44 protein-coding genes, 1 tRNA gene and 1 pseudogene are annotated in these 42,269 nt (G+C 68.2%); 26 read left to right on the forward strand and 20 right to left on the reverse strand.

Translation table 11 applies throughout. The features are described from left to right. Positions 1–227 (forward strand): transposase (locus tag ACK4S2_RS09485; RefSeq protein WP_409623424.1); only part of this gene is annotated, 227 nt, incomplete at its 5' end. A 113-nt stretch (positions 228–340) separates the two neighbouring features. On the opposite strand, the gene ACK4S2_RS09490 is transcribed toward ACK4S2_RS09485, so the two are convergent. Next, a complete protein-coding gene (locus ACK4S2_RS09490) occupies positions 341–643 on the reverse strand; it encodes an FtsB family cell division protein (RefSeq protein WP_409623426.1) in 303 nt (100 codons plus the stop codon). Positions 644–797: 154 nt separating this feature from the next. On the opposite strand from ACK4S2_RS09490, the gene ACK4S2_RS09495 reads away from it, so the two are divergent. The 5 genes from ACK4S2_RS09495 (at position 798) to ACK4S2_RS09515 (ending at position 6,784) form a co-directional block, all read left to right on the forward strand. Next, positions 798–2,399, forward strand: coding sequence for an acyl-CoA dehydrogenase family protein (locus ACK4S2_RS09495; protein ID WP_409623428.1), 1,602 nt, complete (start codon positions 798–800; stop codon positions 2,397–2,399). 97 nt (positions 2,400–2,496) lie between these two features. Further along, positions 2,497–2,961 (forward strand): (2Fe-2S)-binding protein, encoded by a 465-nt coding sequence (locus tag ACK4S2_RS09500; protein WP_409623430.1) that lies wholly within the window; start codon positions 2,497–2,499, stop codon positions 2,959–2,961. A 4-nt stretch (positions 2,962–2,965) separates the two neighbouring features. Then, positions 2,966–5,197, forward strand: coding sequence for a molybdopterin cofactor-binding domain-containing protein (locus tag ACK4S2_RS09505; protein WP_409623432.1), 2,232 nt, complete (start codon positions 2,966–2,968; stop codon positions 5,195–5,197). Positions 5,198–5,343: 146 nt separating this feature from the next. After that, positions 5,344–6,630 carry an O-acetylhomoserine aminocarboxypropyltransferase/cysteine synthase family protein gene (locus tag ACK4S2_RS09510; protein WP_409623434.1) on the forward strand — a complete coding sequence of 429 codons (1,287 nt, stop codon included), beginning with the start codon at positions 5,344–5,346 and terminating at the stop codon, positions 6,628–6,630. A gap of 79 nt (positions 6,631–6,709) precedes the next feature. Beyond that, a tRNA-Thr gene (locus ACK4S2_RS09515) sits at positions 6,710–6,784 on the forward strand. A 54-nt stretch (positions 6,785–6,838) separates the two neighbouring features. Here ACK4S2_RS09515 and ACK4S2_RS09520 read toward each other — a convergent pair. Then, on the reverse strand, positions 6,839–7,300 hold the full coding sequence (locus tag ACK4S2_RS09520; protein ID WP_409623436.1) for an Lrp/AsnC family transcriptional regulator: 462 nt from the start codon (positions 7,298–7,300) through the stop codon (positions 6,839–6,841). A 138-nt stretch (positions 7,301–7,438) separates the two neighbouring features. Here ACK4S2_RS09520 and cobA point away from each other — a divergent pair, with 138 nt between their 5' ends. The 6 genes from cobA (at position 7,439) to ACK4S2_RS09550 (ending at position 12,367) form a co-directional block, all read left to right on the forward strand. After that, a complete protein-coding gene (cobA, locus tag ACK4S2_RS09525; protein ID WP_409623438.1) occupies positions 7,439–8,194 on the forward strand; it encodes a uroporphyrinogen-III C-methyltransferase in 756 nt (251 codons plus the stop codon). 1 nt (position 8,195) lies between these two features. Next, positions 8,196–8,495 carry a DUF2849 domain-containing protein gene (locus ACK4S2_RS09530; RefSeq protein ID WP_409623440.1) on the forward strand — a complete coding sequence of 100 codons (300 nt, stop codon included), beginning with the start codon at positions 8,196–8,198 and terminating at the stop codon, positions 8,493–8,495. Between the two features lie 64 nt (positions 8,496–8,559). Next, positions 8,560–10,221, forward strand: coding sequence for a nitrite/sulfite reductase (locus tag ACK4S2_RS09535; RefSeq protein WP_409623442.1), 1,662 nt, complete (start codon positions 8,560–8,562; stop codon positions 10,219–10,221). Next, positions 10,211–10,984 (forward strand): phosphoadenylyl-sulfate reductase, encoded by a 774-nt coding sequence (locus ACK4S2_RS09540; RefSeq protein ID WP_409623509.1) that lies wholly within the window; start codon positions 10,211–10,213, stop codon positions 10,982–10,984. The genes ACK4S2_RS09535 and ACK4S2_RS09540 overlap by 11 nt, the downstream gene beginning before the upstream one ends. Beyond that, on the forward strand, positions 10,981–11,394 hold the full coding sequence (locus tag ACK4S2_RS09545; RefSeq protein ID WP_409623444.1) for a DUF934 domain-containing protein: 414 nt from the start codon (positions 10,981–10,983) through the stop codon (positions 11,392–11,394). Before ACK4S2_RS09540 ends, ACK4S2_RS09545 begins: the two co-directional genes overlap by 4 nt. Positions 11,395–11,545: 151 nt before the next feature. Continuing rightward, a complete protein-coding gene (locus ACK4S2_RS09550; protein WP_409623446.1) occupies positions 11,546–12,367 on the forward strand; it encodes a ferredoxin--NADP reductase in 822 nt (273 codons plus the stop codon). Positions 12,368–12,466: 99 nt separating this feature from the next. Here ACK4S2_RS09550 and ACK4S2_RS09555 read toward each other — a convergent pair whose 3' ends face one another. After that, a complete protein-coding gene (locus tag ACK4S2_RS09555) occupies positions 12,467–14,212 on the reverse strand; it encodes an NAD(P)H-hydrate epimerase (protein ID WP_409623448.1) in 1,746 nt (581 codons plus the stop codon). Positions 14,213–14,381: 169 nt separating this feature from the next. On the opposite strand from ACK4S2_RS09555, the gene ACK4S2_RS09560 reads away from it, so the two are divergent. The 4 genes from ACK4S2_RS09560 to ACK4S2_RS09575 all read left to right on the forward strand — a co-directional run bounded on the left by ACK4S2_RS09560 (position 14,382) and on the right by ACK4S2_RS09575 (position 17,557). Further along, positions 14,382–14,720 (forward strand): P-II family nitrogen regulator, encoded by a 339-nt coding sequence (locus ACK4S2_RS09560; protein WP_409623450.1) that lies wholly within the window; start codon positions 14,382–14,384, stop codon positions 14,718–14,720. A 65-nt stretch (positions 14,721–14,785) separates the two neighbouring features. Next, the gene (glnA, locus tag ACK4S2_RS09565; protein ID WP_409623452.1) at positions 14,786–16,195 is read left to right on the forward strand and encodes a type I glutamate--ammonia ligase; all 1,410 of its coding nucleotides are present in this window, start codon (positions 14,786–14,788) and stop codon (positions 16,193–16,195) included. A 99-nt stretch (positions 16,196–16,294) separates the two neighbouring features. Beyond that, on the forward strand, positions 16,295–17,029 hold the full coding sequence (locus tag ACK4S2_RS09570) for a hypothetical protein (RefSeq protein WP_409623454.1): 735 nt from the start codon (positions 16,295–16,297) through the stop codon (positions 17,027–17,029). 72 nt (positions 17,030–17,101) lie between these two features. After that, positions 17,102–17,557: a universal stress protein gene (locus tag ACK4S2_RS09575; RefSeq protein WP_409623456.1), complete on the forward strand. Its 456-nt coding sequence runs from the start codon at positions 17,102–17,104 to the stop codon at positions 17,555–17,557. A gap of 13 nt (positions 17,558–17,570) precedes the next feature. Here ACK4S2_RS09575 and ACK4S2_RS09580 read toward each other — a convergent pair whose 3' ends face one another. The 11 genes from ACK4S2_RS09580 to mgtE form a co-directional block, all read right to left on the reverse strand. Further along, positions 17,571–18,326: a TIGR02186 family protein gene (locus tag ACK4S2_RS09580; protein WP_409623458.1), complete on the reverse strand. Its 756-nt coding sequence runs from the start codon at positions 18,324–18,326 to the stop codon at positions 17,571–17,573. Continuing rightward, positions 18,323–19,243, reverse strand: coding sequence for a sulfite exporter TauE/SafE family protein (locus ACK4S2_RS09585; RefSeq protein WP_409623460.1), 921 nt, complete (start codon positions 19,241–19,243; stop codon positions 18,323–18,325). The genes ACK4S2_RS09580 and ACK4S2_RS09585 overlap by 4 nt, the downstream gene beginning before the upstream one ends. Before the next feature lie 85 nt (positions 19,244–19,328). Next, a complete protein-coding gene (locus ACK4S2_RS09590; RefSeq protein ID WP_409623462.1) occupies positions 19,329–20,294 on the reverse strand; it encodes an ABC transporter permease in 966 nt (321 codons plus the stop codon). A 1-nt stretch (position 20,295) separates the two neighbouring features. After that, positions 20,296–21,387 carry an ABC transporter permease gene (locus ACK4S2_RS09595; protein WP_409623464.1) on the reverse strand — a complete coding sequence of 364 codons (1,092 nt, stop codon included), beginning with the start codon at positions 21,385–21,387 and terminating at the stop codon, positions 20,296–20,298. Further along, positions 21,384–22,955 (reverse strand): ABC transporter ATP-binding protein, encoded by a 1,572-nt coding sequence (locus tag ACK4S2_RS09600; protein ID WP_409623466.1) that lies wholly within the window; start codon positions 22,953–22,955, stop codon positions 21,384–21,386. Before ACK4S2_RS09600 ends, ACK4S2_RS09595 begins: the two co-directional genes overlap by 4 nt. A 7-nt stretch (positions 22,956–22,962) precedes the next feature. Then, positions 22,963–23,952: a BMP family protein gene (locus tag ACK4S2_RS09605; RefSeq protein WP_409623468.1), complete on the reverse strand. Its 990-nt coding sequence runs from the start codon at positions 23,950–23,952 to the stop codon at positions 22,963–22,965. A 146-nt stretch (positions 23,953–24,098) separates the two neighbouring features. Further along, a complete protein-coding gene (locus ACK4S2_RS09610; RefSeq protein WP_409623470.1) occupies positions 24,099–24,524 on the reverse strand; it encodes a GNAT family N-acetyltransferase in 426 nt (141 codons plus the stop codon). After that, positions 24,521–25,150, reverse strand: a complete 630-nt coding sequence (gene tsaB, locus ACK4S2_RS09615) for a tRNA (adenosine(37)-N6)-threonylcarbamoyltransferase complex dimerization subunit type 1 TsaB (protein ID WP_409623472.1) — start codon at positions 25,148–25,150, stop codon at positions 24,521–24,523. Before tsaB ends, ACK4S2_RS09610 begins: the two co-directional genes overlap by 4 nt. Then, on the reverse strand, positions 25,140–25,697 hold the full coding sequence (locus tag ACK4S2_RS09620; protein ID WP_409623474.1) for a NifU family protein: 558 nt from the start codon (positions 25,695–25,697) through the stop codon (positions 25,140–25,142). The genes tsaB and ACK4S2_RS09620 overlap by 11 nt, the downstream gene beginning before the upstream one ends. Positions 25,698–25,777: 80 nt before the next feature. Beyond that, on the reverse strand, positions 25,778–26,335 hold the full coding sequence (locus ACK4S2_RS09625; protein ID WP_409623476.1) for a 5-formyltetrahydrofolate cyclo-ligase: 558 nt from the start codon (positions 26,333–26,335) through the stop codon (positions 25,778–25,780). Continuing rightward, on the reverse strand, positions 26,332–27,687 hold the full coding sequence (gene mgtE / locus ACK4S2_RS09630; protein WP_409623478.1) for a magnesium transporter: 1,356 nt from the start codon (positions 27,685–27,687) through the stop codon (positions 26,332–26,334). The genes ACK4S2_RS09625 and mgtE overlap by 4 nt, the downstream gene beginning before the upstream one ends. Before the next feature lie 131 nt (positions 27,688–27,818). Here mgtE and guaD point away from each other — a divergent pair, with 131 nt between their 5' ends. Next, a complete protein-coding gene (gene guaD, locus ACK4S2_RS09635) occupies positions 27,819–29,099 on the forward strand; it encodes a guanine deaminase (protein WP_409623480.1) in 1,281 nt (426 codons plus the stop codon). A gap of 3 nt (positions 29,100–29,102) precedes the next feature. Here the strand turns inward: guaD and ACK4S2_RS09640 are convergent, their stop codons facing one another. Further along, complete coding sequence (locus ACK4S2_RS09640; RefSeq protein WP_409623482.1) at positions 29,103–29,414, reverse strand: ETC complex I subunit; 312 nt, start codon at positions 29,412–29,414, stop codon at positions 29,103–29,105. 141 nt (positions 29,415–29,555) lie between these two features. Here ACK4S2_RS09640 and ACK4S2_RS09645 point away from each other — a divergent pair, with 141 nt between their 5' ends. The 4 genes from ACK4S2_RS09645 to ACK4S2_RS09660 are packed head-to-tail and all read left to right on the forward strand — an operon-like array spanning position 29,556 to position 33,266. Next, on the forward strand, positions 29,556–30,680 hold the full coding sequence (locus tag ACK4S2_RS09645; protein ID WP_409623484.1) for a DNA polymerase III subunit delta': 1,125 nt from the start codon (positions 29,556–29,558) through the stop codon (positions 30,678–30,680). Between the two features lies 1 nt (position 30,681). Continuing rightward, positions 30,682–31,482, forward strand: a complete 801-nt coding sequence (locus ACK4S2_RS09650; RefSeq protein ID WP_409623485.1) for a TatD family hydrolase — start codon at positions 30,682–30,684, stop codon at positions 31,480–31,482. Beyond that, positions 31,479–32,291: an MBL fold metallo-hydrolase gene (locus ACK4S2_RS09655; RefSeq protein ID WP_409623487.1), complete on the forward strand. Its 813-nt coding sequence runs from the start codon at positions 31,479–31,481 to the stop codon at positions 32,289–32,291. Before ACK4S2_RS09650 ends, ACK4S2_RS09655 begins: the two co-directional genes overlap by 4 nt. A gap of 45 nt (positions 32,292–32,336) precedes the next feature. Beyond that, entirely contained in the window at positions 32,337–33,266 is a 930-nt protein-coding gene (locus ACK4S2_RS09660) for an AEC family transporter (RefSeq protein WP_409623489.1), read from the forward strand. A gap of 50 nt (positions 33,267–33,316) precedes the next feature. On the opposite strand, the gene ACK4S2_RS09665 is transcribed toward ACK4S2_RS09660, so the two are convergent. From ACK4S2_RS09665 to ACK4S2_RS09675, 3 genes are all read right to left on the reverse strand, one after another. Beyond that, positions 33,317–33,901 carry a malonic semialdehyde reductase gene (locus tag ACK4S2_RS09665; RefSeq protein ID WP_409623491.1) on the reverse strand — a complete coding sequence of 195 codons (585 nt, stop codon included), beginning with the start codon at positions 33,899–33,901 and terminating at the stop codon, positions 33,317–33,319. A 188-nt stretch (positions 33,902–34,089) separates the two neighbouring features. Continuing rightward, positions 34,090–35,193 (reverse strand): Gfo/Idh/MocA family protein, encoded by a 1,104-nt coding sequence (locus tag ACK4S2_RS09670; protein ID WP_409623493.1) that lies wholly within the window; start codon positions 35,191–35,193, stop codon positions 34,090–34,092. Between the two features lie 8 nt (positions 35,194–35,201). Continuing rightward, positions 35,202–35,921 carry a GntR family transcriptional regulator gene (locus ACK4S2_RS09675; protein ID WP_409623495.1) on the reverse strand — a complete coding sequence of 240 codons (720 nt, stop codon included), beginning with the start codon at positions 35,919–35,921 and terminating at the stop codon, positions 35,202–35,204. 89 nt (positions 35,922–36,010) lie between these two features. On the opposite strand from ACK4S2_RS09675, the gene ACK4S2_RS09680 reads away from it, so the two are divergent. The 5 genes from ACK4S2_RS09680 to ACK4S2_RS09700 all read left to right on the forward strand — a co-directional run bounded on the left by ACK4S2_RS09680 (position 36,011) and on the right by ACK4S2_RS09700 (position 40,527). Beyond that, a complete protein-coding gene (locus ACK4S2_RS09680) occupies positions 36,011–37,168 on the forward strand; it encodes an LLM class flavin-dependent oxidoreductase (RefSeq protein WP_409623497.1) in 1,158 nt (385 codons plus the stop codon). Continuing rightward, positions 37,168–38,061 carry an aldo/keto reductase family oxidoreductase gene (locus ACK4S2_RS09685; RefSeq protein WP_409623499.1) on the forward strand — a complete coding sequence of 298 codons (894 nt, stop codon included), beginning with the start codon at positions 37,168–37,170 and terminating at the stop codon, positions 38,059–38,061. The genes ACK4S2_RS09680 and ACK4S2_RS09685 overlap by 1 nt, the downstream gene beginning before the upstream one ends. A gap of 16 nt (positions 38,062–38,077) precedes the next feature. Beyond that, complete coding sequence (locus tag ACK4S2_RS09690; RefSeq protein ID WP_409623501.1) at positions 38,078–38,566, forward strand: flavin reductase family protein; 489 nt, start codon at positions 38,078–38,080, stop codon at positions 38,564–38,566. 52 nt (positions 38,567–38,618) lie between these two features. Next, positions 38,619–39,419 (forward strand): dimethylarginine dimethylaminohydrolase family protein, encoded by an 801-nt coding sequence (locus ACK4S2_RS09695; protein WP_409623503.1) that lies wholly within the window; start codon positions 38,619–38,621, stop codon positions 39,417–39,419. A gap of 88 nt (positions 39,420–39,507) precedes the next feature. Continuing rightward, positions 39,508–40,527, forward strand: a complete 1,020-nt coding sequence (locus tag ACK4S2_RS09700) for a hypothetical protein (protein ID WP_409623505.1) — start codon at positions 39,508–39,510, stop codon at positions 40,525–40,527. 60 nt (positions 40,528–40,587) lie between these two features. On the opposite strand, the gene ACK4S2_RS09705 is transcribed toward ACK4S2_RS09700, so the two are convergent. Both ACK4S2_RS09705 and ACK4S2_RS09710 read right to left on the reverse strand, forming a co-directional pair. Beyond that, entirely contained in the window at positions 40,588–41,691 is a 1,104-nt protein-coding gene (locus ACK4S2_RS09705) for a PQQ-dependent sugar dehydrogenase (RefSeq protein WP_409623507.1), read from the reverse strand. Between the two features lie 71 nt (positions 41,692–41,762). Beyond that, a pseudogene (locus ACK4S2_RS09710) lies at positions 41,763–42,101 on the reverse strand (DUF805 domain-containing protein); the annotation flags it as partial. Between the last annotated feature and the right edge of the window lie 168 nt (positions 42,102–42,269).

Below are 42,269 nucleotides of genomic sequence, written 5' to 3' on the forward strand. Positions count from 1 at the left end.
GGCACGAGGGATACGCCCTGTCGATCAAGCACCGCAAACGGATCGACTTGCGTCGGGCCAACGATCCCCCGGATCGTTGGCTGATCCTCCTCACCTTCGGCTGGGCCAAGACCGTCGGCGGCATGGCCCAGACCGTCTATCGCGGCCTCGAGAAGGTGCGGTCCCGCTTCATCCTGACGATGGCCGCCAACAACCTCGCCCGACTGCCCCGGCTGCCGGCCGCATGACGACGAGGGGTGGCATCGGGCACCCATACCTCGCCTCGACCAGCACGACGCTCACCGCTGCCGCCCAAACAGAGGGAAAACTGTTCCGCCTCGTGGACTTCTTCAGCAGCCTGCTAATGGATCACGACCTCATCGGCGCGCAGATAGCCCAGCACCAGCCTTGCCCGTTCGTCCAGCAGGTCGAGGTCGAGCGCGGTATCCGACAATCCGGTGGTCAGATTGCTCAGGCGCGCAAGCTCTGCCTGCAACTCGGCCTTGCGGCTTTCCAGCGCGGCGATGTCGGCCTGAATCTGCACCCGTCGCAGCAACCCGTGGTCGCCCTGCATCGCGGCAAACGCGAAATTCCCGGTAATTGCCAGTGCAATCCCCAGAAGCAAAATGGTGCCCACAGGCGGGCGCGACGATGGAAGCGACATGGCTCGGCCTCTCGCGGGGTCTGGCGCCCCATTGCGTTGCAGTGTGCCACAAGTGATTCGCCAAGAAAACCCCCGGCTGCAAGCGGGCGAAACCCGCACAAGTGCTTTACCTCCCGGCGCCCGCATGTGACCCTGCCCCGAACGGAGACGCGCCATGCCATACGCCCCACGCTCGCACCTTGCGACCCACGAGGTTACCAACCAGCCCGACCCGCAGGCCCGCGACCTGTGGCAATCGGACGCGGCCTTGCGCCGCTGGGCCGGCCAGGAAAACCGCGCCGCGCTGGCCGCCTTTGGCCGCGCGGCCGGGTCCGAGGAGATGCGCGAGGCCGGGCGTCTGGCCAACCGCAACCCGCCCGAGCTGCATCTGTTCGACCGCGGCGGCCGGCGGCTGGACGAGGTGCGCTTTCACCCCGCCTGGCACCAGCTGATGCAGCTGGGCCTGTCGCACGGCTATGCGGCTTGTGCCTGGGAAGGCGCCCCCGGCGGGCACGCCACCCATGCCGCGCTGGTCTACATGCTCAGTCAGGTCGAGCCCGGCGTGTGCTGCCCGATGACCATGACCTATGCCGCCGTCCCCGCACTGGCGGCGGATGCGGCGCTGGCCGCACTTTGGCGGCCGAAACTGCTGGTTCGGGGCTACGACCCGGCCTCGGTGCCGCTGGTGCAAAAGGCGGCGGCGACGATGGGCATGGCGATGACCGAAAAGCAGGGCGGCTCGGACGTGCGCGCCAACACCACCACCGCGGCCCGCGATGGCGAAGGCTGGCGGCTGACCGGGCACAAGTGGTTCTGTTCGGCGCCGATGTCCGACGGCTTTCTGACGCTGGCGCAGGCGCCGGGCGGGCTGACCTGCTTTGTGGTGCCACGCTGGACGCCGGACGGCAGGCGCAATGCCATCCAGATCCAGCGATTGAAGGACAAGCTAGGCAACCGCGCCAATGCCAGCGCGGAAATCGAATACCACGGCGCCTGGGCGCAACAGCTGGGCGACGAAGGCGCAGGGGTGCGCACCATCCTGTCGATGGTCCACCACACGCGGCTGGACACGGCGCTTGCTCCGGCCGGCCTGATGCGCGCGGCCCTGGCCGAAGCGCTGTGGTGGGCCCGGGGGCGCGCGGCCTTTCAGCGCCGGCTGATCGACCAGCCGCTGATGCGCGCGGTGCTGGCCGATCTGGCGGTCGAGGCCGAAGGCGCGCTGGCGCTGGGGATGCGCGTGGCCCGGGCTTTCGACGACCCGGCCGAGGCGCCGTTCGCGCGCATTGCGGTTGCGGTGGCGAAGTTCTGGTCGAACAAGCGCTGCGTCTGGCTGGTGGCCGAGGCGATGGAGGCCCTGGGCGGCATGGGCTATGTCGAAGATACGCCCATGCCGCTGCTGTATCGCGAGGCACCGCTGAACGGCATCTGGGAAGGGTCGGGCAACGTCATCGCGCTCGACATCCTGCGGGCGCTGGCGCGCGACCCGGCGGCGGGGGCGGGGCTGGTGGCCGAATTGCAGGCCGCCACCGGCGCAGACCGCCGCTATGACGCCGCCTTGCGCGACCATCTGGCGCGCTGGCCCGGCCTGCCGCCCGAGGGCGAAGCCCGCTGGTTCGCCGAACGCCTGGCCGTGCTGCTGGCCGGGTCGGTGCTGATCCGCGGCGGCGATGCGGCGACGGCCGATGCCTGGGTTGCCACCCGGATCGGCAGCGCCCGGGGGGCCGTCGCCGGTGCGGTGGCGGGGCTCGACACCGACGCCATCCTGTCGGCCGTCTGAACCCCGGGCCCGGGCGGCGATCACGGTTGCGTGTCTTGCTGGACTTTGCGCGCCGCCCATGTATCTTGACAGTGGAAAGAACCAAGCGAGGTCTGCGATGCCCTTCACGCTCATCGTCAACAACCAGCCCCGGCAGGTCGATCTGCCGGGCGATACGCCGCTTTTGTGGGTGCTGCGCGACGGGCTGAACCTGACCGGCACCAAGTATGGCTGCGGCGTGGCGGCCTGCGGCGCCTGCACGGTGCATGTCGACGGTGTGGCCGTGCGGTCCTGCCAGCTTCGGCTGGAGGATGTGACCGGCGCGGTCACCACGATCGAAGGCATCGGCACGCCGCAGGCGCTGGCCGCGATCCAGCAGGCCTGGGTCACGCATCAGGTGGCACAGTGCGGCTATTGCCAGCCCGGACAGGTGATGCAGGCCGCCAGCCTGCTGGCCGAAAACCCCGAGCCCAGTGACGACGACATCGCACAGGCGATGGCTGGCAACCTGTGCCGCTGCGGCACCTACCCCAAGATCCGCGCCGCGATCCGAGAAGCGCAGAAACTGATGATCGGAGGCTGAGCGCATGGGCACGATCCGCAAATGGACCCGGCGCGCATTCCTGGTGACTTCGGTCGCGGTGGCAGGCGGGGTCGCCTTCGGCGTCTGGCAAGCCCGGCGCACCTTGCCCAACCCGCTGAGCGGCAACGGCGTGATGAACCCCTGGCTGGTGATCGGGGCCGACGGCATCACCGTCGTCGTGCCGCGCGCCGAGATGGGCCAGGGCATCACCACGACGCTCGCGGCCCTGGTGGCCGAGGAACTGGACGCCGAGATGGACCAGATTTCCGTGATCCACGGGCCCCCGGCGCAAGCCTATTATAACGGCGCGCTGATGAAGGGCGTGGTTCCCGGGCCGGAATGGGCGCGGTCCGGCTGGGGCGAATGGCTGGGCGAACAGGCCTCGGTGGTGTCCAAGATGCTGGGGTTGCAGGTCACGGGCGGGTCGACCTCGACCGCCGATGCCTTCGTCAAGATGCGCCAGGCGGGTGCCAGCGCGCGCGAGGCGCTTAAGACGGCCGCAGCGGCGCGCCTGGGCGTGGCGGCGGACCGGCTGGGCACCGCCGGCGGTTTCGTCACCGCCCCCGACGGCCAGCGCATTGCCTATGCCGATCTTGCGGCGGATGCCGCCCGGATCGACCCGCCGGTGCCGCCCTTGCGCGACCCGTCGACCTGGCGGTTGCTGGGGCGCAGCCAACCTCGAACCGACATGGTGGCCAAGGTCGCCGGCACGGCGCAATTCGCCATCGACATCCGACTTCCGGGCATGAAGTTCGCCGTGGTCCGCCGCAACCCCGGGCTTGGGGCCGGCATGCTGTCGCACGATCCGGCCCCGGCGCTGGACTTGCCGGGGGTGGAAAAGGTCGTGCCCCTGGCCGACGGTGTCGCGGTGATCGGCAACACCACCTGGGCCGCGCTGCAAGGTGCCGACGCGGTGCAGGTGCAATGGGCGCCTGCCCCCTACCCGGCCGATGACGAAAGCCAGCGCGCGCGGCTGGTGGCGGCGTTCGACACCGCCCCCAATTCCACCATGCGCAACGATGGTGCCGCGGGCGACGTGCCGATGGGTGTGCCGGTGGTCGAGGCGGAATATTCCGTCCCCTTCCTCGCGCATGCCACGATGGAGCCGATGAGCGCGGCCGCCCTGTTCCAGGACGGCGCGCTGACGCTATGGGCCGGGACGCAGGCCCCGGGCTTTGCCGCCAGCAAGGCCGCCGATGCCGTGGGGATCGCCGCCGAAACGGTCACGATGCACACCACCATCATGGGCGGCGGCTTCGGCCGCCGGGCGGAAACCGACTTTACCACCATCGCGGCGCAGGTTGCCGCTGCGGTTCCCGGCACGCCGGTTCTGGTCACCTGGTCGCGCGAAGAGGACATGACCCACGATGTCTATCGCCCCGCAGCCATCGCCCGTGCCCGCGGCTGGATCCGCGACGGGCGGATCGGCGGGTTCGACCTGGCGCTTGCTGCCCCTTCGGTGACGCAGCAGGCGATGGGCCGCATGACCGGCCTGGGCGGCGGCGGGCCGGACCGTGCCACCGTCGAAGGCGCCTTCGACCAACCCTATGCCATCGCCAATGCCCGGGTGCGCGGGCATCTGGCCGATCTTTCGGTGCCCATCGGGTTCTGGCGGTCGGTCGGCAATTCGCAGAACGCCTTTTTCCACGAAAGCTTTGTCGACGAACTGGCCCATGCCGCAGGCGCCGACCCGCTGGAGTTCCGCCTGGCCCATATCCGCCCGGCGCACGGACCTTCGGCCGATGTGCTGGAGGCCGTGGCCGACCTGTCGGGCTGGCGCGCCGGCAAGCGCCCGGGCGTGGGGCGCGGCGTGGCTTTCTGCTACAGTTTCGGCACCCCGGTCGCGCAGGTGGTCGAGGTGGAACGACGCGGCAATGCCATTGCGCTGACCCGGGCCTTCATCGCCTGCGACCCCGGAGTCGCGCTGGACCCGGCGATCGTCGAGGCGCAGATGGTAGGCGGCATGGTGTTCGGCCTGTCGGCAGCCATGCTGGGCGAAATCACGTTCCGCGACGGCACGGTGCAGGAAACGAACTTTCCCGACTACGACTCCTTGCGGATGACCGGCATGCCCGATGTGCAGGTGCGCATCCTGCAATCGGGGCACCGCATCGGCGGCGTGGGCGAGCCGGGCACGCCGCCGGCGGCGCCGGCGCTGGCCAATGCCATCTTCGACCTGACAGGGCAGCGCATCCGCCGCCTGCCCTTGCGCCACGACTTCGACTTCGTGGTCTGACGCCGTTCCGGCCCGGTGTCGCCGCAAGGGATACCGGGCCAACCGCGCCGCTTCCCCCGGAACCCTGTCCTTTTCCAAGACCGCCCCGTTGCGCCGCCTGTGACGCCGCCCTAGGCTGACGGGCAATTTCAGAACGGAGGCGACCCATGACCCGCACCTACGGTTTCGACACGCTGCAAATTCACGCCGGGGCCCGACCCGACCCGGCGACCGGCGCCCGTCAGGTGCCGATCTACCAGACCACGGCCTATGTGTTCCGCGATGCCGACCACGCCGCAGCACTCTTCAACCTGCAGGAGGTGGGCTACATCTATTCGCGCCTGACCAACCCCACCGTGGCCGCGCTGCAGGAACGAATCGCCACGCTGGAAGGCGGCGTGGGCGCTGTCTGCACCTCGTCGGGTCACGCGGCGCAGATCATGGCGCTGTATCCGCTGATGGCGCCGGGATGCAACATCGTGGCGTCCTCGCGGCTGTATGGAGGGACGATCACCCAGTTCACGCAGGTCTTCAAGCGGTTCGGCTGGTCGACGAAATTCGTCGATACCGACGACCTGGCGTCGGTGAAGGCCGCGATCGACGGCAACACCCGGGCCATCTTCTGCGAAACCATCGCCAACCCCGGCGGCTACGTGACCGACCTGCGCGCGCTGGCCGACATCGCCGATGCGGCCGGCATCCCGCTGGTGGTCGACAACACCACGGCAACCCCCTGGCTTTGCCGCCCCATCGAACACGGCGCCACGCTGGTCGTGCATTCCACCACGAAATACCTGACCGGCAACGGCACGGTCACCGGTGGCTGCATCGTCGATTCGGGCAAGTTCAACTGGTCGGCCAACGACAAGTTCCCGTCGCTGTCGGCACCGGAGCCGGCCTATCACGGGCTGAAGTTCCACGAAACCTTCGGCCCGCTGGCCTTCACCTTTCACGGCATCGCCATCGGCTTGCGCGACCTGGGCATGACGATGAACCCGCAGGCCGCGCATTACACCCTGATGGGAATCGAGACGCTGTCCCTGCGGATGCAGCGCCACGTCGAAAACGCCGCGAAGGTGGCGGCCTGGCTCGAGGCCGACCCGCGCGTGGAATTCGTGACCTATGCCGGCCTGCCGTCCTCGCCCTATCACGAACGGGCCAAGCGCGTGGTGCCCAAGGGCGCCGGGGCCTTGTTCACCTTTGCCGTCAAGGGCGGCTACGAGGCTTGCGTCAAGCTGGTGGACAGCCTGAACCTGTTTTCCCACGTGGCCAACCTGGGCGACACCCGCAGCCTCATCATCCACTCGGCCTCGACCACGCACCGCCAGCTGACGCCCGAACAGCAAAAGGCCGCCGGCGCCGCGCCGAACGTGGTGCGCGTGTCGATCGGGATCGAGGATGCCGACGACATCATCGCCGACCTCGATCAGGCGCTGGCCAAGGCCACGGCCTGATGCAATCGGAGGCAGGCGGAAATTTTCGCTGCCTGCCTCTTGCACCCGCTGCGGATTGCGTTTAATCCGCCCGCACGGCGCTGCAGTAGCTCAGTGGTAGAGCACTCCCTTGGTAAGGGAGAGGTCGAGAGTTCAATCCTCTCTTGCAGCACCATACCCCCTTGCATCGCGTCCGCGCCGGGAGCATCGGTTTGCGAACTTTGCCGTGTCACAGCGGCAACACTGTTGTGGCCTTGATCTCCTCCATGCTCAGCAGCGCGGTCACGTTGTAGATGCGCACCTCGGAAATCAGCGCCTGATAAAAGGTGTCGTAGGCGCGGGCGTTCTTGACGCGGACCTTCAGGATATAGTCGATGTCGCCGGCCAGGCGGTGTGCCTCCAGCACCTCGGGGCGACGGCGCAGCACATCCAGAAAACGGCGCTGCCAGTCGGCTTCGTGTTCGCTGGTGCGCACCAGCACGAAAAAGCAGGCCTCCAGCCCCAATGCCTCGGCATCGAGCAACGCGGTGGTGCGCAGGATCACGCCCTGTTCCTTCATGCGCCGAATCCGGTTCCAGACCGGGGTCTTGGAACTGCCGACGCGGCGGGCGATCTCGTCCAGCGACTGGCTGGCATCTTCTTGCAGCACCGCAAGGATTTTCCGGTCCATCTCGTCCAGCCGGACAGCCATTCGCGTTCACCCCCAGGATTGGAACATATGTTTCGGATCGGCACAGTATCTGAACCCGATTCCTTATCTGCAAGGGGTATCTCGTCAGAAACCGGAAAAATGTTCTATATTAGCGGCGCATCATCACGGGAACCCGCCATGACCCAGCCGCATGCCAAATCCACCGTCGCCCTGGTCGGGGCCGGGCCGGGCAACCCGGACCTGCTGACACTGGGCGCGCTGCGCGCCTTGCAGGCGGCCGATGTGGTGGTGCACGATCGGCTGGTTGGCGCCGCCATCCTCGACCTGATCCCGGAAACCGCACGGCGGATCGACGCCGGCAAGGAAGGCTTCGGCCCCTCGACCCCGCAAGCCGACATCCACGCCGCCATGATCGACGCCGCCCGTGCCGGCGCCTTTGTCGTGCGCCTGAAAGCCGGCGACCCCGGCATCTTCGGCCGCCTCGAGGAAGAGCTCGATGCCCTGGATGCGGCCGGTATCCCCTGGACCATCTTGCCGGGCCTGACGGCGGCCAGCGCCGCCGCGGCGGCCCTGGGCCAACCGCTGACGGCCCGCGGGCGCAACGGTGCGCTGACGCTGCTGACGGCGCACGACATGCAAGGCTTTGCCGACCAGGACTGGCGCGCCCTTGCCCGCCCCGGCGCTGTCGCGGCCATCTACATGGGCAAGGCGGCCGCACGTTTCCTGCAAGGCCGGCTGATGATGCACGGCGCCGCCCCCGGAACGCCGGTCACGCTGGTCGAAAACGCCAGCCGCCCGGAACAGCGGCTGCACGCCGCCACCCTTGCCACCCTGCCCGCCGCCGCCGCGGCCTGCGCGGGCCCCGCCGTCATCCTGTGCGGGCTGGCGCCGCGCGCCGCCCGCGCCGCCCTGCCCGCGATCAAGGAAGCCTGAGATGCCCCGCTTCACGCCAAAGACCGTGACCGCCAACGACCTGCGCACCGGCGAATCCGTCTGGCTGACCGCCGACAACCGCTGGTCGCCCCACCATCACGAGGCAGAGCTGATCGAGGACGAGGCCCACGCCCAGATGCGCCTGCTGCACGCCCAGCGGCAAGCCGATGCCGTGGTCGGCGCCTATCTGGCCGATGCCCGCCCCGGCCCGAACGGACCCGAGCCCGCGCATTTCCGCGAAGCCTTCCGCACCCGCGGCCCGTCGAACTATCCGCACGGCAAGCAGGCCGAACGGGCCTGACCCGGCCCACCTGCCCCGACACCAGCCTGCCCGGCGCCGCCGCGCCGCCGACCGAGGTTTGCCCATGTACCGCTACAACGACTTCGACGAAGCCTTCACCCGCGCCCGGGTTGCCCAATTCAGCGCCCAGGTGGCGCGGCGGCTGGACGGGTCGCTGACCGAGGACGAGTTCCGCCCGCTGCGCCTGATGAACGGGCTTTACCTGCAGCTGCATGCCTACATGCTGCGCGTGGCCATTCCCTATGGCACGCTGAACAGCCGCCAGATGCGGCAACTGGCCATGATCGCCGACACCTGGGACAAGGGCTATGGCCACTTCACCACGCGGCAGAACATCCAGTTCAACTGGCCGAAACTGGGCGATGTGCCCGCGATCCTGTCGGCGCTGGCCGATGTGGAAATGCACGCGATCCAGACCTCGGGCAACTGCATCCGCAACGTGACCGCCGACCATTTCGCCGGTGCCGCCGCCGATGAAATCGCCGACCCGCGCCCGATTGCCGAGCTGCTGCGCCAGTGGTCGACCGACCACCCCGAGTTCCAGTTCCTGCCGCGCAAGTTCAAGATCGCCATCACCGGCAGCCCGAACGACCGCGCCGTGACCAAGGCGCACGACATCGGCCTGCGCATGCTGCGCAACGATGCCGGCGAAGCGGGGTTCGAGGTGATCGTGGGCGGGGGCCTGGGCCGCACGCCGATGATCGGGCAGGTCATCAACCCCTTCGTGCCGCTCGATGACCTGCTGCCCTATCTGGAGGCGATCCTCGCCACCTACAACGAGTCCGGCCGACGCGACAACAAGTACAAGGCCCGCATCAAGATCACCGTCTTCGAAAACGGGCTCGATGCCTTCCGCGCCGAGGTCGAACGCCGCTTTGCCGAATTGCGGCCGCGCTTTGTGCTGAACCATGCGTTCCTGGCAGAAATCGCCGCGGCCTTCGCGCCGCCTGCCTTCCGCAACGCGCCCATCGACGCGCATCTGCTGGCACTGGGGAACCCGGCCTATCGGGAATGGGCCGAAACCAACCTCGCGGCGCACCGCAACGACCAGTATGCCATCGTGACCGTCAGCCTCAAGGCGCATGGTGCGACGCCCGGCGATGCCAGCAGCGCCCAGATGCGGGTTCTGGCCGACCTGGCCGAGGCCTATGGCCATGACGAGTTGCGCATCAGCCACGAACAGAACGTCATCCTGCCGCACGTGCACAAGGGCGATTTGCCCTCCGTCTGGGCCGCGCTGACCGAGGCCGGGCTGGCCACGGCCAATGTGGGCCTGCTGTCCGACATCATCGCCTGCCCCGGCATGGATTACTGCGCCCTGGCCACCGCCCGCAGCATCCCCGTGGCCCAGGCGCTGGCCACGCATTTCCGCGACCTCGGGCTCGAACGCGAAATCGGTGCGCTCAGGATCAAGATCTCGGGCTGCATCAACGCCTGCGGTCACCACCATGTCGGGCATATCGGCATCCTCGGGCTCGACCGCGCCGGGGTGGAAAACTACCAGATCACGCTCGGCGGCGATGCCACCGAAAACGCGGCCATCGGCGAACGGGCCGGCCCGGGCTTTGCCTACGACCAGATCGTGCCCGCCATCGAAAGGTTGCTGCGCAGCTACCTCGACCTGCGGACCGACGCGCAGGAAAGCTTTGCCCATGCGTTCCGCCGCCTCGGCCCCGAACCGTTCAGGGAGGCGCTTTATGGTGCGGCCGATCGTGATGCGGCCTGACGGGTTGCACGGTTCGGGCGCGGGCCTTGCCCCGGTGGCGACACGGGTTGCGGCGCTGAACGCGCGCTACCGGCACCACGGCGCGGTCGCGGTGCTGGAACACGCGCTGAAGGATGCCGACCTCGGCCGCGTGGCGCTGGTATCGTCCTTCGGGGCGGAATCCGTGGTGCTGCTGCACCTCGTTTCGGTGGTGGCACCGCAGACGCCGGTGCTGTTCATCGACACCCGGTTGCTGTTCCCCGAAACGCTCGCCTATCAGCGCGATCTGGCCGACCGGCTGGATTTGCGCGATGTCCGCGTGATCCGTGCCGGGCTGACCGAGCTTGCCCTGGCCGACCCCGACACCGCCCTGCACAGCCGCGACACCGACGCCTGCTGCACCCTGCGCAAGACCGTTCCGCTCGACCGGGCCCTGTCGGGGTTCGACGCCTGGATCACCGGGCGCAAGCGCTATCAGGGCGACACCCGCGCCACGCTGGACTTCTTCGAGGAAGAGCCGGGCACGGGCCGCATCAAGGTCAACCCGCTGGCCCATTGGGGCAAGGAGGACGTGGCCGACTACATGCTCAACAACCGCCTGCCGCGCCACCCGCTGGTCGCGCGCGGCTACCCCAGCATCGGTTGCGCCCCCTGCACCTCGCCGGTGGCCCCGGGCGAGGACGAACGCGCCGGCCGCTGGCGCGGATCGGCCAAGACCGAGTGCGGCATCCATTTCATCGACGGCCGCATCGTGCGCCGCCCCACACAGGACAACGCGGCATGAGCGTGATCGTCACCGACGCAGGGTTCGCCCCCGACACCTTCGCAGACCCCATCGTGGCCTTGGCCGATCTGCCCGCCCACCCTCACGCCACGGCAGTCCACCTTCTCCCGGGCGACCGGGCCGCTGCCTTGGCCGGGCGCCTCGACGGGCTGCACCTGATCCGCATCGCCTTCCCCGCCTTCAACGACGGCCGGGGCTTCACGCTGGCACGCGACCTGCGCCGGTTGGGCTTTGCCGGCAGGCTGCGCGCCGCAGGTCACGTGCTGGCCGACCAGTATGCCATGATCCGGCGCGCCGGCTTCGACGAGGCGGAAATCTCCGACGCCCTCGCCGCCCGCCAGCCCTGGCCGCAATGGCAGGCGCGCGCCAATTGGCAGGCCCACGACCACAGGGCGCGGCTTTTTGCCTGACCGGCTTCCGCGACGACACCGAATCCGCTAAGCAGGCTTGATCCACCGCAAGGCGGGCTGCATTTTCTGTCTCCAAATATCCCGCGGGGGTCCGGGGGCGCGAAGCCCCCGGTCCGCCCGAAACACAAGTCCCCCCGGCCAAGGACACCGCATGAACGACACCGCCACCAAACCCGATGCCCGCAGCCTGGTGATGCCCGACGCCCAGACGGTAACGGCGGTGACGCACTGGACCGACCGGCTGTTTTCCTTCCGCGTCACGCGCCCGCAGTCGCTGCGCTTCCGCTCGGGCGAATTCGTGATGATCGGCCTGCCCGACGAACGCGGCAAGCCGATCCTGCGCGCTTACTCCATCGCCTCGCCCAACTGGGACGAGGAGCTGGAATTCTACTCCATCAAGGTGCCCGATGGCCCGCTGACCAGCCGGCTGCAGCACATCGAACCCGGCGATCAGATCATCCTGCGGCCGAAACCCGTGGGCACGCTGGTGCATGACGCGCTGCTGCCGGGCAAGCGGTTGTGGTTCCTGGCCACCGGCACCGGGATCGCGCCTTTCGCCTCGCTCATGCGCGACCCGGAAACCTACGAGAAATACGACCAGGTCATCATGATGCACACCTGCCGCGAGGTGGCCGAGCTGGAATATGGCCGGCAGCTGGTGGAAAACCTGTGCAACGACGAACTGATCGGCGAGATGGTGGAAGGCAAGCTGCTCTACTACCCCACCACCACGCGCGAGCCGTTTCATCACATGGGCCGGGTGACCGACAACCTTGCCAGCGGAAAGGTCTTTGCCGATCTGGGGCTCGAAGGCCCGATGAACCCGGCCACCGACCGCGCCATGATCTGCGGCAGCCTTGCCTTCAACATCGACGTCAAGGCGATCCTCGAAGGCTGGGGCCTGCGCGAAGGCGCCAATTCCGAACCCCGCGAATTCGTGGTGGAAAAGGCCTTCGTCGGCGACGGAATCTAGGGGATCGACCGGGTCAGGGGGGCTGCCGGCGCCCCCCTGTCCGTTCCGGCCCAGCCCCCCGAGGGTGCAAGGGTCGAAGCGAAATCGACCCCAAGGGGGTCAGACCCCCAAGGCGCGGAACACCGCAGGCAGCTGCTCGGGCAAATCCTCGGCGATCAGGCCGGGGCCGAAGGTCCGCGCCGCCTCCACATGCAGCCAGGCGGCGGTGCAGGCCGCGTCGAACGGCGCAAGGCCGCGCGCCAGAAGGCCGGCGATGAATCCTGCCAGCACATCGCCCGACCCGGCGGTGGCCAGCCAGGGGGCCGAGCGGTCATAGGCCGCCGCATGGATGGCGCAGCGGCCCGAAGGGTCGGCGATCACGGTATCCGGCCCTTTGAACAGCACCACGCAGCCAGAACGGGCAGCAGCCTCCCGCGTGGCATCGACCTTGGAGCAAGCGGGGCCTTTCGTCGCCGGTTCGGCCAGTTTGGCGGCAATGTCCGGGAACAGGCGCGCGAATTCGCCGGCATGCGGGGTCAGGACACAGCCGGGGTGCAAGGCGGCGAACAGGTCGGCATGCTGCCCCAGGATAGTCAGCGCATCGGCATCAAGAACGACGGACCGCCCCTGTTTACCCCGCCCCGGGCCTGACCCGGGGCCTCCCGGCCTGCCGGGCAGATCGAAGGGACCGAAGTCCCGGGGCCCGCCCGGGACGGGCAGTCCCAACGCCACCGCCACCAGCCCCACCTCGCGCGCGCCGGTGCCCAGCCCGGGGCCGAGGCACAGCGCGGTGATCCGCTTGTCCACCAGCACATCGGCCAGCGCGCCGCCATCCACCACCGGGCGCAGCATCACCGCATCCAGACGCGCGGCGTTTTCCGCCAGCGCTTCGGGCGGGCAGCCAACCGTCACCAGCCCCGCCCCGATGCGCAGCGCCCCGCGCGCGGCCAGGCGCGCGGCGCCGCCCTGGCCGCAGCCGCCCGACAGGACAAGGGCATGGCCGAAGGTGAACTTGTGGGTCTGATCCGCCTCGGACCAACCAGCCTTGCCCAACTTGGCGGGCACGAATGCGCCGGGGTGCGTCCTTGCCTCGATGTCTCCGGCGGCAACCGGGGCGACGCGACCCAACCGGACCGAACGCATGCGGCCCGACCAGCGACCTTGCACCTGATGCGGCGCTTCCATCGCGCGCCACGGCGCAAGCCCGATATCCGCAACGACCAGCTTGCCGCACAGCGCCGGACCCTGCGCCAGCAGATGCCCGGCTTTGGGGCTGTCGAACGTGACCGTCAGCCGCGCGCGGGGCACATCCCACCCGCGATACAGGCTGCGCCCGCTGTCAAGGCACAGCACCGACGGCGCATCCACCGCCACCAGCCGCGGGGTATAGAAGCCCGCATCGCCATTCCGCCCGCCCAGATGGGTCAGCACGCGCAGCAATTCGCCCGCGGGCGCGCGCGACAGGCCGGTGCCGAAGATCGCATCGACATAAAGATCGCCGGGCGGGCCGCTGCGCAAGGCATCCTCGGTCAAGGGTTCGGCCGGTCCGATCGGCAGCCAGCGCCGGGCGTTCTCGGCCGCATCGGGCGGCATGGCTTCGGGCGATGCGGCGGCAAGCACCCGCACCGCCCACCCCCGGCCCGTCAGCAGCCGCGCCACGACAAATCCGTCGCCGCCGTTGTTCCCCGGACCGCACAGCACGACCGCACGGGGCGCGCCCCGCGCAAGATCGGGCAATTCTGCCAGGATCGCGCCCACCACGCCTTGCCCGGCCCGCTCCATCAGCTCCAGCCCGGTGACGGCACCGGAATCAATGGCCGCCCGTTCGATGGCGCGCATTTGGGCAGATATCAGGACTTCGGTCATTTTCGCGCCGCCAGCATTCCCATTCCGCACACAAAACGCACCAGTCGCACAAATTTAAGGCAATAACCGCCTTCTCGCTGCATCGCCGCAGCCGCAGGCAGGTTAACCGATTGTCCGGGCGGCGCGGAAGTGGTCAGACGCTGTTAGGAACCGAACGGAGGACGGGCCCATGAAGAAGGTCGAGGCGATCATCAAGCCCTTCAAGCTGGACGAGGTGAAGGAGGCGCTTCAGGACGTCGGCATCCAGGGCCTGTCGGTGATCGAGGTCAAGGGCTTCGGCCGCCAGAAAGGGCACACCGAACTCTATCGCGGTGCCGAATACGTCGTCGACTTTCTGCCCAAGGTGAAGATCGAGGTCGTTCTGAACGACGACATGGTCGATGCCGCGATCGAGGCGATCATCGGCGCCGCCCGCACCGACAAGATCGGCGACGGCAAGATCTTCGTCTCGCCGGTCGAACAGGTCATCCGCATCCGCACGGGCGAAACCGGCGAGGACGCCGTCTGAGTCATTTCCGGCCACGCCTGCCCGGCACGGTCGGACCCGCAACCGCCAACCGTAAGGAAACACACATGAGCAAGGTTCAGGACGTCCTGAAACTGATGAAGGACGAAGAGGTCGAATACGTCGACGTCCGCTTTACCGACCCCAAGGGCAAGATTCAGCACGTGACGCTGATGGCCCACCTCGTGGACGAGGACTGGTTCGAAGAAGGCTTCATGTTCGACGGCTCGTCGATCGCCGGCTGGAAATCGATCGATCAGTCCGACATGAAGCTGATCCCCGACCCGACCTCGGTCTACATCGACCCGTTCTATGCCGAAAAGACGCTTTGCATCCATTGCAACGTGGTCGAACCCGACACCGGCGAGCCCTACAGCCGCGACCCGCGCGGAACCGCGCTGAAGGCCGAAGCCTATCTGAAGGCCAGCGGCATCGGCGATGTCGCCTACATGGGCCCCGAGGCCGAATTCTTCATCTTCGACGACGTGCGCTATTCGGTGACCCCCTCCAAGGTGGCCTACCAGATCGATGCCGCCGCCGCCGCCTGGAACACCGACACGGAATACGAATCGGGCAACCTCGCACACCGTGCGGCGCACAAGGGCGGTTACTTCCCGGTCAACCCGATCGACGAAGCGCAGGATCTGCGCAGCGAAATGCTCAGCACCATGAAGCGCATGGGCATGAAGGTGGACAAGCACCACCACGAGGTTGCCACCTGCCAGCACGAACTGGGCCTGGTGTTCGGCACGCTGACCGCGCAGGCCGACAACATCCTGAAATACAAGTATGTCATCCAGAACGTCGCGCATGCCTACGGCAAGACCGTGACCTTCATGCCCAAGCCGATGAAGGGCGACAACGGCAGCGGCATGCACGTGAACATGTCGATCTGGAAAGACGGCAAGAACCTGTTCGCCGGCGACAAGTATGCCGACCTGAGCCAGGAAGCACTGTGGTTCATCGGCGGCATCCTCAAGCACGCCAAGGCGCTGAACGCGCTGACCAACCCCGGCACCAACAGCTACAAGCGCCTGATCCCGGGCTTCGAGGCGCCGGTGCTGCGCGCCTATTCCGCGCGCAACCGCTCGGGCTGCGTCCGTATTCCGTGGACCGAATCGCCCAAGGCCAAGCGCGTCGAGGCCCGTTTCCCCGATCCGTCGGCCAACCCCTATCTGGCCTTTGCCGCGCTGCTGATGGCCGGCCTCGACGGGATCAAGAACAAGATCGACCCGGGCCCGGCGTCGGACAAGGACCTGTACGACCTGCCGCCGGAAGAACTGGCCGAAATCCCGACCGTCTGCGGCAGCCTGCGTGAGGCGCTGGAAGAACTGTCCAAGGACATGGACTTCCTGCTGGCAGGCGACGTGTTCACCCGCGACCAGCTCGAAGCCTACATGGCGCTGAAGTGGGAAGAGGTCTATGCCTACGAGCATACCCCCCACCCTGTCGAGTACGCGATGTACTACAGCTGCTGACCCAGGGGGCGCAGCCATCGAAAGGGCGCCCGCCAGGGCGCCCTTTCTGCTTGTGGGGGGACACGGCGCTTGCCAGACTGCCCGAAAGAGGACGCATCGATGCGCCTGACCTACTCCGGCGGCTGGGCCGCCGCCATCGAACGTTACGAGGCCCGCCGGGCGCCGCTGAGCTTTGCTGCAGGCGAGGCCCTGCCCCCCCCGGACGTCGATCTGGCGCCGCTGCGCACAAGGCTGGTGCCGGACCCGGGCCCGATGCCCGACCGGCCGTCGTCCTTTGCGCGCAAACGGCACGCGCTGGCCGCCGAATTGCAAGGCCAGCCCGAACTGATGCTGCTGCACGCCGTGCTGATCGCCACCTTGCGCAAGCGGGCATGGCCCGCCCACGCCCCGGGTCTGTTCCGCCGCATCTGGACGGAACAGGGCGACTGGCTGTGCGCGGCCTTGCCTTCGCGCTGGCTGATCTCGGCCGCGATCACCTTTGCCGATCATGGCGAAACCGAAGGGGAACGGCACCTGGGCCAATCGCTGAAGGTTCTGTTCAGCCTGCTGAAGCTGACCGAGTTCGAGCGGCTGTATTCCGGGCTGGCGCCCGACACCGCCTTTCCGGTCGGGCAAAGGATCAAGGCCGACCTGCCGATGGGGATCGAGCCGTTTTCGCTGCGCGACGGAGGGCTCGACATCAACCTGCTGGCACCGATAGTGCAGGCCGCGCTTGAAGAACCTGTTCTGGGAAAGGTGGCGCTGGCGCTGCTGGACCGGCTGAATGCCGATCCGGGCACGGTGTTCCGCCGCCTGTCGCTGATGCGCGAAGAGTTGTTGCAGCGCAGGCGTTAGGGCGCCGTGCCGCCGGCTGCGCTGGACAGCCCTTGCCGCACGCGGCATCATGCAGGCCACAAGGAGGACGCGATGCGTAAGTTCATGGTGGTGCTGGACGACAGCCGCGAATGCCTGAATGCCATGCGTTACGCCACCTTGCGCGCCGCCCACACCGGCGCCGGTGTCGTGATCCTGTCGGTGATCCCGCCCGAGGAGTTCCGCCACTGGGCCGGTGTGGCCGACCTGATGCGGGCCGAAGCCCGCGAAAGGATCGAGGCGCATTTCGAGGTTTTCGCGAAATGGATGCGCGACAAGCACGGCGTGCAGCCCGAACTGGTGATCCGCGAAGGCGAAGCCGTGGCCGAAGTTCTGGCCCAACTCAGGGAAGACCCCCGGATCGGCATCCTGGTGCTGGGCGCAGGCAGCGACAAGTCGGGGCCTGGGCCGCTGGTCACGCATTTGTCGCGCCACTCGGCCAGCCTGCCCTGCCCTTTGACCATCGTGCCCGGCGAAATGTCCAAGGAGCGCCTAGAGTCGATCACCTGAAGGCGCCGCCGCCTCAGCGCCGCACCCAGGCGAAGGCGGCCGAGGCCAGCCACCCGGCCAGAATGGCAAGGGTCAGCGAAAGGATGCCGTAGATCAACGGCTGGTCCAGCGCCAGGCGGTGCAGAAACCGCTCGATCCCGGTCTTTTGCACCTCGATCGCGGTTTCCTCGTGCGCCACCACCCGCCCCTCGCGCAGCAGAAAGATGCGCGCGCGAAAGTTGCCTTCGGTCAGGTTGGCAGGCAGCCGCACATCGGCCCGGATCAGCGTGTCGCGGTCCAGCGTCACGCCGCCATCCGCCACCAGATAGGCGCCATTGGCGCGCCGCAAACGGATCAGCGCTTCGGAAAAGGCCGGGCTGTCGGCGGCTTGCCCGCTGGCACCGATGGCGCGCACCGCCTGCCCGATGCTGATGCGGTAGCGCAGGTTGTCGGTTTCGGAAAGGATGTCTGCCAGCGGCGCGGTGGTGGCAATGGCGTAAAAAGACGGCGCCGCGTCGATTTCCACCGCATCGACGTTCACCCAGATTCCCATGCGACGCGCCTTTCGGCGCACGATCACCGGGCCGGACGGCCCTTCGATCGTCACGATCACGTCCAGCCGGCCGGGCGGCACCGGCGCATCGCGGGCCACGGCGCCGAACACCATGATCTCGGACCCGTCGAAGTTCGCCGTGATCGCCACGCGGTTCTGGCTCAAACCGGCGACGACAGTTTCGGCCTGCACCGGGGCCATCAACAGCAGCAGCAACGCCAGGACCAGCCGGATCATGGCATCCGCCCCGGAGCAAGGGTATAAAGCTCGTCCGGTGTCACCAGCAGGTCGAAGGCGATCTTGACGGAAACCGACAACACCAGCAGCGCCAGGAACAGCCGAAGCTTTTCCGCCTTCAGCCGCAGGCCGATCTGCGTGCCGACCTGCGCGCCCACCACCCCGCCCAGGATCAGCATGACCGCCAGCAGGATATCCACGGAATAGGCCGTGACCGCGTGCATCAGCGTCGTGAAGGCCGTGACAAAGATGATCTGGAACAGCGATGTGCCGACCACGACCTTGGTCGGCATGCCCAGCAGATAGATCATCGCCGGCACCATGATGAAGCCGCCGCCAACCCCCATGATCGCCGCCAGAAACCCAACCGCAGCCCCGACGACCATCGGCGGGATGACGCTGATGTACAGCCCGGAAACGCGAAACTTCATCTTCATCGGCAGGCGATGAACCAGGTAGTGCTGGTGCGCCCGGCGCGGCGGCGCACCGGGCCGCGACGCCCGGCGCAGCGCGCGCAGGCTTTCCTGCAACATCATCGCGCCGATCAGCCCGAGGAACAGGACATAGCTGAGCTGGACCAGCAGCTCGACCTGCCCCATCCGCCGCAGGATCGAAAACACCCAGATCCCGGCAACAGACCCGACGAGGCCGCCAGCCAGCAGCACCAGCCCCATGCGGAAATCCACGGTCCGCCGCTTGAGATGCGCGAGAACGCCCGAAACCGACGATGCCACCACCTGATTGGCGCCGGTGGCCACGGCAACACCCGGCGGCACGCCGATGAACATCAGGAGCGGGGTTATCAGGAAACCGCCCCCCACCCCGAACATGCCCGACAGCAGGCCCACCAGCCCGCCCAGGCCCAGCAGCGCCAAGGCATTCACCGAGACTTCGGCGATGGGCAGGTAAAGCTGCATCAACTGTTCCGCGCAAGCCGCTGGGCGTCAAGGAAACAGTCGCACCACCGCGCAGCGAAGTCAAAGGGCCGCGGGGGCCCTTTGCTCAACGCTCTTTCACATAGGGCTCGCCGCCCGCGCGCGGCGGAATGGCCTTGCCCACAAAGCCCGCCAGAATGATTACGGTCAGCACATAAGGCAGCGCCTGCATCACCTGCACCGGAATCACCACCCCGCCAAGGTCGATGTTCTGATAGCGGTTGGCCAGCGCCTCCAGCAGGCCGAACAGCAGCGTCGCCCCCAGCGCCTGCCACGGGCGCCACTTGGCAAAGATCAGCGCCGCCAGCGCGATGAAGCCGCGGCCCGCCGTCATGTCCTTGACAAAGCCCGCCGAGAGCCCCGTGGCCAGATAGGCCCCGGCAATGCCGCACAGCAAGCCGCAGATCATCACGCTCGCAAAGCGCAAGGTCACGACCGAGACCCCGGCCGTATCCACCGCCGCCGGATTTTCGCCCACCGCGCGCAGACGCAGGCCAAAGCGGGTGCGATACAGCAACCACCAGCTGGCCGGCACGCAGAGCAGGGCGACATAGACCAGAATCGTGTGGCCCGAGATCAGCTCGGCATAGATCGGCCCCAGCACTGGGATGCCGGCCAGCGACTCGGCGCCGGGCAGGGTTATCGTCTCGAACCGCCCGCCTTCCAACAGCGCCGGTGTGCGCCCGCCCAACTGGAACCAGTGCTGGCCGATCAACACCGTCAGGCCAGCGGCCAGAAAGTTGATGGCCACGCCGGAAATCAGCTGGTTGCCCCGGAAAGTGATCGAGGCGACACCGTGGATCGCCGCCATCAGCAGGCTGGCCGCGATGCCCGCTGCCAGCCCCAGCCAGACGTTGAGCGTGACCGCCGCCACCGCCGCCGACAGAAAGGCCGCGGCCAGCATCTTGCCTTCCAGCCCGATGTCGAACACGCCGGCGCGTTCCGAGAACATGCCGGCCAGGCACGCCAGCAGCAACGGCGTGGCCAGACGCAGCGTGCTGTCGAGAATTTGCAGGATCGTCAGCAGGTCCATGTCAGTCGCCCTTCCGCAGCCCGGCAAACAGCCGTTGCACCGGCCAGCGCACCATGTTGTCCAGCGCCCCGGTGAACAGGATCACCAGCGCCTGGATGACGATGATCAGATCGCGCGGGATCGAGGTTTCGAGGCTGAGTTCCCCCCCGCCCTGATACAGGAAGCCGAACAGCAACGCCGCCAGCGCCACCCCGAACGGGTGGCTGCGCCCCATCAGCGCCACCGCAATGCCGATGAAGCCCGCCCCCTCGGCCGCGCCGTTGACCAGCCGGTTGGCCTCGCCCATGGTCGAGTTCACTGCCATCAGCCCGGCGAGGGCGCCCGAGATCAGCATGGCATACATCGTAACCCGCACCGGGCTGATGCCGGCATAGACGGCCGCCTTTTCCTTTTTCCCCAGCGCCCGGATCTGATAGCCCAGCCGCGTGCGCCAGATGATGAACCACACCAGTACGCAGGCCCCGATCGCCAGGAACAGGCTGATGTTCGCTGGCGTCCCCTTGGCGAAGGGTATGCCCACCGCCTCGGCCATTTCGCCCAGGCGCGGCAGGCGGGTGTCGGGCGGAAAACGGCGCGAGGCCGGGTCCATCGACCCTTGCGGCCGCAGCACGTGCACCAGCACGTAAACCAGCAGCGAGGCGGCGATGAAGTTGAACATGATGGTGGTAATCACCTCATGGCTGCCGCGCGTGGCGCGCAACCACGCCGGGATCGCCGCCCAGGCCGCCCCGAAGGCGGCCCCCGCCACCACCGCCGCCGCCAGCGCCAGCGACCAGTGCGGCCAGGGGATGAACAGGCAGACCAACGCCACCCCCAACCCGCCAAGCAAAGCCTGACCTTCGCCGCCGATGTTGAAGAACCCGGCATGAAACGCGATGGCAACCGCAAGCCCCGTGAAGACGAAGTTGGTCGCATAATACAGCGTGTGGCCCCAACCATAGGTCGACCCGAGCGCCCCCTTGACCATGATGGTCATGGCCTCGACCGGGCTTTCGCCGATGGCAAGGATCACCACGCCCGACACGAGAAAGGCGATGAGCAGCGAAACAAGCGGCACGATCACCGCATCGGCCCAGGGCGGCAACCGGTTCATGCCTTGCCCCCCATCCCGGCCATCAGCAGCCCCAGTTCGCGTTCGTTGGTGTCTTGCGGCAGGCGTTCGCCCATGATGCGGCCGTCGAAGATCACCGCGATGCGGTCGGACAGCGACATGATCTCGTCCAGCTCCACCGAAACCAGCAGGATCGCCTTGCCGGCATCGCGCAAGGCCACGATCTGCTTGTGGATGAATTCGATGGCGCCGATATCGACGCCGCGGGTGGGCTGGCCGACCAGCAGCAGGTCGGGGTTGCGCTCGATCTCGCGCGCGACGACGATCTTCTGCTGGTTGCCGCCCGAAAAGGATTTCGCGGCAAGCGTCGGAATCGGCGGGCGCACGTCGAAACGCTCCATCTTGGCGACCGTATCGGCGCGAATGGCGTCGTTGTTCATCATCAGCGCGTTCTTCTGGTATTCGGGGGCATGGTGGTAGCCGAAGGCCACGTTTTCCCAGGCCATGAAATCCATGATGAGGCCCTGTTCCTGACGGTCTTCGGGCACATGGGCGATGCCCGCCGCGCGCCGCGATTGCCCGTCGGCGCCGCGGCCCGACAGCGGCAGGTCGGCACCGTTCATCCGCACCCGGCCCTTGCCGCGCATGATGCCGCCCAGCACCTGCAGCAGTTCGGTCTGCCCGTTGCCCGCGACCCCGGCGATGCCGAGGATTTCGCCTGCCCGCACCTGCAACGACACGCCTTTCAGACGTTGCACGCCAAAGGCGTCGGTCACGGACAGGTTTTCCACCTCCAGCACCGGGCGCCCGGGGGTTGCGGGTATCTTGTCCACCTTCAGCAGCACCTTGCGGCCGACCATCAATTCGGCCAGCTGTTCGGGGCTGGTCTCGGAGGTGGTGACGGACGCCACCATCGTGCCGCGCCGCATCACCGACACCTCGTCGGTGATCTCCATGATCTCGCGCAGCTTGTGGGTGATGAGGATGATCGTCTTGCCCTGGTCGCGCAGGCCGCGCAGGATGCGGAACAGGTGGTCGGCCTCGGCCGGGGTCAGCACGCCGGTGGGCTCGTCCAGGATCAGGATGTCGGCCTGACGATACAGCGCCTTGAGGATCTCGACCCGCTGCTGGTGGCCGACCGACAGATCCTCCACCACGGCATCGGGGTCCACGTCGAGTTCGTAATCCTGCGCCAGCTTGCGCAAGACCTCGCGCGCCTTGGCCAGCGAAGGGCGCAGCAACCGGCCGTCCTCGGCGCCGAGGATGATGTTTTCCAGCACGGTAAAGTTCGGCACCAGCTTGAAATGCTGAAACACCATGCCGATGCCGGCGCGGATGGCGGCCTGGCTGTCGGGGATGGCGGTCGGGGTGCCCCCGATCAGGATTTCGCCGGAATCGGCCTTGTAGAAGCCGTAGAGAATCGACATCAGCGTCGATTTTCCCGCACCGTTTTCGCCGATGATGCCATGAATCGTTCCGCGGCGAACGCGGATCGAGATGTCCTTGTTCGCCTGCACCGGCCCGAAGGCCTTGGAAATGCCGCGCAATTCGATGGCATAACCGCTTGGGGCGGCAGTTGCCTGCCGCCCCGGGGTGGTTTCGGTCACCATGACCGGATCAGAACGCCGGGCAGGTGCTGTCGGTGCGGTAGTCGTGCACCTTGAGCGCGCCCGAGGTGATGGCGGCGCGCGCCTCCTCGGCCTTGGCCTTCATCTCATCGCTGATCAGGGCCGCGTTGTTTTCGTCCAGCGCATAGCCCACGCCTTCGGCCTTGAGGTCCATCACCACGATGCCGGTTTCCAGACCGGGGCCGTCCTTGAAGGCCTGATACACCGCGTTGTCCACGCGCTTGAGCATCGAGGTCAGCACCTTGCCCGGGTGCAGGTGGTTCTGGTTGCTGTCCACGCCGATCGACAGCACGCCTGCATCGGCCGCCGCCTGCAACACGCCAAGGCCGGTGCCGCCCGCTGCGGCGAACACCACGTCAGACCCTTGCGAAATCTGCGCCTTGGCAATTTCGCCGCCCTTCACCGGGTCGTTCCATGCCGCCGGCGTGTCGCCGGTGTAGTTCACGATGACCTTGACGTCGGGGTTCACCGCCTTGGCGCCCTGGGCATAGCCGCAGGCAAAGGCGGTGATCAGCGGAATGTCCATGCCGCCGACGAAGGACACGGTGCCGGTCTTGCTGGCCATCGCGGCCAACATGCCCACCAGGTAGCTGCCTTCGTGTTCGGTGAACAGCACCGAGCGGACGTTCGGCGCATCGACCACGCCGTCGATCAGCACGAAGCGGGTGTCGGGGTAGTCGGGGGCCACTTCCTCCAGCGTCGCCATGTTCTGGAAGCCCATCACGACGATGGGGTTGGCCCCCGATTCCGCCATGCGGCGCGCGAACTGCACCCGCTGCGCGGCGGATTGCATTTCCAGCTCCTTGTAGGTGCCGCCGGTTTCCTGCGCCCACTTCTGCGCACCATTGTAGGCCGCTTCGTTGAAGGACTTGTCGAACTTGCCGCCGAGGTCGAAAATCAGGGCCGGCTCTGCCGCAGCCATGCCCGCGCTCAGCGCCAGCGCAGCCGAGGCGCCGAGGAATTTGTGCATCAGGGTCATTCGGTATCTCCCGTTATGTTCCGCAGGTCTGAACTGCTGCGGTGTCCGACTTTGCGCGGATCAGACCACATCAAGCCGCAGGGCAGCGCGGCGGTCAACAGGTTTTTGACCCGGCGGTCAGGGGGCGCCTGCAACAAGGGCGCGGGCTAACCCTTTGGCTGCGCAAATGTGCGCGCCATCAGCACGGCATCGCAAGGCGCGCCGGCCGCATCGCGGTAATAGCCCTTGCGCCGACCGGATTCGACCCAGCCCGTCCGGGCATAGACCGCCCGGGCCGGCCCGTTATGGGCGGCAACCTCCAGAAACCCGCGCGTCGCGCCAAGGCGCTGCGCGTGCCCGGCGAACGCCGCCATCAGCCGCGTGCCCACTCCGCGGCCTTGCGCCGCGGGGGCCACGGCCAGGGTCAGCACCTCGGCTTCGTCCAGAATCACCCGCCCCAGCACGAAGCCTTCGGGTTCGGCACACAGGAACACGCCCGGACCATTCAGCAACGCCGTAAACTCGGCCGCCGACCAGGGGCGCGGGTCGGTAAAGGCGGCGGCATGTATCGCGGCCAACGCTTCGGGGGTCATGGCAGGATGACGGGGGGCGGGTCGCTGGGCGGGGCGGCATCGGCGGGGCGCAGATACAGCGGTGCCGGCCGGGCCCCCGGCGCACGCAAGGCGGCAAGGCGCGCCACCGCCTCGGCAAGCGGCAAGGCAGGTGCCAGAACCGGGCCGTCGGTCAGATGCGCCGCCGAGCCGGTCGCGGCGGCGTCCGTCGCAAGGCGCGGCACCTCGGCCGGGTCGCAGGCCAGCAAGGGCCCCTCGGACCCGATGTCGAAACGTTGCACCCAGACCTCGCCCGTGCGCCCGGGTTCGACCACCAGCAGGGGGCGCGGCAGACGATGCGCCAGCGCCTCGAACCGGCCGACGCCGATTGCGGGCACACCGAGCCCCAGCGCCAACCCGCGCGCCGCCGCAACCGAGATGCGGATGCCGGTAAAGTTGCCCGGCCCGATGCCGACCCCGATCCGGGTCAGGTCGCGCCAGGCCGCCCCGGCCTCGGCCAGCAGCTCGGACAGCATCGGCAGCAGCCGTTCGGCCTGGCCGCGGGCCATGTCCTCGGCCAGGGTCAGGCAGCGGCCGTCGGGCAAAAGCAAAGCGGCGGCGCAATGCGCCGCCGATGTGTCGAAGGCCAGAACGGTTTCAGGCCGCAACGGGCCGAACCTCGGTCACTTCGGGAATGTAGTGGCGCAGCAGGTTTTCGATTCCCATCTTCAGCGTCAACGTACTGGAGGGGCAACCGGCGCAGGCCCCCTTCATGTGCAGGTAGACAACGCCGCGGTCGAAGCCGTGAAAGGTGATGTCGCCACCGTCCTGCGCCACGGCCGGCCGCACGCGGGTATCCAGCAATTCCTTGATCTGGCGCACGATATCGCCATCGGGGCCGTCATGGGCGGCATGGGCCGCAGCGGCCGCCCCCTCGATCACCGGGGCACCCGACTGGTAATGCTCCATGATCGCGCCCAGGATCGCCGGCTTGACATGATCCCACGACACGCCCGCGTCCTTTGTCACGGTGACGAAATCGTTGCCCAGAAACACGCCGCTGACCCCGCCGGTCGCAAAGATGCGACGCGCCAGCGGCGAGGAGGCCGCAGCCTCGGCGCTGGGAAAATCGGCGGTGCCGACATCCATCACCGCCTGGCCCGGCAGGAATTTCAGCGTGGCAGGGTTCGGGGTGGTTTCGGTCTGGATGAACATGGGCAGGCCTCCGGGCTATGCAGCGGATATGCGCCCGCCCCCCCGACCTGTCAAGCCGACCGCCGGCCGCATCCCGGGCATCAGGGCCGGAACAGGCCCTTTTCGGTGACGATCAGGTCCAGCGGCTGATCGGTGGGTTCCAGCGGCAGATCCGCCATTTCCTGCGCAGAAAACGCGAATCCGATCGCCAGCACCGGGCCTCGGGCGCGCAAGCCTTCCAGCGTGCGGTCGTAGAACCCCCCGCCATAGCCCAGCCGATAGCCTCGGGCATCGAACGCGACCAAGGGCACGACCAGCACCTGCGGCACCAGCCACGGGCCGCTTTCGGGCACCAGCGCGCCGAAATCGCCGGGCACCATGCGGGTGTCGGGCGCCCAGGCGCGAAACGCCAGCGGTTGCCCCTTGCCCCGGATCACCGGCACGCACACCGGCCCGGCATGCGCCGCCATCGCCGGCAAGGGGTCGATTTCGGTGCGCATCGCCATGTAGCCCGCCAGCACCTTGCCGGCATGCGGTGCAAGCACACCGGCCAGATGGTCGCAAGCGGCACCCTGCCCCGCGGCATGCGCTGCCGCTCGGGCGGCAAAAGCGGTCTTGCGGGCTGCGGCCTTGGCTGCGGTCAGGTCGGATGCGGTCATAGCAGGAACAGCGTAGCAAAGCCGAGAAAGGCGAAAAAGCCCATCACATCGGTCAAGGTGGTGACAAAGGTGCCCGAGGCCAGCGCCGGGTCGAACTTCAGCCGGTTCAGCGTCAGCGGCACCAGCACCCCCCCCAGCGCCGCCACCACCTGATTGCAGATCATCGCCAGCCCCAGCACCACCCCCAGCATCGGGTCGGCAAAGATCAGCCAGCCCGCAAGCCCCAGAATCACGGCCAGCCCCAGGCCGTTGAGCATTCCGGCGAACAGCTCCTTGACGACGATGCGCCGCGCGTTTGCCGTCGTCAGCGACCGGGTGGCCAGCCCGCGCACCGCCACCGCCAGCGATTGCGTGCCCGCGATGCCCCCCGTGGAGGCCACGATGGGCATCAGCGCAGCCAGCGCGACCAGCGCGGCGATCGTCGCCTCGAACTGCGAGATGACCAGCGCGGACAAGGACGCCGTGAACAGGTTGACCACCAGCCAGGGCAGGCGCTGGCGCGCGGTGTCCAGCGGGCCGTCGTTCACGCTGGCCTCGTCGCCCACGCCGGCAAGTCGCAGCACGTCTTCTTCGTGCTCCTCGTCCAGCACCGCCATCGCATCGTCGATGGTGATGACGCCGACAAGGCGCCCGGCCTCGTCCACCACCGGGGCAGAAATCAGGTGATACTGGTTGAAGATATAGGCAACCTCGGTTTCGGATTCGGTGGCCTTGACCGTGCGGAAGCTGTCTTCGGTAATCGCCGACAGCTTCGTTTCGCGCCGCGCCGACAGGATGCGGCCCAGCGTGACATAGCCCACCGGCTTCATCCGCGGATCGACCAGCACGACGTGATAGAACTGGTCGGGCAACCAGTCCTCGGCGCGCAGAAAGTCGATGGCCTCGCCCACGGTCCAGTGCTCGGGCGCCGTGACCACCTCGCGCTGCATGAGGCGGCCGGCAGAATATTCCGGGTAGGACAGCGACTGTTCCACCGCCACCCGGTCTTCGGAATCCAGCGATTGCAGGATGCGTTCCTGCTCGGGCTCCTCCAGATCCTCGAGGATGTCGACCACGTCGTCGGAATCGAGCTCGCGGACCGCCTCGGCCAGAACCTCGGGCGACAGGCTGGCGATGACCTCCTCGCGGATCGATTCGTCGATTTCCGACAGGATCTCGCCGTCGATCTCGCGCCCCCACAGCGCCAGAAGCGCGCGCCGTTCGCCGCTGCCGATCTGTTCCAGCAGGTCGGCGATGTCGGCCGGGTGCAGCGGCTCCATCAGCTCGACCAGCGCCGGGGCGTCGCGCTGTTCCAGCGCCGCGCGCACCGCGTCGATCACGGGGCGGGGGGCGGACTCGGTATCTTCGGTCATGTCGGCCTCCCCTTGCCAGTCAACCGGGCCGGACCATAGCGGAAGGTGCTTTCGGAAAACAGGGGAAATGGGCAAATTTACCCCGGCGCGGAAAGCCGTTACGCTTGCCCCGAAAAACGGAAGGTTCGAGCGTGGCCGAGATACTGACTGGACAGGTGCTGTCCTTCGTCGCCGATCCCTTTGTCGCCGGGCCCGAGGCGGCGCGGATCGAAACCGATGGCGCGGTGTTGCTGGATGGCGGCCGGATCGTCGCCACCGGCCCGGCCGGTGCCTTGCGCGCCGCGCATCCCGGCGTTCCCGTCACCAGCCACGGCCGGCACCTGATTTCCGCGGGCTTTGTCGATGCCCATGTGCATTACCCGCAGACCGCCATCATCGCCAGCTGGGGCAAGCGGCTGATCGACTGGCTGAACACCTATACTTTCCCCGAGGAAATGCGCCTGGCCGACCCGGACTATGCCGCGACCATCGCCCGGCGCTATTTCGACCTGACCTTGGCGCATGGCACCACCACGGTGTGCAGCTATGCCACCATTCACCCCGCCAGCGTGGACGCCTTTTTCGCCGAGGCTCAGGCCCGCGGCCTGCGCGCCCTGACCGGCAAGACCTGCATGGACCGCAACGCCCCCGAAGGCCTGCGCGACACGCCGCAATCGGCCCATGACGACAGCGCCCGCCTGCTGGCGCGCTGGCATGGGGTGGACCGCCTGTCCTATGTGATCACGCCGCGATTTTCGCCCACCTCCAGCCCGGAACAGCTGGAGGCGTTGGGCGCGCTATGGGCGGCCAACCCCGGCTGCCTGATGCAGACGCACCTGAGCGAACAGACCGACGAAATCGCCTGGGTGCGCGGCCTGTTCCCCGAGGCGCGCGACTATCTGGATACCTACGAACGCTTTGGCCTTGCGGGGCCGGGCGCGGTCTTCGGCCATGCCATCTGGCTGGAGCCGCGCGAAAAGGCCCGGCTGCTGGACATGGATTGCAGCCTGGTGCATTGCCCGACCTCGAACACCTTCATCGGGTCGGGGTTGTTCGACATGGCCGGCCTGAAGGCGGCCGGCCACCGCATCGGGCTGGCCACCGATACCGGCGGGGGGTCGTCGTTTTCGATGCTGCGCACGATGGCCGCGGCCTACGAGGTCGGGCAACTGTGCGGCAACGCCTTGCACCCGGCGCAGCTGTGGTGGCTGGCCACCCAAGGCTCGGCGCGCGCCTTGCGGCTGGACGACCGTATCGGCAACGTCGCAGCCGGAATGGAGGCCGATCTGGTGGTGATCGACCTGGCCTCTACCCCGGCAATCGCCCAGGCGACCGCGCGGGCGCAAGACCTGTGGCAGGCGCTGTTCCCGACCATCATGATGGGCGACGACCGCGCGATCAACGCGGTCTATGTGGCGGGCAGGCGGGTCTGACGATCAGTGCGTCCAGGCGCCGCGGCGGTTGGTGGCGAAATTTTCGCCATAGCCGCCGGCGCGGATGTTCGGCGCGCGCTGGTGCGAAGGCAGAACCTCGGCATCGATCCCGTGCGCCTTGGCATAGTCCAGCGCGGCTTCCTGGCTGGGGAACCGAAGCCGAACCTGGCGCTGCGTGTCGGCGCTGGAGGTCCAGCCCATCAACGGGTCAATCTCGCGCGCGTCGGCGGGGGCGAATTCCAGCACCCAGTCCCGCGTCTTGGCGGTGCCGGATTGCATGGCATTGCGGGCGGGCTGATAGATGCGGGCGCGCATGACGGTTCTCCCCTGGCAGGCGGTTTCCTATTGGCAGAACCGGGCCTTGCGCGCAAGGGGGCGAGGCGGCGCCCTTGCCCGGTGGCCGCGCCCGGTCGGCGCCCGGTTGCCCTTGCACGCGAAACCGGATTACCTGCGCGCATGGCCCGTGCCCCCCTGTCCGACGACCTGCCCGAACCCGACCGCGCCCCCGGTGCCCCGCACCCGCGCGAAACGCCGGTGCTGTTCGGCCAGCATCGCGCCGAGGCGGCGTTTCTGGACGCCTACAACAGCGGGCGGCTGCACCATGGCTGGTTGCTGACCGGGGCGCGGGGCCTGGGCAAGGCCACGCTGGCCTGGCGCATCGCCCGCTTTCTGCTGGCCACGCCCGAAGCCGACGGCGGCCTGTTCGCCCCGCCGCCCCCGGCGACGCTGGACATCGCCCCCGATCACCCCGTTGCCCGCCGCGTGGCCGCCTTGTCGGAATCGCGTCTGTTCCTGCTCCGGCGCGGGCCGAACGAAAAGGGCGACGCGCTGAGCCGCGAAATCACCGTGGGCGAGGTGCGCAAGCTCAAGTCCTTTTTCGCGCTGTCGGCGGCCGATGGCGGGCGGCGCGTGGCGATCATCGATGCGGCCGACGAGCTGAACATCTCGGCCGCCAATGCCTTGCTCAAGCTGCTGGAAGAACCGCCCGAAAAGGTGACCATGCTGCTGGTCGCGCATCAGCCGGCGCGGCTGCTGCCCACCATCCGCTCGCGCTGCCGGGTTCTGGCGCTGGCGCCGCTGGAGCCTGCCGATCTGGCGCAGGCGCTGGCCGCGGCCGGGGCCGAAGGCGAAGATCCGCAAGTGCTGGCCGAACTGGCGGGCGGCTCGGTCGGGGCGGCCTTGCGCGTTTCGGCGCTGGAGGGAGCCGAACTTTATGCCCGGCTGCTGGCGCTGATGGCCACCCTGCCCCGGATGGATCGCGCCCGGGCCCTGGCACTGGCCGACGGCGTGGCCGGCAAGGGCAACGAGGCGCGCTTCGAGCTGCTTCTCGACCTGATCGACCTGTTCCTGGCACGGTTGGCCCGCGCGGGGGCCACCGGCACCCTGCCGCCCGAGGCGGCGCCGGGCGAGGCGGCGTTGCTGGCGCGCCTGGCGCCGGACCCGCGGCAGGCGCGTGCCTGGGCCGAACTGGCACAGACGCTGTCGCTGCGGGTGCGGCGGGGGCGGGCGGTCAACCTTGACCCTGCCGCGCTGGTGTTGGATATGCTGCTCAGGATCGACGCGGCGGCGCAGGGGGCCTGACATGACAGCCGAGCTTGTGGACAGCCACTGTCATCTGGATTTCCCCGATTTCGAAGGCGAAATCGACGCAATCATCGCCCGCGCACGTGCCGCCGGGGTGACGCGGATGGTCACCATCTGCACCCGTCAGGCCAACGAGCCCCGCGTGCGCGCCCTGGTGGAGGCGAACGAAGGGCTGTTCTACACCATCGGCGTGCATCCGATGAGCGTGGGCAAGGAACCGCCTCTGACAGTGGCGCAACTGGTGGCCTATGCCCGGCATCCGAAAATGGTCGGCATCGGCGAAACCGGGCTGGACTACCATTACACCCCCGACACGAAAGCCGCCCAGCAGGCCAGCCTGCGCACGCATATCGAGGCAGCCCAGGTCACCGGGTTGCCGCTGGTCATCCACGCCCGCGATGCCGACGACGACATGGCCGCCATCCTGACCGAAGGCTTCCGCGCCGCGCCGTTCGGCTGTGTGATGCACTGCTTTTCCTCGGGCGCGGCGCTGGCGCGCAGGGCGCTGGACCTCGGGTTCTACCTGTCGATGTCGGGCATCGCCGCCTTTCCCAAAAGCCACGACCTGCGCGCGATCCTTGCCGCCGCACCGCTGGACAGGATCCTGGTCGAGACCGACGCGCCCTACCTTGCGCCGCCGCCGCACCGCGGGCGGCGCAACGAACCGGCCTATGTTGCCCATACCGCGCGGGTCGGTGCCGAGCTGTTCGGCCTGACGCCCGAACAGTTCGCCGCCGCCACCAGCGCCAACTTCGACCGGCTGTTCCCCCGGGCGGCACGCAAGGCGGCGGCCGCATGAGCGACACGTTGCGCTTCACCGTGCTCGGCTGCGGGTCGTCGGGCGGCGTGCCGCGGCTGGGCGGCCATTGGGGCGAGTGCGACCCCGCCAACCCGCGCAACCGGCGCCGGCGCTGTTCGATGCTGGTGGAACGGGTCGGGCCCGGCGGCACGACCCGGGTGCTGATCGACACCTCGCCCGACATGCGCGACCAGTTGCTGGATGCCGGTGTGGGGCAGCTGGATGCGGTGGTTTACACCCATTCGCACGCCGACCATGTCCACGGCATCGACGACCTGCGCCAGATCGTGTTCAACATGCGCGCACGGCTGCCGGTCTGGGCCGATGGCCCGACGCAGGAGGCGCTGCTCAGCCGCTTCGGCTATGCCTTCGTGCAACCCGAAGGCAGCCCCTACCCGCCCATCCTGAACCTGCACACCATTCGCGGCCCGTTCGAGATTGCCGGCGCCGGCGGCACTGTGCCCTTCGTGCCGTTCCGAGCCGACCACGGCTCGATGGATGCGCTGGGGTTCCGCATCGGCGGGCTTGCCTACCTGCCCGATGCGGTGGCGATCCCCGAAGAAAGCTGGCCGGTGCTGGCGGGCCTGGACATCTGGGTGGTCGATGCCTTGCGCCGCACACCCCACCCGACGCACGCGCATCTTGCCCTGACGCTGGAATGGATCGCGCGGGCAAGGCCGCATCGCGCGGTGCTGACCAACATGCACATCGACCTCGACCATGCCACGGTCGAGGCGGAAACCCCGCCGCATGTCAGCGCTGCCTTCGACGGCATGGTGCTGGAACTGCCTGCGCCGCCGCTTTCCTGAACGAAGGCACCGCGCCCCACACCGAAAAGGCCGGATCGCAGGCCCATGCAAGCACTTCTCGACGTCATCCTGCCGGTGTTCCTGGTCATGGGCTTTGGCTATGCAGCGGTTTGGCGCGGATGGTTCAAGGACGAATGGGTCGAAGGGCTGATGCGCTTTACCCAGAACTTCGCCATTCCCTGCCTGCTGTTTCGCAACATCGCCGGCATGGACCTTGGCCAGGATTTCGACCTTGCGATGCTGACCAGCTTTTATGCCGGGGCCTTCGGCGGGTTTCTGGCGGCCTTGCTGGGGGCAAGGCTGATCTTCGGGCGGCCCTGGCCCGATGCGGTGGCCATCGGATTCGTCGGGCTGTTTTCCAATTCGGTGCTGCTGGGCCTGCCGATCATGGAACGGGCCTATGGCGCCGGGGCGCTGGCGCCGAACTATTCCATCATCGCGCTGCATGCGCCGTTCTGCTACGCCATCGGGATCACGGCGATGGAACTTGCGCGCGGCGCGGGGGGCGGAGCGCGGGCGGCGGTGCCACGGATCCTGCGCGCGGTGTTTCGCAACGCGCTGGTCATCGGCATCCTGCTGGGGTTTGCGGTGAACCTGGGCGGCGTTGCGGTGCCGGGCGTGCTGACCGACGCGGTCGACATGATGACCCGCGCCGCCTTGCCGGCCGCACTGTTCGGCCTGGGCGGCACGCTCTACCGCTATCGCCCGGAAGGCGACATGAGGACCATCCTTTATGTGGTCGGCTGTTCGCTGGTGCTGCACCCGGCGATCACCTGGGGCCTGGCGACGGCGCTGGGGGTGGGCACGGGGGCCTTGCGTTCGGCCGTGCTGACGGCGGCGATGGCGCCGGGCGTAAACGCCTATGTCTTTGCCAACATGTACGGGGTCGCGCGCCGGGTGGCGGCATCGGCCGTGCTGATTGCCACCGGGCTGACGGTGCTGACAGCCTGGTTCTGGATTTCCGTCCTGCCGTGATACGGCCCGAGAGCCGGACGCCGGGGGCAACGGCCCCCGGCGCCGGCAGGTCAGACGAAGCGCGCCGCCTGTTCGACCGACAGCCGCGGCAGGCGCGGGCCTTCGGGCTCGGTCGCGGGCCAGCCGAGGTTCATCAGAAACGCCGGTTCCCAGCCGGTGCCGGCCAGAAACTCGGCCTGCACCTTGCCGCGGTCGAACCCGCCCATCGGCCCGACACCCAGCCCCAGCGCCCGGGCCGCCACGATCATCGCCCCGGCCTGGATCAGCGCGTTGGTGCGGGCCGAACCGCGGCGGGCCTCCTCGTCGGGGTAGTAGCTGCGCACATCGGCCTTGGGCCAGACCGTCGGCAGATGGTCGGTAAAGTTCACGTCCCAGCAGACGATCGCCGTGGCCGGCGCCGCCATCGTCTTGTCGTGGTTGCCGCGGCTGAGCGCGGGTGCCAGCCGGGCCTTGCCTTCGGGGCTGGTCACCCAGACGATCCGCAAGGGCTGCTGGTTGAAGCCCGAAGGCGCCAGCAGCGCAAGCCGGGTCAGTTCGCCCAGCACCGCCTCGCCCACCGGGCGGTCGGCAAAGCCGGGGTGGCTGCGCGCGGTGCGGAACAACTGGTCGAGGGCGGCATCGTCGATTCGGGGCATGGGGAATCCTTCCTGCCTGAGGTTGCGCCACGGGATAGCGGCATGGCGCGCAAGGTCAAGCTGGGGGCTCCCGCAGGGTTGCGGTGCGCGAGGCGCCCCTGCACCCTTTGGGCCGGGCGCCGCATTCGCGGCGCCGGGGGCATCCTGCCCCCGGACCCCCTGGGGATATTTTTGCAAGGTGAAGCGGCTCAGGGGCGGAAGGCTGCCATGTCGACCGCCTGCCCGGTCGCGGCGGAGTGTTGCGCCGCCATGCCCATCGCCACCGCCCACCAGCCGTCTTGCAGCGTCACCTCGGGCTGCGCCTGGCCGCGCACCACGGCGGCAAAGCCCTGATGCTGGTAGAAGGTCGAGCCATTGTGATCGCCGGCGGCGAGGATGGCCGGGTCCACCGGCACCTCCAGCACGCGGGGGCCCTTGGGGTGGCGCGGGCTGACGATGACCTGCGGCACCGGAGCCTCGCCCAGATGCGCCGGCCAGAAGCGGCCGGGGCCGGGCACCAGGCATTCGATCTTGCCATCGGGACCGACGGCCGAGATTTCCTCCTGGTAGCGCGCGCCTTCGGCGAACATGCACAACTCCAGCATGGCGCGGGCGCCGGAGGCGAAATCGACGATGACATAGGCGTTGTCGAGGATGTCGGGCGTTTCCCCGCCATAGGATTCGTCCAGATGGTTCACATCGCGCCCGGCGCTGGCCATGACCCGCACCGGGTCCGATCGCAGGATCAGCCGCATCAGGTCAAAGAAGTGGCAGCACTTTTCCACGAGCGTGCCCCCGGTGTTGCGGTTGAAGCGGTTCCAGTTGCCCACCTTTTCAAGGAAGGGAAAGCGGTGTTCGCGGATGGTCAGCATGCGGATGCCGCCGGTGGCGGCCGCCGCCTCGCGCAAGAGATGGGCGACGGGGGGCATGTAGCGGTATTCCATCGCCACCCAGACCGGCGCCGGACAGGCCGCGCGGAAGGCCGCAAGGCGGGGGCCATCGGCAGGGTCGGTGAACAGCGGTTTCTCGACCAGCACCGGCAGCGGGCGGGTGGCGGCGATTTCTTCCAGCTGTTCGAGGTGCCGGAAATTGGGGCTGGCGATCAGCAGGCAGTTGACCGACGGATGGGCCAGCACCGCGGCCAGGCTGGCCACCATCTGCGCCCCGGGAGCCAGCGCCGCGGCGGCCGCGCGCATGGCCGGATCGGGCTCGAAAATCGCGGCGACGGTGGCGCCGGGGATCAGGGCGATGTTGCGCAGGTGTTCCTGCCCCATCATGCCGCAGCCGATGATGCCGTAACGAACGTCGTGCATGGGTATCCTCATTTCAGCCGCGCGACGTAGCGCACGGTCGCGGGGTCGTACCAGGTGAGCGAGATTTCCGCCGGGCGCCCGTCCTGCGCCCAGGACAGGCGCAGGATTTCGGGCAAGGGCGTGCCGGGCGGCCAGGGAAAATCGGGGGGGGCCCAATCGGGCAAGGGCCCCTGCCCGACCCGGTCTTCGGCCCGGGCGATCCAGAGCCCCAGCCGCATGCGGTAGAACAGATAGAGCGAATCCGACAGGTCGGACGGCAGCACCTTTTCGGCAAAGCCGGTGTCGAGCCAGATTTCCTCGACCGCCGCCACCCGGCCCGACAGCAGCCGCAGGCGGCGGATGCGATGGCCATCGGGGCTGCCGAAATCCGGCAGGGTCGGCGGCTTTGCCAGACGGTCCACCGACAGCACCCGCGCCGTCGGCAGACCGCCGCCTTCGGCCAGTTCCAGCCGGAACATGGCATAGACCGACTGCGGGTCGGGTTGCGCCCGCACGTAATTGCCCGAGCCCTGCACCCGGTCCAGCAGGCCCTTGGCCTGCAGGTCGGCCAGCGCCCGGCGCAGCGTACCCACCGCGATGCCCAGGCTGGCCGCCATGTCGCGTTCGGGCGGCAGGCGGGCCCCGTCGGCCAGCCGCCCGGCCGCGATGTCGCGGATCAGCATTTCGCTGACCTGCTGGTAAAGCGGCAGCGGCATGGAGGCATGGCCGGATGCGGAAGGCTGGGTCATCGGGGTTGGCCGCAGAATTGATACAAGATTGATCTACATGATGCCGGGTGCTATGCAAGGGAAAAGCGGTATCAGGGAGTCAGATTCGCATGACCGTCGTTCCCGTCACCTCGGCCGACCTCGACGCCAGCGAAATCAGCTGGTTTGCCGCCTTGTGTTCGGACGATTACGAATACCTCGGCGTGCCCGACGGGCGGTTGCGGTCCAGCTGGGCGCATTGCGCAAGCATCGTGCAGCGCGCCGAAGGCCACGGGTTTCGCAACATCCTGTGCCCCTCCAGCTATCAGGTGGGGCAGGATACGCTGAGCTTCGTCGCCGGTTGCGCCCCGATCACCGACCGCATCAACTTTCTTGCCGCCATCCGTTGCGGCGAAATGCACCCCGTGATGCTGGCGCGCACGGTGGCCACGCTGGACCACATGCTGCAAGGGCGGTTGACGCTGAACGTGATCTCGTCCGATTTCCCCGGCGAGGTGGCGGACAGCGCCTATCGCTATCGCCGCAGCCACGAGGTTGTGGAAATCCTGCGCCAGGCCTGGACGCAGGACCACATCGCCTATGACGGCGAAATCTACCGCATTTCGAAGCTGACCGCCGACCCGGCAAAGCCCTATCAGCAGAACGGCGGCCCGTTGCTGTATTTCGGCGGCTATTCCCCCGACGCGCTGGAACTGTGCGGCGCGCACTGCGACGTCTACCTGATGTGGCCCGAGACGAAGGAACAACTCGCCCAGCGGATGCGCGACGTGCACGCGCGAGCCGCCGCGCACGGACGCACCCTGGACTATGGCTTGCGGGTGCACATGATCGTGCGCGACACCGAGGCCGAAGCAAGGGACTACGCCGAACATCTGGTCAGCCGGCTGGATGACGAATACGGCCGCGCCATACGCGCCCGTGCGCACGATTCGATCAGCCTCGGCGTGGCGCATCAGGCGCGGGCGCGGGAGCTGGCCGACAAGTTCGGTTATATCGAACCGCATCTGTGGACCGGCATCGGCCGGGCCCGTTCGGGCTGCGGCGCGGCGCTGGTCGGGTCGGTCGATCAGGTGATGTCGGAAATCGAGGCATATCGGAAGATGGGCATCCGCGCCTTCATCTTTTCGGGCTATCCGCATCTGGACGAATGCGACCATTTCGGCACCAGGGTGCTGCCGCAGCTGAAGACCTGCTCGCTGCCGCATGCCTATGGCCGCGTGCCGGCGCAAACCCCTGCCACCCCGCTCGGAACCGGAGAACGCCGCTGATGGAACGTGTCGAGATTGCCCCGGGTATCAGCTTTTCGCGCCTTGTCTATGGCATGTGGCGGTTGGGGGACGATGCCGATACCTCGCCCGCGCATGTGCAGGCCAAGGTCGAAGCGTGCCTTGCACAAGGCATCACCACGATGGACCAGGCCGACATCTACGGCGGATATACGGCCGAGGGCCTGCTGGGCGCGGCCTTGCGCGCCGCCCCCGCCTTGCGCGACCGCATCGAGATCGTCACCAAATGCGATATCGTCGCCCCGGTCGGCCGCCACGCGGCCGCGCGGGTGAAATACTACGACACGACGCGCGCGCATATCCTGGGCTCGGTCGAAACCTCGCTGCGCGAGATGGGAACCGACCGCATCGACCTGCTGCTGATCCACCGACCCGACCCGCTGATGGACCATGCCGAAACCGGCGCCGCGCTGGACAAGGTGGTGGCGTCGGGCAAGGTGCGGGCAGTGGGGGTTTCCAACTTCCGGCCCTGGGATTTCAGCCTGCTGCAATCGGCGATGCAGACCCGGTTGGCCACCAACCAGATCGAGATGAGCCTGATGGCCCATGCCGCCTTCACCAACGGCGACCTTGCCTTTTTGCAGGAACGCGGGGTCGTGCCGATGGCCTGGTCGCCCCTGGGCGGGGGCAGCCTGTTCGCGGCCAGTCCCGAGCCGCTGCGGGCCGAACTGGCGCGGATTGCGGCCGCGCAAGGGGTGGACATGGGGGCGGTGGCCGTCGCCTGGCTGATGCGGCACCCGGCACGTATCCTGCCGGTGCTGGGCACCAACGACCTGGGCCGCATCGCCCGGATCGGCGACGCCGCCAAGGTGGCCCTTGACCGGCAGGACTGGTTCGCGCTTTACACCGCAGCACTGGGCCACGAGGTGCCCTGAACCACAGGACCGCTGAATGACCCTGCCGTTTTCCCCCGAGAGCGATGCCCGCGCCTTTCGCAATGCCCTTGGCCGCTTTGTCACCGGCGTGACGCTGGTGACCGTGGCCACGGATCAGGGGCCGGTGGGGTTTGCCGCCAACAGCTTTACCAGCGTGTCGATGGACCCGCCGCTGGTGCTGTGGTGCCCCGCCAAATCCTCGAGCCGCTTTCACCATTACGAACGCGCCCGGCACTATGCCATTCACGTGCTGTCGGCGGCACAGGCCGCCTTGCTGCCGCGCTTTGCCCGTGGTGGTGCCGGGTTCGAAGGGCTGGCGCACGAGGTCAACCCCGAAGGCGTTCCCGTGCTGCCCGCGGCGCTGGCCCGCTTCGATTGCGACCGCTTTGCCGTGCACGACGCGGGCGACCATCTCATCATCGTCGGGCGGGTCTTGCGCGCAACGATGGCCGAGGGCGACCCGCTGGCCTTCGGCATGGGGCGTTACGGCGGCTTTGCCGGCTGAACGGGCGCTGCCAGCCCGTTTCGCCCCACCCCGGCCTGCTGAAAGGTTCCCCATGTCCGACCGTTCGTTCCGCTTTACCCATGCCATCTGCCGCCTGCCGGGCAACAGCATCGTCCGCGGCCTGCGCGCGGTGGATACCGGGGCACCCGACCTTGCGCTGATGCGCGCGCATCATGCCGATTACGTCGCGGCTTTGCGCGAAACCGGGGCCGATGTCACCGTGCTCGACCCGCTGGAAGCCTACCCCGACGCGGTGTTCGTCGAGGATACTGCGCTGTGCCTGCCGCAAGGCGCAGTGGTGATGCGCCCGGGCGCGCCCAGCCGCCTTGGCGAGGCCGCCGAGATGGCGCCACACCTTGAGCGGCTTTACGGCTCGGTCGCGCGCATCGCCGGGCCCGGCACGATCGAGGGCGGCGATATCCTGACCACCGAGACCGAAATCCTGGTCGGCCGGTCGGCGCGCACCGACGCGGCCGGCATCGCCGAACTGGCAGACATCGTCGCCGGCTGGGGCTGGCGCCTGCGCGAGGTGCAGACACCGCCGGGCGTGCTGCATTTCAAGACCGACTGCTCGCTGCTCGATGCCGAAACCATCCTGTCCACCCGCCGCCTTTCGGCCACGGGCTGCTTTGCCGGGTATCGCGTGATCGACGTGGCCGAAGGCGAGGAAGCGGCGGCCAACACCATCCGCTTCAACGATCTGGTGCTGATGCCGGCCGGGTTCCCGCGCACCCGCGACCGCCTGGTTGCGGGCGGCTACAGGGTGCGCGAAATCGGCAACAGCGAATGCGCCAAGCTGGATGGCGGGATGTCCTGCCTCTCGCTGCGCTTTTCGCTGCCTGCCGCCGCCTGATCCGGCGCCGGTTGGCAGGCCGGCGGCGCTTGGCTATGCTGGTGGCGGCAAGACCCGCGACAAGACCGGCGACAGCGCAGAGGGCAGCATGGCAGGCAAGACAGCCCCCGGAAAACCGGGGGCGCAACCGTTCAATCTGGTGGCCGTCGTCCAGTCTGGCCGGCTGGCCTACGAGGCGCTGATCCTTGCGGCTTCGCTGCGCGCCTCGGCGCCGGCGCTGGCGGGTCGGCTTTACCTTGCCGAGCCCCTGCCCGGCTGGCGCTGGCCGGATGGCGACCCGCGCCTGCCCGACGGCCCGCTGCGCGATGCGTTGCAGGCGCTGGGTGCGCGGTTCGTGGGCTTTGAAAGCCGGTTCTTCGGCGCCTCTTACCCTTATGGCAACAAGATCGAATGCCTCGCGGCGCTGCCCGAAGGCGAGCCGTTCCTGTTTCTCGATACCGATACGCTGGTCACCGGCGCGCTCGACCTGGTGCCGTTCGACTTCGGGCGGCCCACCGCCTCGGTCCGGGTCGAAGGCACCTGGCCCGAACCGCAGCCTTATGCCGGCTATACCGCGATCTGGAAGTCGCTTTACGACCGCTTCGGGCTGGATTTCGCCCGCACGCTGGATCCTGCCTGGCCCGACGATTACTGGCGGCGCTATCTGTATTTCAACGCGGGCTGGTTCTGCGGCGGCTGCCCGCACAGGTTCGGCAAGCGGTTCGCCGATTATGCGGTCGCCCTCCGCAACGACCCCGGCGACATGCTGGCGGCGCAAAGCCTCAACCCCTGGCTCGATCAGGTCGCCTTGCCGCTGACCATCGCGTCCTTCGGCGGCGGGCGCCCGGGCCCGGAACTGGCGGGCATGGATGGCGAGGTGACCTGCCATTGGCGCAGGCTTCCGCTGCTCTATGCCCGCGAATCCGACCGTGCGGTCGAGGTGCTGGAAGCGGTGACCGCCCCGCGCGAGGTGAAGGCGCTGCTCAAGGAATGGGAACCGGCGCGCAAGCTGATCTACCAGGGCAAGGGCCGCCAGAAGGTGCGGCCCCTGTTCGACCGCACCGATCTGCCGGTGCGCGAACAGACCCTGCGCAACGCCATCAAGCGCGAAGGCTGGTGGCTGGTGTGACCTGACCGGGCGGGCGATCGGGGCGGGCGCTCGGGGCCGGCGACCGCGGCCCGGCACCGATCAGCCCGGAGTGTCGGGCGCAGCGGGGGCCATGCGGAACAGCGCACCTTCGGTGACCGACAGAAACCACAAGGCCCCGTCGGGCCCTTGGCGCACATCGCGGACGCGGCCGGTTTCCGGCGCCTCGATCTGTTCTTCGGCCCACCCGCGCGCCGGGTCCAGCCGGGCGATGTAGCCGAACTTCAGGCTGCCCACGAACAGGCTGCCACGCCAAGGGGCGATCAGCGGCGCGTCATAGGCCACCAGGCCCGAAGGCGCCATCGACGGATCCCAGACCAGCACCGGTTGTTCCATCCCCGGTGCCGCCGTGCCGGTGCCAATCTTCGACCCGTCGTAATCGTTGCCATAGCTTATGACGGGCCAGCCGTAGTTGCGCCCCGGCTCGATCCGGTTCACCTCGTCGCCGCCGCGCGCGCCATGTTCGGCGGCCCAGAGCGCGCCTTGCGCATCGAAGCCCATGCCCTGGATGTTGCGGTGCCCGATGGATTGCACGCCTGCCGCCCACCCGTCGCGCGCGGGCGGCAAGGGCGTGCCATCGCGGCGAAAGGCCAACACCTTGCCGATGCTGGACCCGGGGTCTTGCGCGGCCATGCCATCGGGTCCGGTGCCCCGGTCGCCGGTGCCCAGCCAGATCGTGCCGTCGGGCGCCTCGGCCAGCCGCGCGCCGAAATGGCGCCCGCCGCCGGCCATGTCGCCGACCCAGAGGGTTTCGAAACCGTCGATCCGCCGGCGGTCCTCGGCAAGCCGCCCCTTGCCGATGGCCGTGGCGGCCCGGTTCCCCTCGCCCGCTGCAAAGGCAAGCCAGACCTCGCGGCTGTCGGCAAAGTCGCGCGGGACCAGCACATCGAGCAACCCGCCCTGCCCGACAGCGCGCACCTGCGGCCCCCCCGTGACCGCATCCTGCTTTCCGGCAGACCCCAGCACCAGCCGCCCGCCACGTTCGGTGACCAGCACGTCACCATCGGGCAGGAAGGCCACGCCCCAGGGCTCGTCGAGCCCCTGCAACACCGGCTCGATCCGCATGGGGCCGGCCGACGTCTCGATCACCGATGACAGCGCCGGTGTTGCAACCAGCGTCAGGGCAAGGGCGAAGGGGCGCAGCATGGCAGGTTCCTTTCGTGCGATAATCGACCAAGGATAGGGTCGGTGCCGCCCGAGGGCCAGAAACCTGAAGATCAGTTGAACGAGGGGTGGCGCACGGCCCCAAGCGGATCCGGCCCGAAACGGTTCGTCCCTGCCGTTCCCTTCTGCGCCAGAAACACGATCAGCACGATCGCGCCGATGACCGGCAGGAACATCAGCAAAAGCCACCACCCGCTGCGGTCGGTGTCGTGCAGGCGGCGCACGCCCGCAGCCAGCGTCGGCAGGAAGATGACGAGCGACCAGATGTTGCCCAGCACCCCGGCGCCGCCCATGCCGTGCCCCATGCCCATGCCCCGCCCGCCTTCGATCAGGCCCAGCAGGATGCCGACCAGAACGCCGAACAGGATGAACCACCAGTATTCCGCCCGCCGCGCACGACCCGTAACAGGCTGCTGAAGAAGTCAGCCCTCGACCCGGAGTTAGGAACATGATTCACCCTTTGCACGACAACGGTGGGGGTGATGATGCGCGGGACGGACGAGACGAGCGGGTCGCTGTTCAGCTATGTCGATCTTGAAGAGCGCATCCCTGCGCGGCAC

This window comes from Gemmobacter sp., assembly GCF_046292685.1.
Classification (GTDB): Bacteria; Pseudomonadota; Alphaproteobacteria; order Rhodobacterales; family Rhodobacteraceae; genus Wagnerdoeblera.

Excerpts from the sequence above, each read along its gene's own strand:
- ACK4S2_RS09490 (WP_409623426.1), bottom strand. The coding sequence starts at position 643 with ATGTCGCTTCCATCGTCGCGCCCGCCTGTGGGCACCATTTTGCTTCTG.
- ACK4S2_RS09495 (WP_409623428.1), top strand. The coding sequence starts at position 798 with ATGCCATACGCCCCACGCTCGCACCTTGCGACCCACGAGGTTACCAAC.
- ACK4S2_RS09500 (WP_409623430.1), top strand. The coding sequence starts at position 2,497 with ATGCCCTTCACGCTCATCGTCAACAACCAGCCCCGGCAGGTCGATCTG.
- ACK4S2_RS09505 (WP_409623432.1), top strand. The coding sequence starts at position 2,966 with ATGGGCACGATCCGCAAATGGACCCGGCGCGCATTCCTGGTGACTTCG.
- ACK4S2_RS09510 (WP_409623434.1), top strand. The coding sequence starts at position 5,344 with ATGACCCGCACCTACGGTTTCGACACGCTGCAAATTCACGCCGGGGCC.
- ACK4S2_RS09520 (WP_409623436.1), bottom strand. The coding sequence starts at position 7,300 with ATGGCTGTCCGGCTGGACGAGATGGACCGGAAAATCCTTGCGGTGCTG.
- cobA (WP_409623438.1), top strand. The coding sequence starts at position 7,439 with ATGACCCAGCCGCATGCCAAATCCACCGTCGCCCTGGTCGGGGCCGGG.
- ACK4S2_RS09530 (WP_409623440.1), top strand. The coding sequence starts at position 8,196 with ATGCCCCGCTTCACGCCAAAGACCGTGACCGCCAACGACCTGCGCACC.
- ACK4S2_RS09535 (WP_409623442.1), top strand. The coding sequence starts at position 8,560 with ATGTACCGCTACAACGACTTCGACGAAGCCTTCACCCGCGCCCGGGTT.
- ACK4S2_RS09540 (WP_409623509.1), top strand. The coding sequence starts at position 10,211 with ATGCGGCCTGACGGGTTGCACGGTTCGGGCGCGGGCCTTGCCCCGGTG.
- ACK4S2_RS09545 (WP_409623444.1), top strand. The coding sequence starts at position 10,981 with ATGAGCGTGATCGTCACCGACGCAGGGTTCGCCCCCGACACCTTCGCA.
- ACK4S2_RS09550 (WP_409623446.1), top strand. The coding sequence starts at position 11,546 with ATGAACGACACCGCCACCAAACCCGATGCCCGCAGCCTGGTGATGCCC.
- ACK4S2_RS09555 (WP_409623448.1), bottom strand. The coding sequence starts at position 14,212 with ATGACCGAAGTCCTGATATCTGCCCAAATGCGCGCCATCGAACGGGCG.
- ACK4S2_RS09560 (WP_409623450.1), top strand. The coding sequence starts at position 14,382 with ATGAAGAAGGTCGAGGCGATCATCAAGCCCTTCAAGCTGGACGAGGTG.
- glnA (WP_409623452.1), top strand. The coding sequence starts at position 14,786 with ATGAGCAAGGTTCAGGACGTCCTGAAACTGATGAAGGACGAAGAGGTC.
- ACK4S2_RS09570 (WP_409623454.1), top strand. The coding sequence starts at position 16,295 with ATGCGCCTGACCTACTCCGGCGGCTGGGCCGCCGCCATCGAACGTTAC.
- ACK4S2_RS09575 (WP_409623456.1), top strand. The coding sequence starts at position 17,102 with ATGCGTAAGTTCATGGTGGTGCTGGACGACAGCCGCGAATGCCTGAAT.
- ACK4S2_RS09580 (WP_409623458.1), bottom strand. The coding sequence starts at position 18,326 with ATGATCCGGCTGGTCCTGGCGTTGCTGCTGCTGTTGATGGCCCCGGTG.
- ACK4S2_RS09585 (WP_409623460.1), bottom strand. The coding sequence starts at position 19,243 with ATGCAGCTTTACCTGCCCATCGCCGAAGTCTCGGTGAATGCCTTGGCG.
- ACK4S2_RS09590 (WP_409623462.1), bottom strand. The coding sequence starts at position 20,294 with ATGGACCTGCTGACGATCCTGCAAATTCTCGACAGCACGCTGCGTCTG.
- ACK4S2_RS09595 (WP_409623464.1), bottom strand. The coding sequence starts at position 21,387 with ATGAACCGGTTGCCGCCCTGGGCCGATGCGGTGATCGTGCCGCTTGTT.
- ACK4S2_RS09600 (WP_409623466.1), bottom strand. The coding sequence starts at position 22,955 with ATGGTGACCGAAACCACCCCGGGGCGGCAGGCAACTGCCGCCCCAAGC.
- ACK4S2_RS09605 (WP_409623468.1), bottom strand. The coding sequence starts at position 23,952 with ATGACCCTGATGCACAAATTCCTCGGCGCCTCGGCTGCGCTGGCGCTG.
- ACK4S2_RS09610 (WP_409623470.1), bottom strand. The coding sequence starts at position 24,524 with ATGACCCCCGAAGCGTTGGCCGCGATACATGCCGCCGCCTTTACCGAC.
- ACK4S2_RS09620 (WP_409623474.1), bottom strand. The coding sequence starts at position 25,697 with ATGTTCATCCAGACCGAAACCACCCCGAACCCTGCCACGCTGAAATTC.
- ACK4S2_RS09625 (WP_409623476.1), bottom strand. The coding sequence starts at position 26,335 with ATGACCGCATCCGACCTGACCGCAGCCAAGGCCGCAGCCCGCAAGACC.
- mgtE (WP_409623478.1), bottom strand. The coding sequence starts at position 27,687 with ATGACCGAAGATACCGAGTCCGCCCCCCGCCCCGTGATCGACGCGGTG.
- ACK4S2_RS09640 (WP_409623482.1), bottom strand. The coding sequence starts at position 29,414 with ATGCGCGCCCGCATCTATCAGCCCGCCCGCAATGCCATGCAATCCGGC.
- ACK4S2_RS09645 (WP_409623484.1), top strand. The coding sequence starts at position 29,556 with ATGGCCCGTGCCCCCCTGTCCGACGACCTGCCCGAACCCGACCGCGCC.
- ACK4S2_RS09650 (WP_409623485.1), top strand. The coding sequence starts at position 30,682 with ATGACAGCCGAGCTTGTGGACAGCCACTGTCATCTGGATTTCCCCGAT.
- ACK4S2_RS09655 (WP_409623487.1), top strand. The coding sequence starts at position 31,479 with ATGAGCGACACGTTGCGCTTCACCGTGCTCGGCTGCGGGTCGTCGGGC.
- ACK4S2_RS09660 (WP_409623489.1), top strand. The coding sequence starts at position 32,337 with ATGCAAGCACTTCTCGACGTCATCCTGCCGGTGTTCCTGGTCATGGGC.
- ACK4S2_RS09665 (WP_409623491.1), bottom strand. The coding sequence starts at position 33,901 with ATGCCCCGAATCGACGATGCCGCCCTCGACCAGTTGTTCCGCACCGCG.
- ACK4S2_RS09670 (WP_409623493.1), bottom strand. The coding sequence starts at position 35,193 with ATGCACGACGTTCGTTACGGCATCATCGGCTGCGGCATGATGGGGCAG.
- ACK4S2_RS09675 (WP_409623495.1), bottom strand. The coding sequence starts at position 35,921 with ATGACCCAGCCTTCCGCATCCGGCCATGCCTCCATGCCGCTGCCGCTT.
- ACK4S2_RS09680 (WP_409623497.1), top strand. The coding sequence starts at position 36,011 with ATGACCGTCGTTCCCGTCACCTCGGCCGACCTCGACGCCAGCGAAATC.
- ACK4S2_RS09685 (WP_409623499.1), top strand. The coding sequence starts at position 37,168 with ATGGAACGTGTCGAGATTGCCCCGGGTATCAGCTTTTCGCGCCTTGTC.
- ACK4S2_RS09690 (WP_409623501.1), top strand. The coding sequence starts at position 38,078 with ATGACCCTGCCGTTTTCCCCCGAGAGCGATGCCCGCGCCTTTCGCAAT.
- ACK4S2_RS09695 (WP_409623503.1), top strand. The coding sequence starts at position 38,619 with ATGTCCGACCGTTCGTTCCGCTTTACCCATGCCATCTGCCGCCTGCCG.
- ACK4S2_RS09700 (WP_409623505.1), top strand. The coding sequence starts at position 39,508 with ATGGCAGGCAAGACAGCCCCCGGAAAACCGGGGGCGCAACCGTTCAAT.
- ACK4S2_RS09705 (WP_409623507.1), bottom strand. The coding sequence starts at position 41,691 with ATGCTGCGCCCCTTCGCCCTTGCCCTGACGCTGGTTGCAACACCGGCG.